This is a genomic window from Kitasatospora sp. NPDC004615 (assembly GCF_042873545.1).
Taxonomy (GTDB): Bacteria; Actinomycetota; Actinomycetes; order Streptomycetales; family Streptomycetaceae; genus Kitasatospora.
Map to the genome: position 1 here is coordinate 1 of NZ_JBIALQ010000010.1, position 55,824 is coordinate 55,824.

The window sequence follows — 55,824 nt, forward strand, 5'->3', positions numbered from 1 at the left end:
AGTACATCCAGTACGAGGGCTTCCGTCCGGCACGCCGATAGCACGCACCGGACGCCGCTCCTTGACGGGCAAAGGCTGCCTGACGCGGCACTAGAACGCGGCATGTTGGAGCCGCCGAACCCCGCCTTTCTTCGCCCCGTCGACCCACGCGCCGATCGCCGCCGGCAGGCTCGGAGCGCCACACCAACGAGCAACCGACCAGCCGGCGTCACAGGTGAGTCCACGCCGCACCCCGGGGCCGGAGGGGCCGTGGCGGGAGGAGTTGTCAGAACGGCGGATGGTCAGCGAAGTCCGCGTCGGGGGATTGGGTGGTGATGTAGGGACTGCGGTTGTCGTCGCCGGGACGGGCGAGGCCGGTGGTGTCGTGCCCCCAGGCGGTCAGGGCGTCGAGAGCCTGCCGACGGCGCCACCGGGTGTCGCCGGTGAGCAGGAGGCGGCGAGCGCGGGCGGCGAGGTCGTCGCGGTACGGGGCCAGAGCGGGGTGTTCGGCGAGGGCGAGGGCGGCGGCCAGTGCGGTGTCGCGGACGGCGGCCTCGGGATCGTCGAGGAACGGCTCGACGGCGCGGTGAAGCACCGGCCTCAGCGCGCGTATGGCGACCATGGCCGGGTAGCCGTCCAGATAGCGCCCGTTGAAGTACCGGTCTCCTGCCGCGACGCACGCGTCGTCGAAGTCGTGGGCGACGTCGGCGAGCCAGCTCAGCAGCTGCACGTCCACACCGTCCGCCGCCCCCGCCCGCCGTGGCGCGCGGTGGGCGAGGAGCGCCGCGACGAACAGGGCGGTCGCGGGGGTCGCGCCGTAGATGGTGTTCTGGTGCCGAACCGGCTCGAGGCCGCCGAGTGCCTCCCGGGTCTCAGAGGGCGTTTGATGTGAGCGAATTGCCCTTTATGTGCTAGTAGGTCCCTCGCCAGGTTGGTGTGGTCTCGTCCGTTATGCGTTTGGTGAGGTTGTCGATCGAGGCGATGTGGATCATGGCTTCGGAGCTGACCGGCAGGGTCTCGTAGTCGCGGGCGAGGCGGCGGCGCAACATGAGCCAGCCCAGGCTTCGTTCGACTACCCAGCGCCTCTTCACGACATGGAAGCCGCGGACGTCGGATTTTCTCGCGACGACTTCGACGTCGATTCCGAGGCCGGCGCCGTGCTCGATCATGGCGTTCTTGAATCCGGTGTCGACCCAGCTCTTGGAGATGCTCGGATAGGTCTTCTTGGCCTGATTGAGGAGGTGGATTCCCAGGGCGTTCTCGGACAGGCTCGCGGCGGTGGCGGTCACGGCGAGGATAAGGCCGATGGTGTCGGTGATGAGCCCCTCTTCCGGCCTACGATCTTCTTCGCGGCGTCCGTCCCCTGGCTGGTCAGAGGGACGTTGGTGGAGGTCTTCACGCTCTGGGTGTCTATGACGGACGCGGTCGGTTCGGGCTTGCGTCCTTCCTTCACGCGGGCCAGGCCGGTGAGGTCGTAGTTGAGTTCGGCAAGGATTCCTTCGTCGCGCCAGGCGGCGTAGTAGGCGTAGACGGTGCCGTGGTTGGGGAAGTCGTGCGGGAGGTACTTCCAGGGGATTCCGGTGCGGTTGATGTAGAGGATCGCGTTGAATACGTCGCGCAGTTCGACCCTCGCGGGCTGGCCGGTCGGCCGACGGTCGAGCCGGGCTTGCCTCCAGGCTGTCAATTTCGGCTCGATGAGGGCCCATCGGGCGTCGGACAGGTCACTGGGGTACGGCTTCCGCTGGCTCACGGCCCAGCATCGGCACGGATGAGGCGGAGGGTCCTGTTCCGCTGCCTGTTGGGCGTTTCTGTGACTTCTTCAAACCAGACGGACTTCAAGGCATGGATACGGGCGAGACGGACAGTCGATCCCCTGCCCAGGTGACTAACGTTGTTCATCTATCGGGCATAACGTAACCAAGATGGCATGAGCATAAGCCATTTACGGGATCAAAAATACCAAAACGCCCTCTCAGGCACCGTCAGGTCCTCGTCGAGCAACCGCACCAGAACCCGCGGCACTTTCGCCCCCGACCCGCACGCGGTCTCCAGCGCCGGCCACTTCGTCCCGCACAGCACCTCCCACGGGTCGGGCAGGACGTCGGGCACCTGGTCGGCGGTCTGCGGGTCAATGGTCGTCACCGCCCGAACCTACGACCCGCGACCGACAGTGCCGGCACAGGACGCCCGTCTGGCCCCGGGCACAGCAGCGCGGCGGGAGATTGCGCGCCGCGGCCCGGGGGGTGTGAGTGTGTGGTCACAGGGTGCGCAGGAGGTCTTCGAGTGCCTTGTTGAAGGCCTCCGGGCGTTCCATGTTGGGGTAGTGGGCGGTCCCGTCGATCGTGACGGTGTGTCCGTTGGGGGCGGCGCGGGTGAGGCGTTCGGCCATGGTGATGTGGTCGGGCGAGTCGAGGGCGCCGTTGATGGCCCGTACGGGCACGTCGATGCGGGTGGCGCGGTTCCAGGTGTCGCGGATGGGGATGCGCAGGTCGGGTTCGCCGGCGGTGTGCTTGGACAGGGTGCTGTGGGTCATCTCGCGCAGGCGGCCGACGACGTCGGGGGCGAGTTCGTCGAGGGTGCGGTCCGGTCCGGCGGCGAAGAGCGTGAAGGCGTCGACGGCGGCGTTCAGGTCGCCGGCGGCCATCGCCGTCTGCCAGGTGGTCCAGGTCCGGAGGGTCCACGGGTCGGTGAAGTCCGGCTCGCTGGTTCCGGCGCCGCTGACGACCACGGCGCTGACCAGTTCGGGGTGTTCCAGTGCGGTGTCGACCGCGATGCTCCCTCCCATGGAGACGCCCACCAGGATCGCGGGTCCGGTGTCCAGGTGTCGAAGCAGCGCGGCGAGGTCGTCGGTGTGCCGGAACGGTTCGGCGGCGTTGGCGGACCGGCCGTGGCCGCGGGCGTCTGGCGCGATGACGCGGTACTGCGTGGCGAGGGCGGGGATCTGGTCGTTCCACATGCGGTGGTCCAGGAAGCCGCCGTGCAGCAGGACCAGGGGTTTGCCGGTGCCGGTGTCCAGCCAGAACAGATCATTCATGACAACCAAGGTGTCACTACTGCGGGAGAATGACAACCGGGGTGCCATCATGGCGGTATGGACGAAGCAGACACCGGCCCGGTGCCCGAAGAGCTGACGGACCGACTCACCGAGGTGTTCGACCTGGTGGGGCCGTTGTACCGGCGCACCCACCGCACGGTGGAGCAGGACATGTCCGCCGACGGGCTGTCGGCCGGAATCCGCGCCGTGCTCAACCTGCTGCGCGACCACGGGCCCATGACCGTCCCCCAGATGGGGAGGGCGCAGACGCTCAGCCGCCAGTTCGTCCAGCGCATGGTCAACGACGCGGCCGCGAAAGGCCTGGTCGAGTCCGTTCCCAACCCGGCCCACCAGAGGTCCTCCCTCATCCGGCTGACCGAACCGGGCCGGACCGCCATCACCGCGGTACTCGACCGCGAACGCGCAGTCCTCCGCCAGGCCGCCGACGACCTCACCGGCCCCGACATCGACGCCTGCCTCCGAGTCCTGTCCCGGCTCCTCCACGTCATGGGCGACGCCGACGTCGACTGAGCCCGGCCGCACTCCGGGCCGCCGGGCATCGCCGCCCCCGCAGGACCGGAACCGGTGCGGTCCGGCGGGGGCTCAGGCGGATGCCTCCAGTGCGGCACGCCAGACGGGGCTGTCCACGTAGTGGTTGTCGAAACGTTCCGCGGATTCGGCGATCTCCTTCGGATCGACCTCGCCACGCATGACCCGGCCGAGCAGGCGCAGGTAGTCGAACCGCCCGAGGCCCGGGGTGAAGACGAACAGGACATCGGCCTCCGCGCCGGGCGCGGCCGCGAACGCGTGCGGGGTGCGCGGCGGCACCGCCAGGAAATCGCCCTCGTTCAGCACGGTGACCTGATCGCCCATCAGCACCCGCAGCGAGCCGCCGAGCACGAAGAACAGCTCCGTCGCCTTCGTGTGGAAGTGCGCCGGCGCCCCCGGCGCGCCGGCGGCGAAGCGGGAGCGGTAGCTGGTGAAACCGCCGAGCGTCGCGTCCGACTCGCCGAGCAGGGTCATCACGCTGCTGGGATCGGCACAGGTCTCGGCGTCGGTGCGGCGGGTCAGCATCGCGGGCAGGTTCACGTTCGTCATGATCACGAGCCTAGAGTTCCGAATGGCCCGCCACAAAGGTCAATCCTGCCCGGAGATCATGGGTCAATTGCCGCCTGCGGACCGGAAACCCGCCCGGCCGCACCGCCCCGGCGGCAAGGCAGTTGCCCCCTACCCGAAGAGGTTGCCCCTTACCCGAAGAGGCCGGAGGGCCGGAAGTCGTGAGGATCGGAAGGGAAGAGGTCGGAGAGGATCTCGGAGCGCGTCTCGCCCGTGAGGGAGCGGGCGAGGAAGCGGGTGAGAGTGAGGTCGAAGTGCTCCCACCAGGGGCCGCGGGCTTCGTTGACCATGACGGTCCACTGGTCGGGGTGCTGGCCCGGCTCGGCAAGCCAGTACAGGAACTCGCCGTTGTCGGTGGAGGCCCAGGGGATGATCCGGGCGTCGGCGTGGTCGAGTTGGGCGGGCTTCGGCTCGCTGCTGGACCACAGGTACTCGTTGGCTTCGGCGCGTTCCTCGATGGCCTCGAAGAGGTCGTAGTACTCGTTGGCGCAGCCGGGTTCGAGGATCCACAGGTAGTTGTCGACGTAGCCGCCGCCGTAGGTGTCGATGAAGGCCTTGTAGTCGGCGGGGAGGTCCGCACCGAGCCGTCGGCGTACCGAGTCCCAGTCCTTGGGACGGACGTCGGCGGGACGGGGCAGCAGGCCTGTGAGGGTGTCGAGGATGTTGACCACGAGGTGCCACTCCTTCTTGTTGCAGACGCTGAGGACGTTGGTGCCGGTACCGGATCCCGGATGGGCAGCTCCAGGACACCACGGGTGCCGTGCGGGGCAGCCGGCAGTCCGCAGGTTCTCCACCGCCGTCAATCCGGCACCGATTCTCAACCTTCCTCCCCAGAGCTGAAGTTGGGGCCTCGATGGGATCGCGGTGGAAAGAATCCGGGACCCGGCTGGGACGCGGCCGCCTACGGCTGGGACAGCAGGCTCAGGACGGCCTGCCGGTAGGCGGCGAACACCTGGGGCAGTGCGGCGAGGTGTGCTCGCTCGTCGGTGCCGTGCAGCCCTTCGTAGGGCACGCCGAAGCCGGCCGTGGCCGGGATCCCTTCTCCGGCGAGCAGGTTGCCGATGTTGGAGGGACCGGCGACCTTCGCGTGCACGCGCAGTCCCTGGGCCTCGGTCGCCTCGAACAGTGCGGCGGCGGGTTGCTCGTCCTCGGTCAGGCGGAACGGCGGCCAGCTCGCCACCGGCGTGACGTCCGTCGGCCGTGGGGAAGGCATGTCGGCGTCCAGTTCGGCGACGGCCTTGCGGATCAGCGCCTCGGCCTCACGGGCGTCGAAGCCAGGGACGGTGCGCACGTCGACGTTCAGCTCGCACAGGTCCGGTGTGGTGGAGAAGCCCGCGCCGCCGTGGAAGGCGGTGACGGTGAGCTTCGGCCCCAGCGGGAACCCCGATGCGCCGTCGGCGCCGGGCAGGTGGGCCGCGTCCAGGAGGCGGACGAGGTGGGCGGCGCGGGAGACGGCACCCACCTGGGTGCGGCTCGATCCGGAGTGCCCGGCGGGGCCGGGTACGGCGATCACCGCCCGCCACAGGCCACGGCCGCCGACCACGATCTCGTCCAGGCCCGGGTAGCCGATCATCACGCCTTCCGGGCGGGCCGCGTGTTCGTCGGCGAGGTAGGCGCGCGCGCCGCCGAAGGTGCCGGTGTGCTCGTCGACGTCCAGCAGCACGGCGAGGCCGCCGTGCAACTCGGCGGCGCGCGGCGCCAGGTCGGCCGCGATGTGGCAGAACATCGCCGCTGCCAGTTTCGAGTCGGCGCTGCCCCTCCCCCGCAACCAGCCCGACACGACGTCACCGCTGTCCGGGGGAAACGACCATGCGCTCTCGTCGCCGCACGGGGCGGTGTCCACGCAGGCGTCCAGCGCCCACCACCGACCCGGTCGCCCACCGGGGATCTCCACCAGCAGCCCCGCCGACTCGCCCTGGTGGTGCAGCCGCCGGTGCGGCAGGCCCCGGACCCCGAGCCAGTCCTCCAGCACCTCGAGCACCGGCCCGTAGTCGTCGATGCCGGCCCTGCTCGGCCGGCGGACGAGTTCCTGCGCCAGCTCGATCACCGACGCCGCCCGGTCACCCTCACTGCTGCTCATTCCCTCTCCCCACCCCATCAGTTGTGCCACACCGGCACCGCACGCACCACGTCGCACGTTCCCACCGGACGCGCTCCGGCTGCCGCTCCCCGCCCATGGTGGACCAGCCCCTGCACCGCCTCACGCCCCAGTAACACCCCGCAGTGCGGAGAAGCATGGAGAGATCCAAGTGGGCTGTCTCCTCGCGGCCAAATGCGCCTCACCCCCCGGCCCGTACGCCACCGTCCAGTGGATCGGCGCCGGTTGCACGCTCGCCTTCGGGGCCGCGCTGATCACCGGCGGCCGGCTCGGCGATCTCTTCGGCCGCAAGCGTCTGTTCGTCCTGGGCGCGGCCGGGTTCGTCCTCGCCTCGCCGGCCTGCGGGCTGTCCCCGAACACGATCGCTCTCGTCGGCGCCCGCGTCGTCCAGGGACTGTGCGCCGCGCTGATGGTTCCGCAGGTGCTGTCCGTCGTGCAGACGATGTATCCGCCGGCGGAACGCGGCCGGGCCCGCTCGCCTGGATGGGCGTCCTGCCCGAGGTGGGGTACAGCAACGGATGGTGATGCTCCTGGCCCGGGTGTGCATCACGCCGGCAATGCTGTGGGGGCCGGTAGTGCTGGCCCTGGCCTGGGCCTGCTACCGGCGTCGCCGGCCGTCCTGACGGGTTCGCCGGTCCGGACCGTCCGAGACAGCGTTTAGGCTGCGCGCATGGCAAGTCAGCACCGTCCGACGGGTTTTACCGAGGCCCAGCTGTCGCTCATCGACGAACTGAGCGCCCGGCCGTTCCCGGAGCACGAGGAGCGACCGGGCACGGCTGGCGGGTGGGGCGGGCCTGGGTACCGGGTGGCCGTGTTGCGGGAGAGTCGGGACTTCTGGGAGGACCGCAGCGCGGAGACCGTCGACGCGGCCGAGGAGGAACTGGCGGCCGACCTCGATGCGCTGGCGACCGTGCTGACCGCCCGTTGGGGCAGCCCCAGGACGGTCGAGTTGTGGCCGTATCTCGGGTTCGACCATCCGGACCCCGAGTTCGTGGCTCCCGAGCCGCTCGGCTTCCTGAGCAACGTTGCCGCAAGCATGCGGCTGTGGCAGCCGCCGTCCTCCGGTCGGTGGCTTGCGCTGGCCATCGGGCAGGCGGATCGGGAGCTGCCGTTCGAGCTGATCGCCGCGTTCGGTGAGGCGTGCTCGTGGTCGACCGAGTGGGCCGCCGACCCCTGGAGCGCGCCGGGGTGAACCTGACCTTCCAGGTGGTGCGTCACGTTGGCCGGCTCACCGGCGGGGGCATCAGTTCCGCGCGCGGGTCGATGGCGCGGCTGGTCAGGCCAGGGCGGGGAGACTGAACGCCACGGTCTGGCCCGCGTCGGGGCCGGCCTGCGTGGCGAGGTCTCCGTTCGGTGTCCAGATGCCCGAGCCGCCGGAGGTGTGGGCGAAGGTGCCGCTGGGGCCTGCGGCTGTGGCGAGGACGACCCAGGTGGCGTGGGTGGTGGCGCGTTCACGCATGTGGGAGTCGCGGCGACTGTGGGAGTCCGGGCCGTAGATGGTGCTGGCGACGTACGCGTCGATTCCGAGTGCCGCCGTGTCGGCGGCGTGTTGGGGCACGGCCGCGTCGTAGCAGATGGCCAGTCCGAGCCGCCAGCCGTCGACGGTGAGCACGGTCGGCTTCTCGCCGGGGGTGAAGCGGTCGAACTCTGCTCCGTGGAGCCACATTTTCCGGTAGGCCACGGTCACGCTCTCGCCGGTCACTGCCAGCGTGGCGATGTACTCGCGGCCGTCCGCGTCCCGCGCCGGAGCGCCGACCAGCGCGACTGCGCCGGCCGCGCGGCAGGCTTCCACGATCGGCCGGAGGCGGCTGTCGTCCGTGGCGAGTGACGGCGCACCGAGGTCGTACCCGGTGAGGGAGAGTTCGGGGAAGACGACCAGTCGGGCCTCGGCCCGCACGATCGCCCGGGCGTGCAGTTCCGCGTTGGCCAGGACATCCGCCCCGGCCCAACTGGGCTGTACCGCAGCGACTGCCAGCGGGGTTCCCACTCTCCGACTCCTGTCGTTCGAACGTAGGCGCACAGGTGACGCCCCATGATCACCTATTGGCCGCAGTGCCCGTCAAGCCCCGCCCCGATGACGCACGTCACTGCTCGACCAGGGCACGCGGATCCACGTCGCCGTCCCAGCCGTGGGTGGAGAAGCCCCGCCCGCCGCCGGTGAGGTAGGCGGTGAGGGCGGCGTGCGAGGTGGGGAACATCGGGGTGGGCAGCGCCCCGGCGTCCATCCACATAGTGGAAGTGTCAGTCGGCAATGAATGAGGTGCTCACAACTGCCAGGGGAGAATGACCGCGCTTCGGGGGCCGGGAGCGATCTCGGAGTGATCGGTCGATCAACTTCGACTCGGCCTGGTCATGGGCGTAGGGCGCGGTAGCAATACCTCGATGACCGTCACTGCCGTAGACTCCGTGATCATGTTCAAGGGGTGGTGGCATCTGTTGCCGGACGAAGAGCGGCAACAGTGGACGTTGGAGCCGTTCGTGGGTGTGGGGCCGTTGTGCTTCGGCATGAGCCCCGTCGAGGTAGCGGCCGTGATGAGCCGTGTCACCGCGGAGACCGAGGGGCACCAACGCCATTCTCCTGCGAACTCGAACGTCTCCATGGTCGTGCAGGGGGTCTACCCGATGTTCGGCCTGCACCTCTTCTACCGGGATGAAAGGCTTGCAGGGGTCGTGGTCGACGCCCTGTGCGGGCCGCAGGTCTCGGTGGAAGGCATGAGGCTTGTTGGCCGGCTGCCCTCCGTGCTGGAGCAGTGGATGGTCGATCGAGCAGAGACACTGCCGCCCGAAAGCGAGCTCGTCTACATGGGTGCAGGCGTTCCGGCCTCGGAGTCCCTCGGTGTGACGATCAATTTGCAACGAGAGGGCGACCGTCTCCTCACCCGGCCCGTATTCTACCCTGCTGAGGCGCTCGATGATCTCTCCCACTGGCTGCCGAGGGACGTCTGGGCGATCCATGGCTGAATGCTTCTGTGGCCTATAGAGGCACCGTCTACGCGCGGATGGCGACATCTGCCCTGTGCGGGAGCACGTAGGCGTCGGTGACATTGCGGTGGCGATCGGTCATGTGGTCCCTCCTCCTTCCTGGTTGATGGCCTTGGTCAGTTCGCGGTTTGTGGCCCGCGCAGCGAACAACTCCTCTTCTTTCTCCTCCAGCTGGAGGTGGAGGTCTAGGTTTTGCTGTTCCAGTTCGGTGATGCGGGCTTGCAGCCTGTCGAAGTCGCTGGGCGGTCCGATGCCGCTGGTTCGCCAGACTTGCTCACCAAGCGCCTCGGACAGGCGCTGTTCGAGCTGCCGGACCTGCTCGGCCAGGCGGGTGCTGCGTGCGTTGGCAGTGAGAAGGTCTGCTTGCAGAGACGCCCTGCTGACCGTCGGCCCTTTGCCTGAGAGCGGTGATGGCTCGCTTGCCAACGCATGGACGTGGGCCAGCAGGTCCGGATGCCGGTAGAGGAACGTCCGGTCGACTCCGGCGCCGCGCGCAACGGCGGAGACGGACACAGTGCCGCCGTCGCGCGCCAGTTGGTTGACCACCTTCAGGACGCGTTCCCGGCGCCTGGCAGAGTCATCGCGACGCCCCTGAGCGAGACGCTCACCGGGGCTCAGCTTGCTCGTCATCACGGACGCTCCGGTCGGACGTCGGGCAGGGGCTGCCGGATTCGTGGCATCCCGAGGAAGCCTTGGCGCGTTTTGCGGACCGTTGCGACGGCCTCCTTGATCTCGGTGCGTTCCTGCTCGGTCAGCGCGTCCAGATCTTCGGTGACTCGCCGGATGAGGCGCCGAACCCGACTGATCTCCTCGTCCGAGGGCATGGCCTCGCGCTTGGCCCAGTCATCTGCGCTGGACATCGCGCTCAGCCGTTCGCGGGTCCGCAGTAGGTCATCCAGATAGTTGCGGAGTTCGGGCAGGTAGGAGACGTCGGTGCTGAAATGGTCGCAGCCCAGGCAGCGGAAGCGAAGTGGGCACTGCCCGCCGCCGGCGGTCACGTTGGTCGGCTCGGAACAGCGGCCGAAGGCGACGGCGACCTCGCCGATGGAGCGCCGGTTGCGTTGGGCCTCCAGTACGGTTTTGGCCTGCTGCCAGATGCGGCTGCCGTGTCGGTCGAACTGCAGGCGGGTGACCTGGTCGACTGCCTGGCGCAGGCGCTTCTCCTTGACGCGGTAGTAGCCCCGGGTGGCTTCCAAGGTGTCGTGGTCCAGGAGCTTCGACAGCACATCCACAGGAACCCCAGCATCGGCATGCCGCTGCGCGTAGGTGTGGCGGAACGCGTAGGGGAAGATCTTCGCCTTGTCGAAGACCGTGCCGTTGTCGAGCGTGATCTCGGGGAGTGCATCGACCCAGATGCGGGTGTTCGTACTGAGCGTGCTTTCGGAGATGGCTTTTTCGCCGCGGGGGTTGCGGATGGGGGATGGCAAGAGTTTCAAGTCCCGCGCGGGGGTGTCGGGGAACCGGGTCCTGACGGTCTTCTGCTGGGCCCGAATGACTGCGGCCGTGGACTCGTGCAGGGGTAGCTCGCGTCGTGGCCGGTCCTCCTTACGGTTGTCGTAGATCAGCACTGGTTTGCCGTCGCCGTCCAACTTGAGACAGTCGAAGGACAGCTCACAGATCTCATCGGGCCGACGACCGGTGTCGATCAGCAACTCGATGCCGACCCGCGACTCCGGACCGGATCGCTCTTCGATGCGGTCGAGCTCCGTGCAGAGCCGCCCCATGACTTCGGTAGGCAAGTCCTGGCCGGACTCGTTGCGCTCGGGCTTGGAGGGAAGATCGCCCCTGATCATCGTGAAGTTATCAGGCAGTCCATGCAACGGCTTGACGCAGCGACAGCACGGGGAGCTCCAATGGGTAGCAGGGGGACGGGTGTTCACGGGCCGGACGGGTCGGTGAGCATCGGTAGGTAGTGCCGCAGGCAGGGCGGGACCCGGAGGGTGGGCACCTCGTCGAGGGGGGATCATCCGAACGGCCAGGACCTCGTCGCCGAGCCGCAGGTCGCTCTCGTTCCCGTCCCAACTGGCGTGCAGGACGCGGGTGAGCGGGAGGCCGAGGCCGTGGTGCGGGTCGGGGAGGCGGCGCAGTCCGGTGATGTCGATGCCGGCCTCCTCGCGGACTTCGCGCGCCGCGCTCTCCGGGGCGCTCTCGTCGGCCTCGCGCCAGCCGCGGATCGGGGTCCAGTGGCCGGGCCAGGGCATGCCCGGGCGGTCTTCGCACAGGTGCATCAGCAGGCGGTCGGCGGGGTCGGTGACCAGGAAGCCTTCGTCACGAAGTACCGGCACGAAGCCATGGACAGCGAGATGCCGACCCGCTGCGAAGAGGTCAGGCGCGACGTCTGCAAGGACTTCGGCACCGACCACGCCCACCTGCCCGTGCACTGCCTGCCGAAGGTCGCCCTGTCCGCCTCGTCAACAGCCTCGAAGGCGTCTCGTCCCGACAGCTCCGCAAGGAGCTTACCGGCCGGGTGAACCGGGCTGTCGTGCACGGCCACTTCTGATCGCCCTCGTACGTCGCCGGCTCGTGCAACTGCGGACCCCCTCGCGGGCGAGGAGCTCGCGCCGTACGTGGCTGCCGCCGGATTCATCCCTTCGGATGGTCAGCCAAGCGAGGAGGTTTTCGCGGCGGGTGTCCCGATCGGGGCAGGCAGAGTGAGACGGGCGACAGGAGCTGCCGGGCCGACTTCCGCTCGTCGGGGGTGAGATGGTGGCTGATGGCTTGGCGGGCAGCAACCCGGTCGCCGGGGGCACGGTGCGGTGACCGCGCCCTCCCACCGGTGGTTGTGCGGGCGCCGCCGAAGCGGGCGAGGGTGGCGGCCTGATCGGACCTGGGCGACGGCGATGCGGACCCTCCGCGGCTGAGCAGCAGGTCCGCGTTGCGGGCGGCCCGGGCCCGGGGTGTCGTAACAGGTGTACCGGACGCCGTCCCGAGGGAGCCGCCATGTCCGTCCACACCCCGGTCTCGGAGCAGGAGGCCGCCGACCGGCTGGCCATCCGCGAACTGGTCGACGCGTACGCGCGCTGCGCGGATCGCCGGGACGCCGCGGGGCAGCAGGCCCTGTTCACCGAGGACGCCCGCTTCCTGGTGCACATGGACGCCGGCGCGGCCGAGCCGGCCCAGGAGCTGCGCGGCCGGGAGGCCCTCGCGCCGGTCTTCGCGGACCTGAACTCCCACCGGGCGACCCTGCACTTCAACGGTCGGAGCACCGTCACCCTGGACGGCGACCGCGCGACGGGCGAGAGTTACTGCCTGGCGCACCACCTCTCCTACGGGGCGGACGCCGAACGCACGGTCATGATCGCCGCCATCCGCTACCTGGACGTGTTCGTCAAGCAGCACGGCCGCTGGCTCTTCGCCGAACGCCGCCTGCTCGTCGACTGGACCGAGACCCGCCCCTGTTCCCCGTGACTTCCCCATGACTTTCCCGTGACTTCCCCATGACGTCACCGGCCGTCGCCCCATCGGCGGTAGCCGCGCGGGTGGTTCACCCGCCACACCGACACCCAGACCCGTTCCGCAGAGAAGGGACCCGACGGAATGACCACCGTCGCCGCCTACGCCGCCCCCGCCGCCAACGCCCCGCTCGCGCGCACCACCGTCGAGCGCCGGCCGGTCGGCGAGCACGACGTGCTGATCGACATCGCCTTCGTGGGCATCTGTCACTCCGACATCCACCAGGTCCACGACGGCTGGGGCGGCGCCGTCTTCCCGATGGTCCCGGGGCACGAGATCACCGGAGTGGTCGCTCAAGTCGGCAGGGGTGTCACGAAGTTCGCGGTCGGCGACCGGGTCGGCGTCGGCTGCATGGTCGACTCCTGCCGGACGTGCGACAACTGCCGGGCGGGGCTGGAGCAGTACTGCGACGACGGCCCGGTGTGGACGTACAACGCCGTCGACCGGCAGGGCCGGCCGACCTACGGCGGCTACGCGGAGACCATCGTCGTGGATCAGGACTTCGTGCTGCGCTTCCCGGACGCCCTGCCGATGGACGCCGGCGCCCCGCTGCTGTGCGCCGGCATCACCACCTACTCGCCGCTGCGGCACTGGGGCGCGGGCCCGGGGAAGCGGGTCGCGGTCGTCGGTTTCGGCGGCATCGGCCACGTGGCGGTGAAGATCGCGCACGCGCTCGGGGCGGAGGTCACCGTGCTGTCGCAGTCGCTGCGCAAGCGGGACGACGGCCTGCGGCTGGGCGCCGACCGCTACTACGCCACCTCCGACCCGGCGACCTTCGACGCGCTCGCCCGCCACTTCGACCTGATTCTCAACACCGTCTCCGCCCCGCTCGACTTCCCCGCCCTGTTCGACCTGCTGCGCCGGGACGGCACCATGGTCAACCTCGGCCTGCCCGAGAAGGAGCTGCCGGTGGACCTGCGAACGCTGGGCGGCAACCGGCGCAGCATGAGCAGTTCCAGCATCGGCGGCATCGCGGAGACCCAGGAGATGCTCGACTTCTGCGCGCGGCACGGCGTGGCCGCCGAGATCGAGACGATCCGCGCCGACCAGGTCAACGAGGCGTACAAGCGCGTGCAGGCCGGCGATGTCCGCTACCGCTTCGTCATCGACGCCGCGACCGTCTGACGGCACAACAGGCAGGGGAAGGAGGTCCCGCGTGCAGCCGATTCTGGTGACCGGCGCCGCCGGCCGGGTGGGGGCCGTGGGGCGGTCCGTGGTGGAGGAGTTGCGCGGACGCGGCCTGCCGGTCCGGGCGCTGGTGCGGCGCGACGACGAGCGCGCGGAGGCGCTGCGGGCGACGGGCGCCGAGGTGGTGGTCGCGGACCTGACCCGGATCGGCGAGGTGACGAAGGCGCTGTCGGGCTGCACGCGGGTGTACTTCGGCATGGGCGTGTCGGCCCAGTACCTGCAGGCCGCGGTCACGACGGCGGCCGTGGCGCGGGCGGCGCCGGGCCTGGAGGTACTGGTCAACATGTCGCAACTGACCGTCTCCGAGCTGGACTTGGCCGAGGCGGGCGAGTCGCGGCAGCACCGGCAGCAGTGGCTGGTGGAGCAGGTCCTCGGCTGGTCGGGGCTGCCGGTGGTCGAGGTCAGGCCGACCGTGTTCCTGGAGAACCCGCTGTTCCGGGTCGGCCTGTCCTCGATCGCCCGGGACGGCACCATTCGGCTGCCGCTCGGCCGCGCCCGGACCTCGCCGGTCGCGGCGGCGGACGTCGCGGCGGTGGTCGCGCAGGTGCTGGCCGAGCCGCAGCCGCACCTCGGCCGCACCTACGAACTGACCGGCCCGCGCTCGCAGGACGGGGACGCCGTCGCCGCGGAGGTGTCCGCCGCCCTCGGCCGGCCGGTCGGCTACACCGATGTGCCGCTCGACGCGTGGATCGACCGCGACCTCAGGCCGCTCGGGCTGCCGGACCACGTGTTCGAGCACATCGCCACCATGGCCCGGCTGCACGCCGAGAACCGCTACGACCGCCGGGCCGACGGTGTCCAACTGGTCACCGGGCGCCCGGCCACCGGTGTCGGCGACTACGTCCGCCGGCACGCCGACCGGATCACGGGGCCGTGAACACCCGTACCGGTCAGGCGGGTTCGACCGGCTGGCGGACGACGGTCTTCAGTTTCTCGGGCGCGGTCCTGCGGGGGTCGCCGAGGTAGATCTCGTGGTGTTTGGCGCCGGGCCGCAGGCCGTTGGCCGGCAGGTACTCGTGGTGCAGCTGGTGCAGGGCGGGCGCTTCGTCGTCGTAGGAGCCGATGTGCAGCAGCTGGGCGCTGGGGCCCTCGTGCAGGGTGAGCCGGCGGACGTCGGCGATGGTGGGGTGCTTCTTCTTGGCGAGTGCGGTCTGCCGGGCCTCGTCGATCATCTGCTCGGTGATCCAGCCGGGCAGGCTGATCATCATGGTCCAGTTCCAGCTGTCCTTGTCCCGGCTGGTGAAGGCCTCGAACTCCTCGGCCCACCACAGCCCTTCCAGCGGGCCGACCACGAAGTCCCGGCCGCCCTCGGCCTGCTTGCCCGCGAACTTCAGGGTGTACGCGACGGCGTAGAGCGCCTCGACGGCGGCGGCGTGGGCGGGTGCGGTGTTCGGGTTGCCGCTGCCGTCGACGGCGAGGAACTGCTGTTCGGGGACGTCCACGACGGCCCACGTGGTGTTCTTGGGCGCGTAGAACTCCTTCAGGTCCTTCTTGATGTCGTACGGTGCCATGCTCGGTCCCCCTCCTTGTGGGTGCGCACCGCCAAGCGATGCCCGGTAACGGTCCAACCAGTTCTGTTCGGCGCGTAGTTGGCCCAGCGAGTAGTCGAAGATCGCGCGCACGAAGTCGGGCACGGGCGACCCGGCGGCTTCGGCCACTTGCTCGATACGTTCGGCGAGCGCCCGCGAGCGCCGGTCCAGGGCGTCGAGCAGCTGTTCGTGGCCGATGGCGGGCTGGTTGGCCAGGCCGACCAGGACGCGCGGGTACAGCGGGTGCAGTTCGGCGATCGCCGCCTCAGCCGCCGCCGCGCAGGCCCGTCGGCCCTCGGCGGTCGCGCCGAACACCTTGCGCCGTTTGTCGCCGACGACGGCCGATCCCTCGACCTGTTCGATCAGTCCACGCTCCCGGAGCTTCGTCAGCAGGTAGTAGATCGAGCTGAATCCGACCTCGGTCCACTCCCGCATCCCGCGCTCCGCGATCACCCCCTCCAGCTCGTATCCGTGCCGGGGTTTCTCCACCAGCAGCCCGAGCAGCGTCAGCTCGGCGGCGGTCAGGCCTGAGTCCATGGAAACTATCCTAGCGCTAGAATAGTGGGCCGCGACTGTCCACCGACCGGTGGACGGCAGGTTCAACCGGCCGGGCGTGCCAGGCGGCGCACCCGGCCGACCAGGATGCCGGCGGAGGCCGCCCGTTCCGGTCTCGCCGTCGATCCGGGCCGCAGCGTGGTCATCGCCCTCGATCCGGGCCGCAGCGTGGTCGTCGCCGCCGATCCGTGCCGCAGCGTGGTCGTCGCCCTCGAACGCCGGGCTGCTGACGTGGCGTCAGGACGTGAGCAGCGTCCACGGTTCGGGGCGGGCCAGGGCGAGGCGGGGGCGGCGTTCGGCCCAGTGGTGGACGGAGGCGGCCATGGCGGCGGCGGGGTCGGCGACCTTCCAGGTGGGGTCGAAGGGGCGGCGCATGCTGGTGTAGCTCTGGAACATCGCGAGCAGTTTGACGGCCTGGCTCTGGATGGGCGAGAGCCACTGGTCGGCGAGCGGCAGGAAGAAGCGGTTCCAGCTGTCGACGGACACCAGCGGGGGGCGGTCGATGGGGGCGACGCCGTGCGCGGCGCGGAAGCGGTTGAGGGTGGCGCAGATGACGTCGAGGAGTTCGTCGAGGTCGAGGCTGTCGGGGCCGGCGGCGATCACCTCGGTGCGGGGCTGCTCGGGCGGTGGAGCGAGGACGGCGGCGACCATCGCCGCCGCGACCTCGTCGACGGGGCTGATCTCGGCGTGGCCGGCCGGGTCGCCGACCACCACGGCGGCGGTGCCGGAGACCAGCGCCTGGAGGATCGAGTAGGGGCCGGAGAAGCGGGCGATCTCGCCGGTGCCGCGGCGGCCGACCACCAGGGGCGGGCGGATCAGGGTGAGCGGGCCGGGGTGGGCCTGGCGGGCGATCGCCTCGCAGGTGGCCTTGGACCACTCGTAGCCGTTGCGGTAGCCCTCGAACTCGGTGCCGCGCAGGTCTTCGGGGTTGCGGACGCCGCCGACGTACGCGGTGGACACCTGGACCAGGTGGGTGTCGCGGTCGGCGAGGGTGAGGACGGCGCGCAGCGGTTCGAGGTTGGCGGCGACGGCCTCGTCGCGGGTCAGGGTCCAGCGGGTGCTGGCGGCCGCGTGCACGATGACGTCCCAGTGCCCGGCCAGTTCGGCGGGTGGCGGTTCGACGCCCATCCGCCAGCGCACCACCGTCTCGTCCCGCCGCGCCACCGGGACGAGGGTGAGGGGCCGGCCGTGCGCGGCGGTGGCGGCGCGCAGTTGGTGCGCGAACTCGGTGCCGACCACTCCGGTCGCCCCGGTGAGAAGGACTCGCATGTTTGGCTCCGCGAATTGAGCTGACGGGGGTTCAGAGCGGGGGCGCGAGCACCAGGCAGGCGTTCTGGCCACCGAACCCGAAGGAGTTGGACAGCACGGGGGCGGGCGCGACGGTGCGCGGCGCGCCGCTCACCAGGTCCACCCAGTGCGCCTCGGGGCTGCTGCGCAGGTTGGCGACGGGCGGGACGGTGCCGCGGGCCGCGCAGACCAGGGCGAGTGCGGCCTCGAGCGCGCCGGCGGCGCCGATCAGGTGGCCGGTGACGCCCTTGACGGCGGTGACCGGTGGCGACTGGCCGTCGAAGCACTGGTCGATCGCCCGGGCCTCGGCGCGGTCGCCGGGCACCGTCGATGTCCCGTGGGCGCTGATGTGGCCGATGTCGGCGGCGGACAGCCCGGCGTCGGCGATGGCCTGCGTCATGCACCGGCCGGCCACTTCGCCGGATTCGTGCGGGGCGGCGATGTGGAAGGCGTCGCAGGTCTCGGCCCAGCCGGCGATCTCGCCGTGGATGCGGGCGCCGCGGGCGCGGGCTGCCTCCCAGCGTTCGAGCACCAGGACGGCCGCGCCCTCCCCCATCACGAAGCCGTCCCGGTCGGCGTCGAACGGGCGGCTGGCCGTCGCCGGGTCGTCGTTGCGGGTGGACAGTGCCCGCATCCGGGCGAACGAGCCCATCACCACGGTGCTCACCGCGGAGTCGACGCCGCCGGCCACCGCCACGTCGAGTTCGCCGTGCCGGATCCGGCGGGCGGCCTCGGCGAGGGCGGTGCTGCCGCTGGCGCAGGCGCTGGAGTAGGTGGTGCAGACGCCCTGGAAGCCGTGGCGCAGCGCGATCCGGCAGGCGGGCGAGTTGTTCATGGTTCTGGGGACGGTGTGCACGGGCAGGTCGCGGGGGCGGTGGGCGAAGCCGGTGGTGGCGTCCTCCATGCTGGTGAGGCCGCCGATGCCGGTGCCGATCTGGACGCCGATCCGCTCAAGCCGCTGGTCAGCGGGCAGTTCGGCGTCGGCCAGCGCGTCGGCGGCGGCGCAGAGCAGCAGTTGTGCGGGGCGGTCGATCTGGCGTACCTCGCGGGGGGTGAGGTACGCGGTGACGTCGAACGGCGGGGTCAGGCAGGCGATGTGGACGGGCAGGCCGGAGTCGGCCAGGCGGTCGAGCCGGGTGGTGGCGGAGCGGCCGGCCAGCAGGGCGGCGTAGACCTCCTCGATTCCGTTGCCGGCCGGGGACTTGACGCCGATTCCGGTGACGGCGACGCGGTGTCCGCCCGTGGGGTGGCGGCCGTTCATACCGCGGTGTCCAGCCTGGTGCGCAGCAGGTCGATGGCGTGGCCGACGTCGCGGGCGGCGATCAGGTCGCCCGGGTCGATGCGCAGCTGGAGGGCGCGTTCCAGGCGGGCGCCGATCTCCATGAGTTCCAGGCTGTCGATGCCGTAGTCCTCGAGCAGGCTGGTGCGGTCCTGCAGTTCGGCGGGGTCGGTGCCGAGGACGTCGGAGATGACCGTTCTGACCGTGACGGCCAGTTCCTCTCGTGTGGGCAAAGCTTCCTTCGCTCCTTCCGCCGCGGGTGCGGCCTCGGTGCCGGCCGTGGTCAGCCGGCGTCTGTTCTGCGCAGGGTTCGTCCGGTCGCCGCGAGTGCGGCGTCCAGCAGGGTGGCTGCTTCGGCGATCTCGGCGGCGGTGCTGATGAGCGGTGGCAGCAGCCGGACGGTGGTGGGGCGGCTCAGGCAGGGCGACACCAGGAGTCCGGTGCCGGCCAGTTCGACCAGGGTGGTGCCGGCGGCGTGCGGCGAGACGCAGTCGATGCCGCGCAGCAGGCCGCGGCCGCGGACGGCGCGCACCACGTCGGGGTGGCGGGCCCGGAGCTCGTCGAGGACGCCGTCCAGTTGTGCTGCCAACTGGCGTCCGTGGTCGGCGAGTTCCTCGATCACCCCGAGTGCGGCGGGGACGGCGGCGCAGCTCAGCGGGTGGCCGCCGAAGGTGGCGGAGTGCAGGAACGGGTCGGCGGCGAGTGGCGCGTACATCCGTTCGGTGCAGAGCAGCGCGGAGAGCGGGACGACGCCGCCGCCGAGCGGTTTGCCGAGCAGGACGGCGTCGACCGGGAGGCCGTCGGCGAGGGCGACGGAGCGTTCGCCGCAGCGGCGCAGGCCGCACTGGATCTCGTCGGCGATCACGAAGGTGCCGTGCCGGGCGGCGTCCTCGCACCACTGGCGCAGGGTCTCGGTGGGCAGTGGCTGTGCGCCGTTCTCGCCCTGGACTGGTTCGAGGACGACGGCGGCCACTTCGCCGGCCGCCACTTCGCGGGCGACGGCGTGCGGGTCGTCGGCGTCGAGGTGGACGACGTCGACGGCGCAGCCGAGCAGGCCGGTGCGGTAGAGCGGGCTGTGGGTGAGGGCGAGTGCGCCGAGCGATTTGCCGTGGAAGCCGCCGCGTACGGCGAGGACGCGGGTGCGGCCGGTGGCCAGTCGGGCGAGTTTGACGGCGACTTCGACGACGTCGGCCCCGTTCAGGCCGAAGTAGACCTTGGGGAGCGCGTCGCCGAGGTAGCCGCTGAGGGCGGCGGCGGCCTGGGCGGCGACGGGGTTGGCGAGGCTGCGGGTGGCGGTCGGCATGGCGTCGAGCTGGGCGTGCACGGCTGCGGTCACGGCGGGGTGGCGGTGGCCGAGCAGGGTGACGGCGTAGGAGCCGAAGTCGAGTGCGGTGCGGCCGTCGGAGAGCGTCACCCGGCAGCCTTCGGCGGCCACTTCGACGGCGCCGCGGCCGGCGAAGCCGCCGGACAGGGCGAGTTTCGGGGAGAAGTGGCGGCGCAGCTGATCGAAAGCGGGGGCGGTGGTCACCGGCTCACCGCCTGGAGCAGCAGTCGCTGTTCGAGGGCGGCGAGCATCTGGGCGGCGCTCTCGCGCAGTGCGTCGGCCGCGACGGGGTTGAGCATGTCGGCGAGCAGTGGGATGCCGATGTCGAAGTCGACGTGCAGGGCGACGGTGCTGCCGCCGCCGGGTGCGGCGCTCACCGCCCAGTGGCCGACGAACGCGCCGAGGTCGCCGCTGAGTTGTTCGAAGTCGAAGCGGCGCGCGGTGTGGTCGATGAGTTCGGTTTCGGTCCAGCGCAGGACGGAGCCCTTGAGGCGGACGGACCAGGCGGTGGTGCGGTGGTTCTCGTCGGGTTGTTCGACGATTTCGACGGAGTCGACGCTGTCCATGCAGTCGGGGTAGCCGAGGACGTCCACCACGACCGGCCAGGCGTCCTCGGGCGCCACGGCGATGGGCAGCTCCACTTCAACGCGCGGCATGTGAGGGCCTCTTTTCGCGGTGGGTCGGTTGGGTGTGGTGCGGTCCGAGCGCGTCGGCGCGGGCGGCGGTGAGGGCGGCCGGAAGGAGTCGGCGGAGCACCGCGCGGGGCAGGGCGCGGACGTGGGTCATGGCGTGCCACTGTTCGATCAGCGCGCAGCCCATCTCGACCTTGGGTTCGTAGGCGGTCTGAGCGAAGCGGATGTGTCGGCAGCCGCTGTCCATGGCCAGCCGGACGGCCGCGTAGTGCAGGTTGTGGTAGATCGCGGCGTCGTGGTTGAGGCGGTAGTCGAGGCCGATCCGGGCGCCGATGGCGCCGTCGCCGGTGAACAGGCAGAGCAGGAAGCCGACGGGCTCCGCTCCTTCGAAGCAGACCACCAGGCGGCTGCGCGGGTCGTCCTGGCCGGTGAGGGCGGTGAGGAAGGCGTGGTCGAGGACGTCGAGTGTCTGGTCGGCGCGGTCCATCACCTGCTGGTAGAGGGCGAGCAGTTGGGGCAGCAGGTGGGCGTATTCGGCAAGGATCTCGATCCGCAGGTCGGGGTGGGCCTGGAAGCGGCGGATCTTGGCGCGGGCGTTGCGCCGTGGCTTGGCGGGGAGGCCGGCCAGGTACTCCTCGAAGGTGGCGGCGGACAGGGCGAGTTCGGTGTCGGGGAGGCCTGGGGCGAGGAAGAAGCCGGCCGCGGTGAGCGGTTCGCGCAGTGGGGCGAGGTCGGGGGCGGCGAAGTCCTTGAACACCACCGTTTCCAGACCCTCGCGGCGCGCGAAGTCGAGGACGGCGTCCACCAGCAGGCGCCCGGCCGGGGCGTCGAGCGGGCGGGCGGTCAGCAGGTGGCCCTGGCCGAGCAGGTGGCCGCAGAACAGCATCGGGACCCGCAGCAGGCGGGGCGCGACGCGGCGCAGCGGGGCGAGCAGGCGGCGTTCCTGGGGGCCGACGATCCGGTCGAGCATCAGGTCGCGGAACAGACACAGTGGCAGGACGGCCACCAAGTCGCTCTCGTGGCGGACCGTCAGGTAGCGGTAGCCCGCCGGCCCGACGCGGCTGCGTTCGAGCGCGGCGAACACGCCCCGGGACCACATCGGGTCGTCGGGCGGGGCGAGCCGTTCCCAGGCGCCGGGTGGCAACTCCTCGACGCTGCGCAGCTCTTCGACCTGGTAGCCCGGTGCCACCGGCTCAGCCGATCCGCAGGGCGCGGCCGTCGAGGAACTCCCGCAGTGGGCGGGCCATCCTGTTGCGGGCCGGTGGGTGGAAGGTCAGGCCGACGGCGGCGGAGGCGAGGTAGGAACCGTCGGATGAGCCGATGAACGCCATGCCGCCGAGGGCGGCGAGGCAGGCCCGGGTGGTGCGGGCGATGGCGTCCTGTGCGGCGTAGCGGGCGGTGAGTGCCTGGACGAGCAGGGCCTCGTTCCACTCCTCGTCGGCCATGGCGCGGGCGACGGCCTCGACGGCGAGCATGGCGGCTTCGACGGGGACGAGGTAGGGCGTGGGGTCGTCCTCGCCGCCGCCTTTGCGGTGCAGGGCGCGTTCGACCAGGGCGCTGGCCATGCCGAGGTAGCCGGCGGTGAGCAGGACTTCGAACCAGAGGAAGCCGGCCACGTTGAGTGTGTCGGGCACGGCGTCGGCGGTGACTTCGGTGGCGACCACCATGCTCGGGTCCAGCTCGACGTCGGTGAGCCGGACTTCGTCGCTCTCGGCGCCGGCCAGGATGTGCGTGCCCCAGAACGGGCGGACGGTGACTCCCGGGGTGGCGGCGGGGATCAGTGCGACGGCGAGCCGCGGGATGCCGTCCTCGCCGGTGAGGGCGACGGAGGCGGTCAGCAGGTCCATGGAGCGGGAGAGGCTGCACGGCATTTTGCTGCCGTTGAGGACGATCCGGTCGCCGCGCCGTTCGGCGGTGATGTGCGGGGTGAGGATGTTCTGGCCGGGCCGGCCTTCGGCGAATCCGGACGCGACCAGCATCCGTTCCTTGGCGATCGCCTCCAGCAGCAGGCCTTCCAGGCCGTTGCCGTACTTGGCGGCTTCGACCAGGCCAGCGATGGAGAAGTGGTGCATGGTGGTGGCGACCGCGAGCGAGGGGCAGCGGGCGCCGACGGCGCGCTGCACCCGGACGGCCTGCAGGGCGCTCGCGCCGGCGCCGGAGTGGGCGGCGGGCACCAGCAGGCCGGGGCCGCCGGCGTTCTTGAACTCCTCGATGGCCGGGCTGGGTGCCTGCTCCAGTGCCGTCAGCGGGTGGCGGGCGAGTGCCTGGTCCAACCCGGGCATGAGCGCTTCGAGTTCGGCGCGTTCGCGGTGCAGGTAGTTCACTGGCACGTCCTTCGGGGAGTGGCGGTACGACACGTGCGGCGGGTGGCCGTCAGCCGACGGCCACCAGTGGCAGCGCGTCGAACGAGCGCAGGCAGGCGGACGCGCGCCGCACCGGTGGCCCGGCGAGGGCGAGCCGGGGGAAGCGGTCGAGCAGCCGGCCGAGCAGCGCGGCCCCTTCGAGGCGGGCCAGTGCCGCGCCGAAGCAGTAGTGCGGCCCGGCGCCGAAGCTCAGCACGTGCCGCTCGGGGCGGCGGACCAGGAACGCGTCGGGCTCCGGGTAGCGCCTCGGATCCCGGTTGGCGGCGCCGATGACGGCGGTGACGCTGCCGCCGGCGGGGACGTGCACGCCGCCGATCTCGGCGGGCCGGGTGGCGAGCCGTTCGGTCATCAGCACCGGCCCGTCCCAGCGCAGGGACTCCTCGACCGCGCCGGGCAGCAGGCCCGGGTCGGCGCGCAGCAGGGCCGCCTGGTCGGGGTGGGTGAGCAGGGCGTGCACCGAGAGCCCGAGCAGCCCGGCGGTGGTTTCGAACCCGGCGACGAAGACCAGTACCAGGACGTCCACCAACTCCCGTTCTTCCAGCGGATGCTGGTCGACCGGGGCTTGGGCGAGCAACCCCGAGGTGAGGTCCTCGGCGGGCCGGGCGCGGCGCTCGCGCAGCAGTTCGGTGAAGTAGCCGCGCAGGGCGGTGACTGCCTCGTCCGCGAGCCGCCAGTCCTCGTCGGAGCGCACCGGTTCCAGCAGGCGCGCGGCGTCGCGTCCGAGCCGGTGGAAGCGCTCCTGCTCGGCGGCGGGCACGCCGATCAGTTGGCCGACCACCGCGACCGGCAGCGGGTAGCCGACCAGTTCCTGGAAGTCGGCCGTGCCGCCGTCGGCGGTGGCGTCGGCGAAGCCGTCGAGCAGTTCGTCGACGGTCTTCTCGATGGCCGCGGACAGCGCGGCCGTCCGCCGGGGCCCGAACGCCTTCACCAGGGGGCCGCGCAGGCGCTCGTGGGCGGCTCCGTTGGTGCCGAGCAGCGAGGCGTAGAACATGTCGGCGGCGGAGTGGGCCTGCCACTCGGGCTGTTCCCGCTCCATCCAGGCCCGGTCGGGCACCGCGAAGGCCGGGCCGGCCAGGGCGGCCTGGCATTCGGCGAACCCCGTCAGAAAGCGGGTGTCCAATTCCTCGTGGTGCAGGACGGGGGTGATCCTGCGCAGCGCCGCGAGCGGGGCGTAGGGATTCTCCCGGGCCTCGGGGGCGAAGACCGACCAGAGAATCGCTTCCGCATTCGGCTGGTCACCGATATTCATCAGGTCAACTGCCGAACTGTTCAATGCGCTCACCCACCTTCGCCCGCCGTCACGCACGCAGGCCCGTCGAATCGACCCGGGAATTCCGGTCGGCCGGTCAGAGAGTACCCGAAGTCGAATCGCGCACAAACCAAGATTGAATTGAAGTGGCCATCCTGCGATAGGAATTAATATCCGTCGGATAAATGATCGGCCCCGGCGGGGATGCCGCCGGGGCCGAACAGGAACGCGACGGGCTCTCACTCGCTGCGCAGCACCTCCGCCACGGTCAGCCGGGCCGCCGACCGGGCCGGGACCAGCGCGCCCGCCGCCGCGATCAGCGCACCGGCCAGACTCAGCGCGGCCAGGTTCGCGAGCGACCAGATGTGCACCATCCAGCCGGGGAGTTCGATCCCGGCCGAGCCGAAGGTGACGCTCACCAGCAGGCGGTGGGCGAGCACCCCGAGCGGCAGCCCGACCAGTCCGCCGACCAGGCCGACGGCGGCCATCGAGGTGATCATCATCGCCTTCACCTGGCGGGGCGTCATGCCGATCGCCTTGAACACCCCGAGGTCGCGGCGGCGCTCCCGGGTGTTGAGAACAACGGTGTTGAAGACGCCGAGCGCGGTGACCGCGCCGAGCAGCAGGGTGAGGATGCCGGAGGTGCTGATCACCGTCACCGAACCGGCGTTGACCGTCGTCCCGGCGTTCGGGTAGAGCCCGGGGTCGATCGCCTTGACGGCGCGCTGCAACCCGGCCGGGTCGGCGTCGGACGCGAACTGCACGACGTACTGCGGGGCCCGGTCGAGCGACTTGCTGTCCGGCGCGGCCGCCCGGAGGCCCTGCCAGTCGGCGAAGACCAGGTCGGGGGCGGAGATCAGGCAGTCGCCGACGATGGTCATCCGGGTCTGCCGGTCGCCCACCGAGAGTGTCAGTTGGTCGCCGACGGCGAGTCCGCGCTGGTGCAGGAAGCCCGCCGAGGCGACGATCTCGTCGGGTCCGCCGAACCAGCGGCCCTTGAGGAGCAGCGGGCCGAGCTGCTGGGAGTCGCCGCGCATCGCGTCGACGATGACCGGCTGCGGGTCGCCGACCAGCTGGGCCAGCACGTAGGAGTTGACCATCACCTTTGCCGCGCCGGGCAGTTCGCGCAGCTTCGCCTCGATCTCGGTGTTCGGCAGGGTCGGCTCGGTCTGGTTCATCCGGCTCTGGCCGGTGTCGATCTCGACCCGCCGCTGGCCGGCGTGCTCCACCGCGTCCCCGTACTTGGTCATGGTGCTGGTCAGCCCGGTGGTCAGGGTGACGGCGGCGGAGCCGAGCACCACGGCGGCCAGCGTCAGCGCGGTGCGGCTGGGCCGGGCGAACGGCAGGCCGAGGCCCAGGCTGACGGAGCGCGGCAGCCGGGCGCCGGCCAGCCGGCGCTGGACCCGCAGGGCGCGCCCGGCGCGCGGCGCGCTGCCCGCGCTGATCGCCCGGGCGGCGGACAGCCGGTGGGCGCGCATCGCCGGGAGCAGCGCGGAGAGCACCACCACGGCGGGCAGGCCGAGCAGGGCGAGCGCGTCCACCCAGGGGCTGATCACATAGGTGGTGCCGACGATGCCGCGCAGCGACAGGGTGACCAGCGGCACGGCCGCCAGGTTGCCCGCGACGGTGCCCAGCACGCAGCCGACCACGGCAGGGACGGACAGCATCGTCAGGTAGACGGCGACCACCTGGTTCGGGGTGAAGCCGATCGCCTTGAGTACGCCGATGTGCCGGAAGCCGGAGACCACGGCGCCGCTGATCACATTGCCGACGATCAGCACGGCCACGATCAGGCCGACGACGCCGAAGGTCATCAGCAGCGGGACGAAGAGCTTGGCGCCCCGGGCGACCCGTTCCTTGGCCTTCAGCCAGGACAGGCCCGAGACCAGCGAGCCCGGCGGCAGCTGCCCGGTGATCGCGGCCGTGGCGGCGTCCATGTCGCCCGCCGATCCGGCGTGCGGGAAGCGGTAGAGCATCTGGACGGCGGTGGGGTGCAGCTCCGTCAGCTGAGCGGGCGTCACCCAGCCGTCGGCGGTGCCGGTCACGCTGCTGGCCACGCCGACCACGGTGAGACTCCCCCGGCCGGCGATCGTGCGGGTGGAGCCGATCAGGGAGTCCGGCGGGCGGGCGCCGCGGGGCAGGTTGAGCACCAGTTCGCCGGGGGCGGTGGCCCAGTGGCCCATCCAGACCTCCAGCCGGTCCACCGGCCCGCCCGGGTCGGCCCGTCCGACCAGGGTGGCGGGCTGTTCGGGCAGGTCGCCGGTCGGGTCCTCCAGGTCCACGTGGAGCTGGCCGAACGGGCCCGCGGCAGTCACGCCGGGCTGCTTCACGGTCTCGGCGAGCTGGGCCTCGGTGGCCTTGGCCGGGTCGAAGGCTGCGGTCAGATGGGCGCCGCTCGAAGCACCGAAGGCCTTGTCGAACGGGGCACTGGCCGCGTCGATCAGCCCGAGCGCGACCACCAGGGTGGTGGCGGAGAGGAAGACCACCAGGCCGATCACGAAGGTCTGCAGCCGGCGGCGTTTCACGGCGGCGCGGGACGCCTGCCAGACGGCACCCGAGCCGACCCACCCCGCCCGACTCGAGAACGTGCTCATGCCCGCTCCAGAACGCTCTCGCGGGCCACCTTGCCGTCGGCCAACTCGATCAGCCGGCCGGCGCAGCGGGTGGCCAGGCGCTTGTCGTGGGTGACCATCAGCAGGGTCTGCCCGATCTGGTTGAGGTCGATCAAGAGGTCCATCACCTGCTCGCCGGCCCGGCTGTCCAGTGCGCCGGTCGGCTCGTCGGCGAGCAGCAGCGCCGGACGGTTCATCAGCGCCCGGGCCACCGCCACGCGCTGGCGCTCGCCGCCGCTGAGCGCCGCCGGGTAGACCGAGCGCCGGTCGGCGATGCCGAGTTCGTCGAGCAGTTCCAGCGCCCGCCGCCGGGCCTGGCCGGCCGGGCTGCCGGTCAGCTGGGCGGCCAGTGCGACGTTGTCCAGCGCCGGCAGGTCGTCGATCAGGTTGAAGAACTGGAAGATCATGCCGATCCGGCGGCGCCGGTACAGCGCCAGCCCGGTCTCGTTCAGCCGGCCCAGGTCCTCGCCGTTCACCTCGACCCGGCCCGCGCTGGGCCGGTCCAGTCCCGCCACCATGTTGAGCAGCGTGGACTTGCCGCACCCCGAGGGCCCCATCACGGCCACCGCCTCGCCGGCCCGGATCTCCAGCGAGACCCCGTCCAGCGCGGCGGTCTCGCCGAACTCCTTGCGTACGCCGTCCAGTCGGACGACCACATCCCCGTGCTCGCCGCGTGCGTCGTCCAACCTGACGACCTTGCCTCGTTCCGTCATGGCACCGAACACTGCCCGACCCCGCCGGGCCCCGGCGTCCCTCTTCAGGTGCATCCCTGAACCGTCGTCATCCCGGGGATGTACGGCGCTGGATCCGGCGGATGATGCGCGTACACCTGTGGCTCTGCCAGAGTGGCGGGGTGCACGGGGATCGGGGAGTTCTGCTGGTCGGCGCGCTGCTGGCCGCGCTGGCCGCCGCGGGCTGGTTCGGCGCCGCGCTGCTGCGCGAACGGCGGCGGCACCGCAAGGCGCTGGAGGACCGCGGCTGGCTGCTGGAGCGCGAGCGGGAGAGCGCGGCCCGGGCCGCCGTGGACGCCGAACGGGCCCGGATCGCCCACGAGTTGCACGACATCGTCAGCCACAACGTGAGCCTGATGGTCGTTCAGGCCGGCGCCGCCCGCGAGGTGTTGGCGCTGATGCCCGACGCCGCCGCCACCGCGCTGGCCGCCGTGGAGGGCGCGGGCCGCGACACGATGACCCAACTGCGCCAGCTGCTGGGCCTGTTGGCCCCCGCGGCGGACGGCTCCGACGAGGAGGCCGACCTCGCGCCGCAGCCCGGCCTGCACGGACTCGGCGCGCTGGTCGACCGGATCGCCTTCGCCGGCCTCCCGGTGGAGGTGCGGATCTCCGGCGAGCCGCGGCCGCTGCCCGCCGGCATCGACCTGACGGCGTACCGGATCGTGCAGGAGGCGCTGACCAACGCGCTGCGCCACGGCGACGGCGGAAAGGCCGAGGTGACGGTGCGCTGGACCGACCGCTACCTGCGGGTCGAGGTGCTGAACAGCGGCCCCAGCATCCTCAGCGGCGCCTCCCCCGCACCCCGGCGCCGCCCGGACGGCACCGGCCGGGGCCTGCTCGGCCTGCGCGAACGCGTCGCGGTGTACGGCGGCGACCTGGACGCCCGGCACCGCCTCGGCGGCGGCTACCGGGTCCGCGCCCGGATCCCGCTGGCGGGCGCCGCATGAGCACGCTTCCTCCGCCCCGCGTGCTGATCGCCGACGACCAGGAACTGATCCGCACCGGCTTCCGGCTGATCCTCACCGCCCGCGGCATCGACGTGGTCGGCGAGGCCGCCGACGGCGCCGAGGCCGTCGCACTCGCCGCCCAACTACGCCCCGACGTCGTACTCATGGACATCCGGATGCCGATCCTCGACGGCCTCGAAGCGGCCCGTCGGATCCTCGCCCGGCAGCCGGACTGCCGGGTGCTGATGCTGACCACCTTCGACCTCGACCGCTACGTCTACGCCGCGCTGTCCCTCGGCGCCAGCGGCTTCCTGCTCAAGGACGTCACAGCGGCCCACCTGGCCGCCGCCGTCCGCCTGGTGGACACCGGCGACGCGCTGCTCTCCCCCTCCATCACCCGCCGCCTGGTCGAACGTTTCGCCACTGCCCCACCGTCCGCAGCCTCTCCCGCCGACCGCGCCCCGGCCGTCCACCGCGACCTCGCGGCGCTGACACCCCGCGAACTCGAAGTACTGACGATGCTCGGCCGCGGCCTCTCCAACAGCGAACTGGCCCACCACCTGACGCTCAGCGAGGCCACCGTGAAGACCCACGTCGCCCGGATCTTCGCCAAACTCACCCTCCGCGACCGCGCCCAGGCCGTGGTCCTCGCCTACGAGACCGGACTGGTCTCCCCCGGCCAGTAGGCGAATGAAGGCACGCCTCTGGTCACAACTGGCACGGCACGCTCAGCGCACCAGCACCCGCTCCCCGGACCGCGGCACCACGGCCGTCCAGCCGAGCTCCCGGTCGATCCGGTCCCGCAGCGCCTGCGCGCCCTCCGGCTCGCCGTGCACCAGGTACGTCGCGGACGGGGCGGGGGCCGGGCGCAGCCAGTCGACGATCTCGACGGCGTCCGCGTGCGCCGAGAACGCCGGGACGTTGACGATCTCCGCCCGGACGGGCACGTAGCCGCCGTACATCTTCAACACCCGCGCGCCGTCGACCAGATCCCGCGCCCGGGTGCCGGCAGCTGCGTACCCGACCACGATCACGGTGTTGCGGGGATCGGGCAGCAGCCGGTGCAGATGGTGCACGACGCGCCCGCCGGTGGCCATGCCGGACGCGGACACCAGGATCGCGGGCAGCGCGGAGTTCTCCAGCTCCAGCGACTCCGGCAGCGACCGCACCGCCCGGAACGGCTCCGGGCTGATCGCCGCCTCGCCCCGGGCCAGCACCTCCGGACGCAGTTCGGGCGCCCGTTCGGCGAACGCGTCCTGGTAGATCCGCAGTGTGGCGAGCGCCATCGGACTGTCCACGTAGACCGGTGCGCCGCGCGACAGCCGCCCCGCGCGGCGGAGCTCGGCGAGCTCGTGCAGCACCACCTCGGTGCGGTCCACGGCGAACGACGGGATGACGACGGTGCCGCCCCGGGCCAGCGTCCGGTCGATGGCGTTCGCGAACCATTCCCGGGCCGCGGCCTCCTCGTGCCGCCGGTTGCCGTACGTGGACTCCATCAGCAGCACGTCCGCGCCCGTGAAGGGATCGGGCGGGTTCAGCAGCGGGTGGACGGGCCGGCCGAGGTCGCCGCTGACGGCGAGGGTGTGGCCGTCCTCCAGCGCGAGGTGCACCCAGGACGACCCGAGAATGTGCCCGGCCGGGTGCAGACGCAGAACCGTCCGGTCGGCGATCTCGATCTCGCTGTGGTGCGCGACGGGGTCGAACAGCTGGAGGGTCCGCTCCACGTCCTGCTCGGTGTACAGCGGCAGCGCGGGGCGGTGCTTCGACCAGCCGTGCCGGTTGGCGTGGTCGGCGTCCTCCTGGAGCAGATGGGCACTGTCGCGCAGGATCAGCTCGGCGATCCGCGCCGTGTACGGCGTGGTGAAGACCGGCCCCCGGAACCCGTCCGCCACCAGCCGGGGCAGATACCCGCAGTGGTCCAGGTGCGCATGGGTGAGCACCACGCAGTGCACATCGGCGGGGTCCAGCGGCAGCGGGCGACGGTTGCGCCGCCGCAGCTCGGCCAGGCCCTGGAACAGCCCACAGTCGATCATGACGCGGGCGTGGTCCGTCTCCACCAGGAACTTGCTACCGGTCACGGTCCCGACCCCGCCCAGAAACGTGAGCAGTCCCGGCCGGGGCGTCGGGGCGGGCTGATGATCCATGGCGGTGCCTCCCGGGGTCCGTCTCCCACCATCCACCACCGGCGGTCCCGCCGCACCGGCCACCGGGCCCGCGACACCCGCCGCGCCTGCGTGTCGCGTCCGGCCACGCTCCCGCACCGACGCGATCAGCTCGGCTGCCGCCGGGTCCACTGCGGCTCGATCTGCTGCCACTCGGCGTCCCACTCGGCGTAGCGGCGGCGGTCCAGGACGTGCAGGGTGCCCTTCCACACCACGGTGCAGAGCAGCGGCAGGGCGGTGACGGCGAGCAGCCCTGCGGTCAGTGCGACCGCGACGGCCTCGCCGGCGCCGGCCGGTTGGGGGACGACCTCACCGCGTTCGTCCAGCCAGATCCGGACGGGGGTGCCGGCGGGCCGGCCGGAAGGCACCACGGCGCTCGCCCGGTGGTCGGTGCCGTCGGCGTTCCAGGTGACGGCGGCCCGGGTCGAGGTGATGCCCATCGCGGCGGGAACGTCCGCGACCAGCCGGGCGGTCACCGGGTGCCGAGTGACGGCCTCGGTGTCGGCCGCCCGGGACTGGTCGTGGTGGACGATCAGGCCGACGGCGAGCGCCGCCGGGATCCCGCCGACCGCCAGCACCAACAAGAGCCGCCCCACCCACCACTGCACGCGGTCACTGCTCCGCCTCAGTGGGTTCTTCCGTTGCTGCGGATGCGCGTGCATGCCGCCCGCCTTCCTCACCGCTCGACCCGGCCCCGTACCCCTCCAGCTTTCCGACGTGGGCCGTCCTGCGGCATGGTCCGGACGGCCCTATTCGGCCCGACAACCGGCCCGGGTCACCGGGCCGACTCGTCCCCTCCCCGCCACCGGGAGCACGCTGGAAAGGTGGAAACGACGCGCGCGACGGGAACGGCGCGGGACGGCGCCTGGGTGGTGGCCCGCCCCGGGCCGGTGAGCAGCGGGAACGGGCCGCTCGAATGGGAGCGGCGGCCGCCGCCCGTCCCGGCTGATCGGGAGATCCTGGTCGAGGTGGAGGCGTGCGGGGTGTGCCGCACCGACCTGCACCTCGCCGAGGGCGACCTCCCGCCCCGGATGCCGCGCTGCACGCCCGGCCACGAGGTGGTCGGGCGGGTGACGTCGACCGGCCCGGGCGTGACGGAGTTCGCGGTCGGCGACCGCGCGGGAGTGGCCTGGCTGGCCGGGGTGTGCGGGCAGTGCCGGTACTGCCGCAGCGGACGGGAGAACCTGTGCCCCGCCTCGACGTACACCGGCTGGGACCGGCACGGCGGCTACGCCGGGTTCGTCACCGCCGACGCCCGCTTCGCCTACCCGCTGCCCGACGGCCCGGCCGCCGAGGAACTCGCACCACTGCTGTGCGCCGGCATCATCGGCCACCGCGCCCTGTCCCGCGCGAACCTCCCGCCGGGCGGCCTCCTCGGCATCTGGGGCTTCGGCGCCTCCGCCCACCTGACCGCCCAGATCGCCCTCGCCCGCGGCGCCCGGGTGGCCGTCTTCACCCGCGCCCCCGCAGCCCGCGACCTGGCCCGCGACCTAGGCGCGGGCTTCGCCGGCGACTCCTACGACGCCCCGCCGGAACCCCTCGACGCCGCCATCCTGTTCGCCCCGGTCGGCGAACTCGTCCCCGTCGCCCTCGCCGCCCTCGACCGCGGCGGCACCCTCGCGATCGCCGGCATCCACCTCACCGACATCCCCACCCTGAACTACCAGCACCACCTCTTCCAGGAACGCACCCTCCGCTCCGTCACCGCCAACACCCGCACCGACGGCCACGACTTCCTCACCGAGGCAGCCCGCGTCCGCCCGTCCATCCACCTCACCCGCTACCCCCTCCACCAGGCCAACACCGCCCTCACCGACCTCGCCGCCGACCGCGTCACCGGCGTCGCCGTCCTCCTCCCCGACTGAACCAGCGTCACCGCCCCTACGACGCCGCACGCATCGCCGTTCCCGCGGGCCGGCCAGAGCCGATAATCGGTTCGCACGCCGCCCCGCGCGCAGGCACAATCAACCGGTGGATCTTCCCTCGCTGCTGGCTGCTGTCGAACGCGGAGACGACGACGCGGCGCTCGAACTCCTGTATGACGCCACCGCCGACGACCTCGCCGGCGATGACGCCGTGGCTCTGCTGGCCGCCGCCGCGAAGGCCGGACGGCAACGGGTCGTCGACTGGCTGGTCGTCTGGGACGTAGATGTGGACCGCCCCTGGGACGGCGGCGTGGACCCCGTGACGTGGGCAGCCGAGAACGGCCGGCACTCGGTGCTGTTCGCCCTGCTGTCCCGCAGCCAGGACCCGTTGACCGAAGACAGCCCGCATCGGCGCGCCCTTCGCATCGCGCAGGAGGCCGTCGCTTCGGGGGCCGGCGCCGGGGCCGTTCCGCCTCCCGCGCACCGGGCGATCATCACCGACCTGGAGGCCGAACTGGGCATCCACCGCTCACCGGACGAGCTGATGGCCCGCGCCCTGGTGCACGCCGACCCCGACCACGACGACTGGTTCGCCTCGGTCTGGGAGCTGGGGCGCCGGGCCGACCGGACGACCTTCGACTGGGCGCTCGAGGCCGCCCGGGACGCGTCCGACCTCAATCGCAGGCGCTTCGGACTCGACACCATCCACTACCTGGACATCGGGTTCGAGTTCGCCCCCGATCAGGACGATGTTGCCGAACTCCCGTTCACCGACGAGGCAGTGGAGTTCCTCCGCCCGCTGCTGCACAGCGAGCAGGACCCCCGCGCCCTCGCCACCGTCATCGCCGCCTTCGCCTCCTACTGCCGCCACCCCGACGAAACAGTCGAAGCGGTCCTGAACCACGCCCACCACACCGATCCCCGGGTCCGGGCGCGCCTCTCCAGGATCCTCCACACCAGGACCGCCGAGCACGAGGAAGCCCTCGCGGCCCTGCTGCACCTGGCCGCGGATCCCGTGCCCGTGACCAGGGCGAACGCGCTCCACAAGCTCGTCATGTCCGCCGTCGACACTCCTGAGCTGCGCACGGTCTTCGCCGCACACCTGACGGACCCGTACTTGGACGCCCGGATCGAGGCCGCCGCCGGCCTCGCCCTGCGCGACGATGAACGCGGCCTGACGGTCCTCAAGGAGATCCGCTCTGGCTTCAAGAACATGAACAGCCCGGGGTGGGGCCGCCTCGGCGACATCGACCACCTGCTGCAGGTCCGCGCCGAAACAACCAGCCAGGGCCACCCGACGGCCCCGGCCTCCTGACGAGGGCCCGGAGTCCGCACCGCCGACCCCGCCACCGGCGTCGCCGCACTCTCGTACCTGCCCGGGGCGGAACGGTGAGCACCCGCAGTAGGGTCCACGGACCCGAGGGATGGTCGGTCGGGCGGAGCTTGCGCTGATGCGTCCGGGGTCGATCCTGCTGAACACCGCCCGGGGCGGGATCGTCGACGAGCAGGCGCTGGCCGATGCGCTGCGCGACCCCGCGCACCCGCTCGCGGCAGCCGCCGTCGACACCTTCGAGCACGAGCACGCCGCCTTCGCCTCGCCGCTCTTCGGCCTGCCGAACGCCCTGCTCACCCCGCATGTCGCCGGGATGACCAGGGCCGCCATGGCTACGGCGGCCCTGCGCTGCGCGGACCACATCGCGGCCCTGCTCGCCGACCGCCCGGAGGGCGTGCCCGTGGTGACCGGGTGACGGCCACCCGCCGGAGTCCCTCGCCGCTACGCCCGGCTCACCTCCGCCTCCGGAAGCGTCACCGCACCCGCCGCCGCAGGCTGTCGCATCGTCAGCACCAGAACCGCCAGCGCGGCAAAGATGACCGCCGCGGCAAGCCCTGTGACGTGCAGGGCCGTGGTGAACGCCTCCCGCGCGTCGCGCAGCAGCGCGGCCCCCTGCTCCGCGGGAAGCTGCTGCGCGGCCGCGACCGCGCCCGCGAGGGAGTCGGAGGTGCCGTGCATGCCGTGCCGGTAGACGATCGCGGCCAGCACGCCGAGCAGGGCGAACCCGAGCGAGCCGCCGAGGTAGTTGCCGGTCTCCGACATGGACGCGGCGGAGCCGGCCCGTTCCGGGGGGACGGAGCCGAGGACGAGGCCGGTGCCCAGGGCGAACAGCGGGCCGGTGCCGAGGGCGAGGACGGTGATGCCGGTCATCGCCAGCGGCAGGGCGCCGTCCCCGTCGACGACGGCCAGCAGCAGGCCGCCGAGTGCCGAGAGGGCCAGGCCGCCCGCGATCGCGGTGGTCTGCTTCATCCGGCGGGCCAGCGCGGGTGCGGTCATGGTGCCGACGGCCACGCCGATGCCCATGGGGGCGAACAGCACCGCCGAGACGGCCGGCGAGTGGTCGAGCACGTTCTGCAGGTACTGGGTGACCAGCAGCCCGGTGCCCGCCATCGCGACGCCCGCGAAGACCAGCCCGACCAGGACGGCCGTGAACGGCCGACTGCGCAGCAGGCGGAGGTCCAGCAGCGGGGAATCGACCCGGAGTTGACGCCGGACGAAGAGCATCCCCAGCACCGCGCCGACCACCAGCGCGACGGCCGGCCAAACCGAGGCCCCGCCCGAAATGCCGTCCACGGCCAGCTGCTTGATGCCGTACACCAGCAGCATCATCGCCGCCAGCGACAGCCCGACGCCCGCCGGGTCCAGGCGGCCGGCGCGGTCGCTGCGGAACTCGGGGAGCAGCGCCGGCCCGGCGATCAGCAGGAGCAGCATCGGCGGTACGGCGATCAGGAACACCGATCCCCACCAGAAGTGCTGGAGCAGCACGCCGGCCAGCACCGGCCCGAGCGCGCCGCCGGCGAACTGGCCGGTGGCCCAGATGGCGATGGCCCGGCCGCGCTGCCGGTCGTCGCGGAACATGTTGGTGATCAGCGACAGCGTGGAGGGGGCCAGGGTCGCCCCGGCGACGCCCAGCAGGGCCCGCACGACGATCAGCATCAGCGGATCGACCGCGAAGGCGGCCACCACCGAGAGCACCGCGAACGCGGCGGCGCCGGTCAGCAGCAGGCGTCGGCGGCCGATCCGGTCGCCGAGGGTGCCCATGGTGATGACCAGGCCGGCCACCATGAGGCCGTAGCTGTCGCTGATCCACAGCTGTTGGACGTTGTCCGCCCCGAGGTCGGCGCTGAGCCGTGGCAGCGCCAGCAGCAGCGCGGTCACGTCCATCGCGACGATCAGGGTCGGCAGCATGAGCAGGGCCAGTCCCCACCGTGCCCGGTCGACTCGCATCTCCGAAAGCTCCTTCTTCACCTGTTCTCGAGGTCTCGGTTCTCGAGGTTCGCCGGGTGGTCGGAGCGGCCGCGCGGTTCTTGACACCCCCACCCGTCCCGACGGGCAAAAAATTTCTCGCCCGGAACTCGCCCGAAAAATGTCAAGACCGCGTCGACGGCTCCGACCACACCCCGAGGGCCCCGGCCGGGGCCGCCGAACAACGAGGAGTGCGAGATGAAGTTCCTGATCGGCCTGCACATCAACCCGGCGGTGCTGGACGCGCTGACCGACGAGGAGAAGGCGGGTCTCGGCGCCGGCCACGGCAGGTTCATCCAGACGCTGAAGGACTCCGGCGAGCTGATCCTCACGCAGGCGCTGGTGGATCCGTCGCAGTCGGCGGTGGTGTCGGTGCGGGGCGGGCAGACGGTGGTGACGGACGGTCCGTTCCTGGAGGCGAAGGAGTTCCTGGGCGGCTTCTACCTGGTGGACTGCGAGAACAAGGAGCGGGCGGTCGAGCTGGCGTCGCAGATCCCGGACGCGGCGATCGCGGGTCTGGGGGTGGAGGTGCGTCAGGTGATGTTCTCCGACGGAAACCTGGAGGCATGACAGCAACCGACTTCGAGGGCCTGCTGCGTGAGCTCGCGCCGCAGGTCCTCGGCACGCTGGTCCGCCGGTACGGCCGGTTCGAGGGCTGCGAGGACGCCGTCCAGGAGGCGGTGCTGGCGGCGGCTGTGCAGTGGTCGGCGGAGGGTGTGCCGGACAGTCCGCGCGGCTGGCTGGTGACGGTGGCGTCGCGGCGGCTGGTGGACCAGGTGCGCAGCGACCGGGCGCGCCGCGAGCGGGAGTGGGCGATGGCTGCGGAGGTGGTGCCGGAGGAGGTGCCCGGCACCGACGACACGCTGGCGATGCTGTTCCTGTGCTGCCATCCGACGCTGACGGCGGCGTCCCGGACGGCGTTGACGCTGCGTGCGGTGGGTGGTCTGACGACGGCGGAGATCGCCCGCGCGTTCCTGGTGCCGGAGGGGACGATGGCGGCCAGGATCAGCCGGGCCAAGCAGCGGATCCGGGCTGCGGGCAGCCGGTTCGTGCTGCCGGTCGGCGCGGAGCGCGAGGAGCGGCTGCGGGTGGTGCTGCACGTGCTCTACCTGATCTTCAACGAGGGCTACACGGCGTCCTCGGGCAGCGAGTTGCACCGCGCGGACCTCGCCCGCGAGGCGATCCGGCTGACCAGGACGGTGCATGAACAGCTGCCGGGCGACAGCGAGGTGACGGGGCTGCTGGCGCTGATGCTGCTGACGCACGCCCGCCGGGAGGCGCGGGCGACGGCGTCCGGCGATCTGGTGCCGCTGGACGAGCAGGACCGCTCGAAGTGGGACCGCGCGCTGCTGGGCGAGGGCATGGCGCTGGTCCGGGCGTCGCTGGCGGATCCGGCGCTGGGGCCGTACCAGTTGCAGGCCGCGATCGCGGCGACGCACGCCGACGCGGCCACCGCGGCGGAGACCGACTGGCCGCAGGTGCACGCGCTGTACCTGGTGCTGGAGCGGATCGCGCCCAACCCGATGGTGACGCTCAACCGCGCGATCGCCCTCGCCGAGACCGAGGGCCCGGCCGCGGGCCTGGCGCTGCTGGCCGCCCTGGACGAGGACGGGCGGCTGGCCGGCCACCACCGGCTGCTGTCGGTGCGGGCGCACCTGCTGGAGCGGAGCGGCGACCTGGCCGGGGCGTTCGCGCACTACCGGCGTGCCGCGAAGGCCACCGCGAGCCTCGCCGAGCAGCGCCATCTGGAGTTCCGGGCGGCCCGGGCGCGGGCCCGGCAGTCGCGTCCATGACATGAGGTCATGCCCCTGACAGCGGAGCCGGAACTCCACATGCGTCGATCCGGGGCCGCACCTAGCGTGGGGAAAGGACATCGTCGATCCGACGATGACGTCCGTCCTTCCCCAAGGAGGCGTATCCGATGCTTGCCCAGACCGTGCTTGCTCCGCACCGCGCGACGACGCCCGAACTCGGCGCCGTGCGGGCGCTGATGACCGAAGAGGAGTCGACGGTCAGCGACGCCCCGCTGTACCGCCCCGAGGCTGTCGGCGTGCTCCTGCTCGCCCTGCTGCTCTCCCCGAAGGGTCCCAAGGAGAAGAAGTAGCACCGACCCGGCATCAAATCGGAAAACCCGGAAGAATCGGAAGAAAGTAGCAGACCCCATGCCGTTCGCCGAATCGCCCCAGCGGGAGTTCGCTGCCGCGACCGAGTGGGCGGCAGGCCGCACCCTCGACGCTCTCACCGGCGCCGAGGGCGCGGCTCTTCCCGCCCCCGCCGCACCGGAGCCGCAGGCCCTGCTGGCCGGAGTCCGGGTGCTCGGCCCGGACGTGTTCGCCCCCACCCTGCTCACCGGCGTCCCGACCCCGCCGGAGACCGCCGAGCTCGCCGCCCAGGCGTTCCGGCTGTTCCCCTCCGACGAGTCCGGGATCCACGTGTGGCGCGACCGGGCCACCGCCGAACTCCTCTCCCTCGCCGGCTACCCCGTCCTGGCCCCGCCCCCGCCCCCGCCGCCCGACCCGGGCGAGGACGGCTGGCAGCACTGGTCGGTGCGGATGGCGCAGCTGTCCTGCCTCGCTCTGCCGACCCTGGACGGCCCGGTGCACCGGCTCGCCCACGAACACCCGCTCGCACTCGCCCGCGGCGCCGCCCGCGCCGTGCTGCGCCGCGACCACCGCACCGCCGCCCGGCTGGTCCGCTGGCTGGCCTGGCTGCAGCACACCGGCACCCCGTCCGCGCTGGAACTACCGCCGCTGCTGCGGCAGTTGGCGCTGACCGGCGACGGCACCGCGCGCAGCGCCCTCGACCTGGCCGTCGCCCAGCACCTGGCCGCCGCATGAACCCGGCCGTGCTCGCCGACGCCCACCGGCTGGCCACCCGCTCGCTGGAGTGGCTGCACACCGCGCACGAGCAGGGCCTCGGCGCCCTGCCGCCCGACGGAGGGGCCGACCTCTCCGACCCCGACAACGCCTACAAGCCGATCGGCGAATGCGCCCTCGCCGCCTCCCTGGTACTGCGCGAGACCGTCTCCGGCCCGACCGAACGGGAACGTGCCCGGGTGCTGCTCGACTTCGGCTGGCAGCAACTGCGCCAGGGCGACCTGCTGTACGAACGGCAGTTCCGGCACATGCTGCTCAGCGACCCGCTGGAGACCTACCTGCACTTCCACCGGGCCGGCTACCGGCACCCGTCGCTGGACGAACTCCTGCGCGGCCTCGACGGGTTGCGCGCCACGCACGCCGTGGAGTCGATGCCGAACCGGCGCCTGGCCGTCGCCAACGCCCGGCACGTGATCGGACTGGAGAGCCGACCCGCCTGGGACGCGCTCGCCACCGCGACCTGGCTCGGCGCCCGGCCCGAACCCTGGGCGATCGACTGGATGACCGCCTACAGCGTCACCCACACCGTCTTCCACCTCACCGACTGGGGCGCTCTGCCCGACCGGTTGCCCGCGCCGCTGCGCGAGTACCTGGCCGCCTGGCTGCCCGTGTGGGCCGACATCTGGCAGGAGACCGGCCAGTGGGACCTGCTCGGCGAACTGCTGATCGTGGACGCCTGCCTGCCCGAGCCGGTCTGCGACCCGCGGAGCTGGGAGCACCTGCTCGCCGCCCAGCGCGAGGACGGCCTGCTGCCACGCGACCTGGACCCCGTCGACGAGGACCCGGCGCGCGCCTTCAAGGACAACGAACACACCGCCGTGGTCGGCGTGGTGGCCGGCACCCTCACCCTCGCCCGCGCCCTCCGGTGAACCCGCACCTCACGGCACTCGCCCGGACCGTACCGCGCGGGTCCGCCATCGCCCTCGCCACCGCCTCCCCCGACGACGGCGAACAACTGCTCTGCCACGGCCGAACGGACGGCCGCTCCAGCGAGCCGGTCACGCCGGACACCGGCTTCGAACTCGGGTCGGTCAGCAAGACGTTCACGGCCCTGCTGCTCGCCGAACTGGTCGCCCGGAACGACCTGAGCCTCCAGGACACCGTCACCGTCTCCGACACCCCGCTCACCCTCCTCCACCTCGCCACCCACACCTCCGGCCTCCCCCGCCTACCGCCCGGCCTGCGGCGCTCGGCACTGCCCTCCTGGTTCACCAACCCGTACGCGGCCTACTCCGCCGAGGACCTGGACCTGGCCATGACCCGAACTCGCCTGCGGCACAAGCCCGGTGACCGGGTGCACTACTCCAACTACGGCGTCGGCCTGCTCGGCCGGACCCTCGCCGAACGCACCGACAGCACCTACCCGGCGCTGCTCGCCGACCGCATCGCCGGACCGCTCGGACTCACCGGCACCGGCTGCGAGCCCGGCGCCGCCGTCGGCCACCTGCACGGACGTCCGCTCCCGCCCTGGGAGATCCCCGCCCTGCCGGGCGCCGGCGCCGTCCGCTCCACCGCCCGCGACCTGCTGCGCTACCTGACCCTCCACCTCGACCCGGCCGCCGCCCCGAGCACCTCGCTGGAAACCGCCCTCCACGACGTCCAGCAACCGCGCCTGGTCAAACCCCGCTCCACGGACCGCATCTGCCTGGTCTGGAACCTCCGCCCGACCCCCGACGGCGACGTCCTCTTCCACTCCGGCGGCACCCGCGGCTGCACGTCATTCATCGCCTTCTCCCCCCAACGCGGCACCGCCCTGGCCGCGTTGACCAACGCCGGCCCCCGGGTCGACGGCCGCTTCATCCAGACCGGCTACCGGCTCTTCCGCGCGCTCTGACGCAGAACGGGCCGCCGACGCTGGCTGCGTCGACGGCCCATCGAATGCTCTCAACCGGTCAGGCGGCGAACCAGCCGGTCAGGTCCGCGGTGACGTTCACGTTCCCGGTGGAGTTGTAGAACACCACCCGCCCGTCCACGACCGGGACCAGCACCTGGTGCGAAACCGTCTGGCCCGCCACGTAGTTGAGGCTGGAGGTACCAGGACGGTCGGTGCCGTGCGGGTAGGCGGTCAGGTAGCCGGTGGCGGTCGGGTCGGTGGCCGTGACGTTCAGCAGTACGGCGGTGGCGCCGTACGGCACGCCATCGACGCCGCCGACCTGGAAGCTGACGATGCCGCCCGCGCCAACGGTGCCCTGCCGGGCGCCGGTGCCGTCGCGGGTGTCGAGCAGGCGCAGCGGGGTGGCGGGGCTGAAGGTGCTGGTGCCGGTCGCCGAGTAGTAGCCGGTGACGTCGGCGACCAGGTCGACGGTGCCGGCGCTGTTGTGCAGGTCGACCTTGCCGTTCACCACGGGGACGGTCACCAGGTTGGAGACGGTCCGGCCGGGGGTGAAGTTGAGGTTCGACGTGCCGGGCAGCGGCTGCCCGTCGGCGTGGACGGTGATCCAGCCGGTCGCGGTCGGGGACACGGCCGTCACGTTCATGACCACGGCGGTGACGCCGTCGGCCGGGACGCCCTTGACGCCCGTCACCTGCACGGCAGCCGTCTGGCCCGCGCCGATGCGGGCCTTGGGCGCGCCGGTGCCGTCGCGGGTGTCGAGGAAGCGGGCGGGGGTGATCGGCGTGAGGGCGGAACCCTGGTCGGTGGCGTCGGTGTAGTAGCCGGCGAGGTCGGCGACCAGGTCGAGCGTCCCGGTGTCGTTGCGCAGGTCGATCTTGCCGTTGACCACGGGCACCGTCAGCTGGTTGGCGGTGGTGCGGTGGGCGGCGAAGGTCAGGCTCGGCACCGCGGACTGGCCGGCGGTGAGGTGTCCGTCCTCGCTGGGGTCGACGGCGGTCACGTTCAGCACGACGGAGGTGACGCCGGTGGCCGGGACGCCGTTGGCACCCGTCACCTGCGGGCTCGTCGTCCCACCCGCGCCGATGCGAGCCTTGGGCGCGCCGGTGCCGTCGCGGGTGTCCAGGAGGCGGGCCGAAGTGAGCGGCACGAACCGGGACTTGACGGGGGTGTCGGCCGCGGTGACCTCGAAGGCGTTCGGCACGTAGCCCGGCGAGGCCTGGCCCGGGGTGTAGCCCATGCCGTCGCGCAGCAGGTCGTACTTGCCGGGTGCCAGGTTCCTGGTGTCGACGAGCACGTTCAGCACGGTGCCGTCGGCGTTCACCGACTGCGGCCAGACCAGGCTGTTCGTGGAGCTCTGCGACAGCTTGATCTTGCTGCCCATCGTCAGGCCGGTGCCGCGGATCACGGCCGGCAGCAGGGTGCCGGCCCGGCCGGTCGCCGGGGCGATCGTCTGCGGCGTGCCGTAGTCGGGCCTCGTGCCTCCGGCCAGGCCCTGGAGGGTGTACTCGACCGGGGTCGGGGACTTGTCCGGGGTGACCATCAGCAGCGCCCGGCCGTCGGTGGAGCTCCAGTTCGTGCAGGCGCCGCCGAACTGGCCGTAGTTCTGGAAGCACTGGTAGCTGTTGTAGGAGTCGGTCCACTCGTTCGGGCCGGAGATCGCCAGCCACGGCGGCAGGAAGGACCCGGCGTTGCTGGTGGTGCCCGCGACGGTGATGCCCTGACCGGCCTTCAGGTCGATCACGCCGCAGTACGCGGTGTCGGTCTCGGTGAGCATGCCGCTGTGCTGCGGGAAGCCGTTCGCCGACAGCACGTTGCCGTTGCACTCGGGGGCCCAGCCGTCCGCCCCGCCGACCTTCCAGGCGTCGACGTTCGCGTGGACCGCCTTGCCCTGGTAACCGGACGCGACCACCAGGACCACGTACGAGGTCGAACCGGTCATCTTGCAGGAGACGCCCCACTGCCGGCACTGGACCTTGCCGTCGGCGTCCACCGCCATCAGCAGCGTGCCGGCCTCGTAGCGGTTGCCGGTGGTGCGGCTGGTCAGCCAGAACTTGTCGGTGGCCGCGCCGGTGATCCGCACGCAGCGGGCGTCCAGCGCCGAGGTGAAGTCGAACGGGGTGGACGGGCCGCCGACGGCGGTCGAGGAGCGGGTGGTGCACGGCGCGCTCGGCGAGATGTCCCGGCGCACCATCTTGTAGGTGTCCGTCTGGCCGCCGGCCAGCACCGCCGTGTACGAGGTGCCCGGGGTGAACCGGCAGGTGGTGGTGGAGCTGCCTTGCGTCGAGCAGACCGCGGCGCCGGTGCCGTCGGTGATGGACACGGACGCGTTCACCTGGTTCAGGTTGTTCGCGTAGTCCAGCATTTCGGCGGGCGCGTGCTGGTCGGCCGGGATGCTCAGGCAGCGCTGCGGGTCGGTCGCGTTCAGCGAGACCTCGGTGCCCCAGGAGCCGCCGTAGCCGGACTGCGGCCAGGCGGTGCAGCCCGCGTCGCTGTCGGTCCGGTGGACGATCAGCCCGTACGGCTTGCCGGCGCCGGCGGTGAGCACGGCCCGGAACGGGGCGGTGCCGGTCAGCTTGCAGGCCGCGTAGCCGTAGCCGCCGTTGTCGCACTGCTTGACGCCGCCCGCGTCGTCGATCTCGACGGTGGCCGCGGCTCCGTCGGTGGGCGGCCGGTTGAGCAGGTACAGGCCCTTGCCGGAGGCGGTCGGCAGGGTCAGGCAGCGGGCCTGCCCGGCGCTGTCGAAGGTGCCGGTGACGGCGCCGGAGGCGAAGCCGTCGTCGGGGGTGGCGGTGCAGCCGCGGGTCTCGGTCGCCGAGCGCAGCGTCATCCCGTAGGCGCCCACGTCACCGGAGTCGCCGTCCAGCACCCAGGTGTGGTCACCGGCGGTCAGCGTGCAGTCGGTGCTCTGGCAGCTGTCCGGGGTGCCGTCGGTGCGGAACAGCCGACCGCGCAGGTACGTCCCGGAGTTGTTCACCCAGCTGTACTGGTAGCGGCCGTCGGCGGCCACCCGCAGGGTGCGGCAGCGGGTGGTGGAGGTGAGGTCGGGGGCCTCGCCGTAGGCCTGCGGCTGGACGGTCGCGCAGCCCTCGGGCCGGGACAGCCGGGCGGCGGCGAAGGTGTAGTTGACCGCCTGGCCGGAGACCTGCTGGACCGTCGCCCGGTAGGGCGCGGTGCCGGTCAGCGCGCAGTCCAGGCCGCTGCTCGAGTTACCGGTGGTGTAGGAGTCGCAGATCCGCTTGCCGGTGCCGTCGTAGACGGTCCAGGTGGCCTGGTAGTTCGGCCCGTAGGTGCGCAGCAGGTCGCCCGGGGCGAGGTCGGTGGTGTAGCAGTCACCGACCGCGCCGGTGCCCAGCGAGCCGCTGAACGACTTCGCGGTGCCCAGCTTGCTGTCGTCGCCGGCCACCGTCTTGCACGCGCCGGTGGACAGCAGCGGCACGTAGGCGACGGAGATCGAGTTCGCCCCGTAGGCGTTGGTCAGGTTCAGGGTGTACGTGCCGGCCTGCCCGGTCGCGCAGCGGAACGCGCCGGAGGCGTAGGAGATCACGTTCTCGCAGGCGACGGTCGAGCCGTCGGGCGCGGTCAGCGTCCTGGTCAGGCTGTACTGCTGGGTGGCGAGCACCTGGAACAGGACCAGGTCGTGGTCCTGCGTCACGTTCAGCGTCGAACTCGCGGTGCCGGACCCGTCCATCGTGCAGGTGACGGGTGCCTTCGGGTCGAGCTCCGCCGGGCAGGCCCCGGTCGGGTCGGACTCCTGCAGCGCCTTCGCGGCCGCCTGGTGCTCGGCCTGCGGGTCCGGCTTCGGCGCGGCCTTCGGTTCGGCCTTCGCCTCCGGGCCCCCCGCGCGCGGCGCCTCGGCCGCGGGCTTGGCGGCGTCGGACGACCCGCCGGCCGCCGCGAAGGCGGTGCCGGACTGGGCGACCAGCGAGGTCAGCAGCAGCGCGCCCGCCGCGAACACACCGACGGCGCGTCGGTGCCTGCCGGACGACGGCAGCAATCTCATCGGAACCCCCCAAGGTTCGTCGCTCAACGCCCGTGCCGATCACCGACGTTCGAGCAGCCGGAGTCTAGGGCCGTGCACGCACCATCGCCACCACAATTCGGACACATTTCCGGACGGCCCGGCGGCATGCCGGCGCCCCCGCAGGCCCGAAGGGGCGGACGGGGGCACGGCCGCGCGAGGATGCGGCCGGGTGTCAGAACGGCTTGGTGGGGAGGTACTTGCCGTCGAGGGTGATGACGGCGCGCTCGCCGCCGTCGGGGTCGGCGACCTTCTTGACGTCGAGCTTGAAGTTGATGGCGGAGATGATGCCGTCGCCGAACTCCTCGTGGACGAGTGCCTTGAGGGTGGTGCCGTAGACCTGGAGCATCTCGTAGAAGCGGTACATGGTCGGGTCGGTGGGGATGCGGTTGGGCATCGAGCCGCGCACCGGGATGGTCTGGAGCAGCAGCGCGGCGTCCTCGTCGAGGCCGAGCAGCTCGGCGACCGCGTCGGCGGAGTCCTTCGGCAGCGGGTGCTGGCCGAGGACGGCGGCGGTGGTGAAGGCGACGGAGAGGCCGGAGGCGTCGGCGATCTGCTTCCAGGTGAGGTTCTTGCGGGTCTTGGCGTCGACGGCCTGGGCGGCGAGGGCCTCGCGGGCGGTCGGGGAGAACTGCGCGTGCACCATGAGGTTGCGCTCCTCTTGCGGGGGTGAAGGTGGTGTACCGGCCCGGTGGGCCGGCGAGATCCACCATGCATGACCTGCACCCATAGCGTCCAAGAGTTGCTGCCGATAGTTACGATAGATCGCATCTATATGGCGGCTCGCAGATGAGAAAGACAGGCGTCCTTTACCCCCGCCGTTCTGTGTATGGAGGAACCGTCACCTGCGGCCCCCCGCCGGTAAAGGGCAGGTCCAATCTCCTTGCCGCGCATTGCAGTTGACGGGACAGCATCACTAGCGTCGAACGCGGCTCACCAGTGCGATTTCCCCAGGTGCAGGAGCCGCGGCCCCCAGTCACGCCGTCAACTCCTGCCTGCCTGTCCGCCGTTGTGCTCCCGGTTCAGCGACCCCAGGAGGCCCTTCCTTGCGTACCCCCACCGCGCCGACCCTCATCGGTGCCGCCGCACTCGTCCTCTCCGCGTTCACCGGTCTCGCCGCCTCGCCGGCCGGCGCCCAGTCCATGCCCACCACCTACAGCAAGGGCGGAGTGTCCTGGGTGCGGGCGTGCGACGCGCTCGCCAAGGGCGACACCATGAGCTGCCACGCGCTGAAGGTCACCAACGCGACGCAGCACGTCAACGCGCTCGGCGTCACCCCGAACGCGACCCCGTCCGGCTACGGCCCGGCGGACCTGCTGAGTGCGTACAACCTCCCGGCGAACGGTGGTGCGGGCACCACCATCGCGATCGTCGACGCGTACAACGACCCGAACGCCGAGTCCGACATGGCGGTCTACCGGGCGCAGTACGGGCTGCCGGCCTGCACCACCGCGAACGGGTGCTTCAAGAAGGTCAACCAGACCGGCGGGACGAAGCTGCCGACGTCCAACTCCGGCTGGGCGGGCGAGATTTCGCTCGACCTGGACATGGTCTCGGCGATCGCGCCGAACGCGCACATCATCCTGGTCGAGGCCACCACCGCGACCATGACCAACCTGGGCACCGCGGTGAACACCGCGGTCTCGCTGGGCGCCAAGTACGTGTCCAACAGCTACGGCGGCGGCGAGTCCTCCTCCGACGCCTCGTACGACAGCACGTACTTCAACCACCCGGGCGTGGCCGTCACCGTCTCCTCCGGCGACAGCGCGTACGGCGCGCAGTACCCGGCCGCCTCGAAGTACGTCACGGCGGTCGGCGGCACCTCGCTGAACCGCAACTCCAGCACCCGCGGCTGGGGCGAGTCGGTCTGGTACACCAACTCCACCGAGGGCACCGGCTCCGGCTGCTCCGCCTACGACGCCAAGCCGAGCTGGCAGACGGACACCGGCTGCGCCAAGCGCACGATAGCCGACGTCTCGGCGGTCGCCGACCCGGCCACCGGCGTCGCGGTCTACCAGACGTACGGCGGCAGCGGCTGGGCGGTGTACGGCGGCACCAGCGCCTCGTCGCCGATCATCGCGAGCGTCTACGCGCTGGCCGGGACGCCGTCGGCGGGCTCCTACCCGTCCTCGTTCCCGTACGCGCACACCGGTTCGCTGTACGACGTCACCACCGGCTCCAACGGCAGCTGCTCGCCGAGCTACCTGTGCACCGCCACCACCGGCTACGACGGCCCGACCGGCCTCGGCACCCCGCACGGCACGGCGGCCTTCACCGGCTGACGCTCGGACAGACCCACCGACGGGCGGTGGCGCGCAGGGACTCCCCCTCTCCTGCGCGTCACCGCCCTTGTTCCGTTGTGGGTGCGGCCGTCAATGATCAGGACGAGGGGTCAGGACGCGGCGGGGCGGATCAGCCGGTCGTCGGGGATGACGGCGACGCCGAGGATCTCGATCATCGCCTCGGGCTGCCACAGCGCGGTGGTGCCGATGCCGGCCATCGCCGGGTAGACCGGCCCGGCGAGTTCGCGCCAGACCTCGCCGATCTGCTTGCCGTGTGCCTGGTAGTCGGGGATGTCGGTGAGGTAGAGCGTGATGCTCACCAGGTCCTCCGGCCGGCCGCCGGCCTCGGCGAGCGTGGCGAGCACGTTGCCGAAGGCCTGCCGGAACTGTTCGACGATGCCGCCGGGGACGATCCGCATGTCCCGGTCGAGGGCGGTCTGGCCGCCGAGGTGGAGGGTGTTGCCGCAGAGCGTGCCGTGCGAGTAGCCGCGCGGCTCGGGCAGCGACGCGGGGTTGACCGGGACGGGGGCCGAGTAGCTCGCCATGGAGGACTCCTGCGGGTCTGGTAACCGTCTGGTGCTGTCGGGTGTCTTCGGTGCGCGTCACCGTAGCAGCTATTGACAGTCTTGTGACGGTCGCAGAACCATTGAAACAACGCTCCCGGCACCGGGCGGCGTGCAGCGGTGCCGAAGTGGAGGTTCCTCCCATGCGTCTCGCAACGGTCACCCGCCCGGGCGGCGGCAGCAGTGCCGCGGTGCTCCGGGGTGAGGTCTGGCACGCGCTCCCGGCCCCCGATCTGTCGGCCTTCCTGCGCACCGGCGCCACGCCGCAGCCCGGTGAGCCGATCCCCGGCACCGGCGCCACGCCGCAGCCCGGCGAGCCGATCCCCGGCGCCGTCCCCGTGCTGCCGCTGCCCACGCCGGGCAAGGTGCTCTGCTGCGGGCTGAACTACGCCGAGCACATCCGCGAGATGGGACGTGAACTCCCGTCCCACCCCACGCTGTTCGCGAAGTTCGCGGACACGCTGGCCGGGCCGCAGGACGACCTGGTGCTGCCGCGCGGCCTCCAGCTGGACTGGGAGGCCGAGCTCGCGGTGGTGGTCGGCGCCACGCTGCGCCGCGCCGACCGGGCGGCGGCGCTGGCCGGGATCGCGGGCTACACGGTGGCGAACGACGTCTCGGTGCGGGACTGGCAGAACCGGACGGCGCAGTGGCTCCAGGGCAAGGCCTGGGACGGATCCTGCCCGGTCGGCCCGGTCGTGGTCACCCCGGACGAGGTGGACCCGGCGGCCGGACTGGAGGTGGTCTGCCGGGTCAACGGCGAACAGGTGCAGCGCGACAGCACCAAGACGCTGGTCTTCGACGCCGCCGACCTGCTGGCCTACATCTCCACGTTCACCGTGCTGCGCCCGGGCGACCTGGTCCTCACCGGAACGCCCGGCGGCGTCGGCGCCGCCCGCGACCCGCAGCGTTTCCTGGCCGACGGCGACGTGCTGGAGACGTCGATCTCCGGCATCGGCACCCTGCGCAACACGGTGCGCCTCACCGACTGACCCCGCACCACCGTCGTACACAGCACGGCCGACGATCCAGCAGAGCGAACTCTCTCGAACCGACCCTCAACGACGAGGAGCTTCCCATGGACCCCACCCCCGGCAACTCCCCCGACTACAGCTCGTACCTGCTGGAGGGCGACAACTCGGTGTACGCCACCGAGAGCGGCCTGGTGGTCCCGGTGGTGACCAGGGCGGGCAACGAGCCCGCCGACACCGGGCAGTCGGCGGGCGCCACCCGGATCTCCGGCGTCAGCATCCAGCACACCCCGGCGAAGCGGCTGTGGTTCGGCAAGGTCGGCAACGAGCCCGGCTACCGGTCGGTGCCGCACCACCACGGCGAGGCGGAGACCGGCGGCTACGTGCTGTCGGGCCGGGGCCGGATCTACTTCGGCGCGAAGTTCGCCGACTACGTCGATCTCGCCGAGGGCGACTGGGTGTTCGTCCCGCCGTTCATGCCGCACGTGGAGTGCAACCTCGACCGCAACCGCCCGCTGACCTGGATGACCACCCGCACCCCGGAGAACATCGTGGTCAACCTGCCCGAGGTGCCGGACGCGGAGCTCCCCGACTGGCTGGAGCGGCCCTGATGGCCGACACCACCTCGGAGTTCTTCGCCGCGGCCGTCGCCCTGGAGCCCGTCGCACCCGAGCACTTCGACCTCGCGTTCACCGCCGTCACCCAGCCCTGTCCGTGGCCGAAGGCGTACGGCGGCGACCTGGTCGCCCAGGCGGCGGCCGCGGCGATGCGCTCGGTCGGGGACGGCAAGGTGCTGCACTCGATGCACTCGTACTTCATGCGCCCGGCCGAGATCGGCGAACCGGTGCGCCACGAGGTCGAGTTGCTGCGCGACGGCCGCGGCTACGCGACCCGGCAGGTGCGCGCCTACCAGCGGGGCAAGGCGCTGTACGTGTGCCTGGCCAACTTCGCGGCGGGCGAGCCCGGCGGCAGCTTCGCCGCCGCGCCGCCCGGTGCCCTTCCCGACCCCGATGAACTGCCCGGCTCCGCCGCCTACTTGGCCGACCGCGAGGGCGGCACCATGACGGAGGCGTCCAAGGAGTACTGGTCGGCAGGGCGCAGCTTCGACCTGCGGCACGTGCCGGGCCCGGTGTACCTGGACGTCGAGGGCGGGCGGGCGCCGCACCAGGCGGTCTGGGTGCGGCCGTTCGACGCGCTGCGGCCGGTGGAGGGGCTGAACGACGCGCAGCGGGACGCGGCGGCGCTGGCTTACGTGTGCGACTACACGATCCTGGAGCCGGTGCTGCGGGTGCTGGGCCTGGGATGGGCGCGGCCGGGGCTGGTCACGGCGAGCCTGGACCATGCGATGTGGTTCCACCGCCCGCCGCGCCCGGGGGTGTTGGACGGCTGGCTGCTGTACGCGCAGCAGGCGGTGGCGGCGGAGTCCGGCCGGGGTCTCGGCGAGGGCCGGTTCTTCACGCCGGACGGTGTGCATCTGGCGACGGTGCTCCAGGAGGGCATGATCCGGGCGGGGGACGGCAGATGACGGAGTCCGGTTTCCGTGACACGTTCGCGCGCGACCACCTGCCGCCGGCCGGGCAGTGGCCGGTGCTGGAGTTCACCACCGAGTCGCTGCACTACCCCGAACGCCTGAACGCCGCAGTGGAGTTGCTGGACCGTCAGGTCGCCGCGCTGGGCCCGGACCGGCCGGCGCTGCGCACGCCGGGCGGGGAGGTGTGGACGTACGGCGAGTTGCAGCTGCGGTCGGCGCAGGTGGCGCAGGTGCTGACCGAGGATCTGGGCCTGGTGCCGGGCAACCGGGTGCTGCTGCGTTCGCCGAACAATCCGTGGGCGGTGGCGGCCTGGCTGGGTGTGCTGCGGGCGGGCGGGATCGCGGTGGCCACCATGGCGGCCTTGCGGGCACGGGAGTTGGGGCCGATCGTCGCGAAGACCCGGCCGGTGCTGGCGCTGGTGGACCACCGCTTCTTGGACGAGGTGCGGGGCCTCCCGGAGCTCACGGTGGTGCCGGTCGGCGGCAGCGCCAAGGACGACCTGGTGCAGCGGGCGGCGGGCAAGGAGGGCCGGTTCGCAGCGGTGGACACGGCGGCGGACGACGTGGCGCTGTTCGGGCCGACCTCCGGGACCACGGGCGTCCCGAAGGTCACCGTGCACTTCCACCGCGATCTGCTGTCGATCGACAACACCTTCGGCACCTCCACCCTGCGGCTGCGCCCGGACGACCTGGTGGCCTGCACGGCGCCGCTGGCGTTCACCTTCGGCCTGGGCATGCTGGTGGTGTTCCCGCTGCGGGCGGGCGCGTGCGCGTTCCTGACCGAGTCGGCGACGCCGGCGCAGCTGGCCGAGCTGGTGGCCGAGCACGGGGTGACGGTGCTGGCGACGGCGCCGACCGCGTACCGGCAGATCGTCAAGTCCGGTCTGACGCATCGGATTTCATCTCTGCGCGTGGCGGTGAGCGCGGGTGAGCACATCCCGCTGGAGGTGTGGGAGCAGCTGCGGGCGGAGACCGGTCTGCGGGTGGTGGACGGCATCGGCGCGACGGAGTTGCTGCACATCTTCATCTCGGCCGCGGGTGACGAGATCCGCCCGGGTGCGACGGGCCGGCCGGTGCCGGGGTTCCGGGCGACGGTGCTCGGCCCGGACGGCGAGGAGCTCGGCCCGGGCGAGGAGGGGCGGCTGGCGGTGATCGGCCCGGTGGGCTGCCGCTACCTGGACGACGAGCGCCAGGCCGACTATGTGCTCAACGGCTGGAACGTCACCGGCGACACCTTCGTCCGCGACGAGGACGGCTACTTCTGGTACCGGGCGCGCAGCGACAACATGATCGTCTCGTCCGGCTACAACATCGCCGGGCCCGAGGTGGAGGCCGCCGTGGACACCCATCCGGACGTGGTGGAGTCGGCGGTGGTGGCCGCGCCCGACGCCGAACGCGGCTCGGTGGTCTGCGCGTTCGTGGTGCTGCGGCCGGGCGCGGCGGCGGACCCGGCGACGGCCCGCAGCATCCAGGACCACGTGAAGCGGCAGCTCGCGCCGTACAAGTACCCGCGCGAGGTGCGGTTCGTCGAGGCGCTGCCGCGCAATCCGAGCGGCAAGCTCCAGCATTTCCGGCTGCGCAAAATGGTGGAGGGCACGGCATGAGGATCGCGGTGGTCGGCGGCGGCCCGGGCGGGCTGTACTTCGCCGCGCTGATGAAGCAGTTGGACCCCTCGCACCGGGTGACGGTGTGGGAGCGCAACGCCCCCGAGGACACCTTCGGCTTCGGCGTGGTGTTCTCCGACGAGACGCTGACCGGCATCGCGGGCGCGGACGAGGTGGTGCACGCCGCGATGGAGCGCGGCTTCGCCCGCTGGACGGACATCGACGTCGACTTCAACGGCCACCGGTTCACCGTCGGCGGGCAGGGGTTCGCCGCGATGGGACGCAAGGACCTGCTGGAGATCCTCCAGCGGCGCGCCGCGGAGCTCGGCGTGCGCGTCCACTACCGCACCCCGGCGCCGGGCGTCGAGGAACTGCGGGCCACCCACGATCTGGTGCTGGCGGCGGACGGTGTGCACTCCGCCGTACGGACCTCGCTCGCCGAGGCGTTCCGCCCGTCGCTGGACAGCCGGCACAACAAGTACATCTGGCTCGGCACCGACCTGGTCTTCGAGGCGTTCCAGTTCTTCGTCAAGCAGACGGAGTGGGGCACCATGCAGATCCACGGCTACCCGTACTCGGCGACGGGCTCGACGTTCATCGTGGAAATGCACGAGGAGGTGTGGCGGCGGGCCGGCTTCGACCGCACCGCCGGGCAGGAGTTCGGGCCGGGCGAGTCCGACGACGACGCGGTCTCCCGGATCGCGGAGATCTTCGCCGAGGAGCTGAAGGGCCACCAGGTCCTCACCAACAAGTCGCGCTGGCTGAACTTCACCACCGTCCGCAACGAGCGCTGGTACGACGGCAACGTGGTGCTGCTCGGCGACGCCGCGCACACCGCGCACTTCTCGATCGGCTCCGGCACCAAGCTCGCCATGGAGGACGCCCTGGCGCTGGCGGCCTGCCTGCACGAACGGGCAACCGTTCCCGAGGCGTTGGCCGCGTACCAGGAGGAGCGCCGGCCGGTGGTCGAATCGACCCAGCGGGCCGCGCAGGCCTCGCTGGAATGGTTCGAGAACATCGGCATGTACGCCGACCAGGAGCCCGCCCAGTTCGTCTTCAACCTGCTGACCCGCTCGCGCCGGATCACCTTCGAGAACCTGAAGGAACGCGACGCGGAGTTCGCCGCGTTGGTGGAGGGCGACTTCGCCCGGCAGCAGGGGCTGGCGGCGGCGCCGGCCATGTTCCAGCCGGTGCGGATCGGCGAGTTGGAGCTGAACAACCGCGTCATCGTCTCGCCGATGGACATGTACTCCGCGGTGGACGGCGTGCCCGGCGACTTCCACCTGGTGCACCTGGGTTCGAAGGCGCTCGGCGGCGCGGGCCTGGTGATGAGCGAGATGGTCTGCGTCTCCCCCGAGGGCCGGATCACGCCCGGCTGCGCGGGCCTGTGGAACGACGCGCAGCGCGACGCCTGGCATCGCGCCACCTCCTTCGTGCACCAGCACAGTTCGGCGAAGATCGGCCTCCAGCTCGGCCACTCGGGCCGCAAGGGCTCGACCCGGCTGATGTGGGACGGTATCGACGAGCCGCTCCCCGACGGCAACTGGGAGGTGATCGGGCCGTCGGCGCTGCCGTACGGGCCCGGCTGCCACGTACCGCGCGAAGCGACCCGCGCCGACCTCGACCGGGTGCTCGCCGACTTCGAGGCGGCAGCGCGGCGCGGGGTGGAGGCGGGCTTCGACCTGATCGAGGTGCACGCCGCGCACGGCTACCTGCTGTCCTCCTTCCTCTCCCCCGTCGCCAACCGCCGCACCGACGCGTACGGCGGCAGCCTGCCCCGGCGCCTGCGTTTCCCGCTGGAGGTGTTCGACGCCGTCCGGCGGGCCGTGCCGGAGCGGATCCCGGTGACGGTGCGCATCTCGGCGACCGACTGGCTGCCGGACGGCACCACCGAGGAGGACGCGGTGGAGATCGCCCGGGCCTTCGTCGAGCACGGCGCGGCCGCGATCGACGTCTCCTCCGGGCAGGTCGCCAGGAACGAGAAACCGGCCTACGGGCGCTCCTACCAGACGCCGTTCGCCGACCGGATCCGCCACCGGGTGGCCGCCCCGGCGGGGGTGCAGGTGATCGCGGTGGGCGCGATCTCCTCCTGGGACGACGTCAACTCGATCCTGCTGGCCGGCCGCGCCGACCTGTGCGCACTGGGCCGCACCCACCTGTACGACCCGCAGTGGACGCTGCACGCGGCGGCCGAACAGGACTACCGCGGCGCGGGCGCCGACTGGCCGGTGCAGTGGCGGGCCGGACGCCGCCGCCCGCCCACCGCGCGCACCGACCGCGTCCCGCCCCGGCTGTCGCTGCTGCGCGACGGCGCCCCCGCCACCGTGCACCTGCGGTGGACGCCGGACCGGATCGGGGCTCCCGCGTGAGGGCCCGGGGTGCGGTCCGATCATCGGTTCGACGTCCGTCATACTCACTGGGATGAGCGAGACACTCGGCGGGACGAGCGGGGCACTCGGCGGGACGGCCGAGCCCACGGACGACGCCCGGCCCACCGCGGCACGCCGTTCCCGCACCGTGCTGGTCACCTTCCTCGGCGCCGTCGTCCGCAAGCTGGGCAACTGGATGCCGATCGCCGGCACCGTCGAACTGCTCACCCAGGCCGGCCTGGACGCCTCCAGCGTCCGCACCGCGGTCTTCCGGCTCAAGCAGCGCGGCTGGCTGGAGGCCCAGACCCGCTCCGGCGTCCGCGGATACGCACTGACGCCCGCCGCACTGGAGGCACTGGCCGCCGGCGACGAGGTGATCTGGCACGCCCGGCAGCCCGCCGACCTCGCCGACGGCTGGTGCCTCGTCAACTTCTCCGTCCCCGAGTCCGCCCGCGCCAGACGCCACCAACTGACCGCGCACCTGGCCGCGCTCGGCTTCGGCAACATCGGCGCGGCGGTGTGGATCGCCCCCGCCCGCATGCTCCCCGCCGCCGGACGCGCCATCGACGAACTCGGCCTGACCGACCAGTGCGCCCTCTTCACCGGCGACCACGTCGGCGGGCAGGACCTCGCCGCGATGGTCCGCAAGGGCTGGGACCTGGACGAAATCGACCGCCGCTACCGGGAGTTCCTCACCGACCGCACCGCCGAGGCCGACCGCCTGGCCGCGACCGCGTTCGTGGACAGCCGGGACGCCTTCACCGGCTACCTGTCCGTGGTCGACGACTGGCGCAAACTCCCCTTCCGCGACCCGGGCCTGCCCCCGCAGGTCCTGCCCCCCGACTGGTCCGGCCCCGCCGCCGTCCACCTCTTCGAACAACTCGTCGCCGCCCTCGAGGGCCGCGCCCTCGCCCACGCCGCGCCGTACTGGTCGCCCCGTTAGGCCGTTTTTCTGTTCACCGGTCGTCAGATGGCCGGCTCGTCCCAGTCGATCCGGTGCCGGAGCGGCCGGGAGAGCTTCTCCTGGTTCATCAGCTTCATGGCGACCGGCATCAGCGCGTCGCGCAGTACCCGTCCGACCGGGCCGGCCGCCTTGTTGCTGTTGGTGCGCTCGGCCTGCTTGATGATCTGCTCGACCCGCGGGCGGCGCAGTTCCTGGTACCGGTCGAGTGCCTGGGGAAGGGTCAAGTCCCGTAGGCAGCGGGCGAGTTCCACCGAGCTCTCGATCGCCAGTGAGGCACCCTGGCCGGAGCTGGAGGACGGGGCGTGGGCCGCGTCCCCGGTCAGCACCATCCGGCCGCGGCTCCAGTGCGGCACCCGGGGCATGTTCTCCATCGGGCCGGTCATCAGCAGCTCGGCCGGATCGGTGCGCCGGATCAGGTCCAGCGCCGGGGTGCGGTCGTCGGCGCAGGCCTCGGCCAGCACCTCGAGCCACCGCACGGCTCCGCGGGAGACCGCCTCGGCCTGCGTGAGTGGCTCCGGGTGCGGCAGGTTGACGAACCAGACGGCGTTGCCGCCGATCACCTGCAACCCGAAGAAGGCCCGCTTGCCGAAGGTCATGAACATCTTCCCGCCGGTGTCCGGCACCAGGCCGGCCTCGGCGCTGACGGCGCCGAAGCCCTGCAGCCCGGCGTAACGCGGCTGCGGGGCGGCCGGGTCGATCAGCGTGCGCACGGTGGAACGGATCCCGTCGGCGCCGACCAGCAACTCACCGGTGGCGGTGGTGCCGTCGGCGAACCCGGCGGTGACGGTGCCCTCGCCCTCCTCGACTCCGGTCAGCCGCTTGCCGTGCTCGATCCGGATGCCCCGGCGGCGGGCCTCGCCGTAGAGCGCCCGGTAGAGGTCACTGCGCATGACCAGCCGGGTGGGCTCCAACGTGCCGGGGCTGCCGATCTCGGCGAGCCGCCGGCCGTTCCAGCTCTGCAGCACGATCGCGTTCATCGGGTCGCCGAGCCGCCGGACCAGGTCACCGACGCCGATCACGTCCAGCGCGGCGAGCCCGTTGGGCGCCAGGCCGAGGGCGGCGCCGACGCCTTCGGCGGTGCCCTCGTAGGCCTCGTACACGGTGGCCTCGATGCCCGCCTGCTGCAGGGCCA

The 55,824-nt window shown here is 72.0% G+C and carries 52 protein-coding genes and 2 pseudogenes (1 of these 54 only partly in view); 25 read left to right on the forward strand and 29 right to left on the reverse strand.

Annotated features, from left to right (window positions below):
• Nucleotides 1-265 precede the first annotated feature (265 nt).
• The 4 genes and pseudogenes from ACFYS8_RS29585 to ACFYS8_RS29600 form a co-directional block, all read right to left on the reverse strand.
• Nucleotides 266-709, reverse strand: a complete 444-nt coding sequence (locus ACFYS8_RS29585) for a hypothetical protein (protein ID WP_387646686.1) — start codon at nt 707-709, stop codon at nt 266-268.
• A 181-nt stretch (nt 710-890) separates the two neighbouring features.
• Nucleotides 891-1,729, reverse strand: a pseudogene (locus ACFYS8_RS29590) (IS5 family transposase).
• A gap of 200 nt (nt 1,730-1,929) precedes the next feature.
• A complete protein-coding gene (locus tag ACFYS8_RS29595) occupies nt 1,930-2,121 on the reverse strand; it encodes a hypothetical protein (RefSeq protein WP_387646688.1) in 192 nt (63 codons plus the stop codon).
• A gap of 115 nt (nt 2,122-2,236) precedes the next feature.
• The gene (locus ACFYS8_RS29600; RefSeq protein ID WP_387646689.1) at nt 2,237-3,013 is read right to left on the reverse strand and encodes an alpha/beta fold hydrolase; all 777 of its coding nucleotides are present in this window, start codon (nt 3,011-3,013) and stop codon (nt 2,237-2,239) included.
• Between the two features lie 57 nt (nt 3,014-3,070).
• On the opposite strand from ACFYS8_RS29600, the gene ACFYS8_RS29605 reads away from it, so the two are divergent.
• On the forward strand, nt 3,071-3,544 hold the full coding sequence (locus ACFYS8_RS29605; RefSeq protein WP_387646691.1) for a MarR family winged helix-turn-helix transcriptional regulator: 474 nt from the start codon (nt 3,071-3,073) through the stop codon (nt 3,542-3,544).
• Between the two features lie 72 nt (nt 3,545-3,616).
• On the opposite strand, the gene ACFYS8_RS29610 is transcribed toward ACFYS8_RS29605, so the two are convergent.
• The 3 genes from ACFYS8_RS29610 to ACFYS8_RS29620 form a co-directional block, all read right to left on the reverse strand.
• A complete protein-coding gene (locus ACFYS8_RS29610; RefSeq protein WP_387646693.1) occupies nt 3,617-4,111 on the reverse strand; it encodes a cupin domain-containing protein in 495 nt (164 codons plus the stop codon).
• A 149-nt stretch (nt 4,112-4,260) separates the two neighbouring features.
• On the reverse strand, nt 4,261-4,800 hold the full coding sequence (locus tag ACFYS8_RS29615; protein WP_387646696.1) for an SMI1/KNR4 family protein: 540 nt from the start codon (nt 4,798-4,800) through the stop codon (nt 4,261-4,263).
• 230 nt (nt 4,801-5,030) lie between these two features.
• Nucleotides 5,031-6,209 carry a M20 family metallopeptidase gene (locus tag ACFYS8_RS29620; protein WP_387646699.1) on the reverse strand — a complete coding sequence of 393 codons (1,179 nt, stop codon included), beginning with the start codon at nt 6,207-6,209 and terminating at the stop codon, nt 5,031-5,033.
• A gap of 169 nt (nt 6,210-6,378) precedes the next feature.
• On the opposite strand from ACFYS8_RS29620, the gene ACFYS8_RS29625 reads away from it, so the two are divergent.
• The gene (locus ACFYS8_RS29625; protein ID WP_387646700.1) at nt 6,379-6,888 is read left to right on the forward strand and encodes an MFS transporter; all 510 of its coding nucleotides are present in this window, start codon (nt 6,379-6,381) and stop codon (nt 6,886-6,888) included.
• 9 nt (nt 6,889-6,897) lie between these two features.
• Nucleotides 6,898-7,419, forward strand: coding sequence for a hypothetical protein (locus ACFYS8_RS29630; protein ID WP_387646703.1), 522 nt, complete (start codon nt 6,898-6,900; stop codon nt 7,417-7,419).
• A gap of 84 nt (nt 7,420-7,503) precedes the next feature.
• Here the strand turns inward: ACFYS8_RS29630 and ACFYS8_RS29635 are convergent, their stop codons facing one another.
• Both ACFYS8_RS29635 and ACFYS8_RS29640 read right to left on the reverse strand, forming a co-directional pair.
• The gene (locus tag ACFYS8_RS29635; protein WP_387646706.1) at nt 7,504-8,214 is read right to left on the reverse strand and encodes a carbon-nitrogen hydrolase family protein; all 711 of its coding nucleotides are present in this window, start codon (nt 8,212-8,214) and stop codon (nt 7,504-7,506) included.
• A 97-nt stretch (nt 8,215-8,311) separates the two neighbouring features.
• Nucleotides 8,312-8,458, reverse strand: a complete 147-nt coding sequence (locus ACFYS8_RS29640; RefSeq protein ID WP_387646709.1) for a hypothetical protein — start codon at nt 8,456-8,458, stop codon at nt 8,312-8,314.
• Between the two features lie 175 nt (nt 8,459-8,633).
• On the opposite strand from ACFYS8_RS29640, the gene ACFYS8_RS29645 reads away from it, so the two are divergent.
• The gene (locus tag ACFYS8_RS29645) at nt 8,634-9,188 is read left to right on the forward strand and encodes a hypothetical protein (RefSeq protein ID WP_387646711.1); all 555 of its coding nucleotides are present in this window, start codon (nt 8,634-8,636) and stop codon (nt 9,186-9,188) included.
• 99 nt (nt 9,189-9,287) lie between these two features.
• Here the strand turns inward: ACFYS8_RS29645 and ACFYS8_RS29650 are convergent, their stop codons facing one another.
• Nucleotides 9,288-9,839 (reverse strand): DUF6262 family protein, encoded by a 552-nt coding sequence (locus ACFYS8_RS29650; protein ID WP_387646714.1) that lies wholly within the window; start codon nt 9,837-9,839, stop codon nt 9,288-9,290.
• Nucleotides 9,839-11,572, reverse strand: a complete 1,734-nt coding sequence (locus tag ACFYS8_RS29655; RefSeq protein ID WP_387646716.1) for a tyrosine-type recombinase/integrase — start codon at nt 11,570-11,572, stop codon at nt 9,839-9,841. Before ACFYS8_RS29655 ends, ACFYS8_RS29650 begins: the two co-directional genes overlap by 1 nt.
• Nucleotides 11,573-12,149: 577 nt before the next feature.
• Between ACFYS8_RS29655 and ACFYS8_RS29660 the strand changes: the two genes are divergently transcribed.
• The 3 genes from ACFYS8_RS29660 to ACFYS8_RS29670 all read left to right on the forward strand — a co-directional run bounded on the left by ACFYS8_RS29660 (nt 12,150) and on the right by ACFYS8_RS29670 (nt 14,727).
• The gene (locus ACFYS8_RS29660; RefSeq protein ID WP_387646718.1) at nt 12,150-12,617 is read left to right on the forward strand and encodes a nuclear transport factor 2 family protein; all 468 of its coding nucleotides are present in this window, start codon (nt 12,150-12,152) and stop codon (nt 12,615-12,617) included.
• A 129-nt stretch (nt 12,618-12,746) separates the two neighbouring features.
• Nucleotides 12,747-13,787, forward strand: coding sequence for an NAD(P)-dependent alcohol dehydrogenase (locus ACFYS8_RS29665; protein WP_387646719.1), 1,041 nt, complete (start codon nt 12,747-12,749; stop codon nt 13,785-13,787).
• Nucleotides 13,788-13,818: 31 nt separating this feature from the next.
• A complete protein-coding gene (locus tag ACFYS8_RS29670; protein ID WP_387646722.1) occupies nt 13,819-14,727 on the forward strand; it encodes an NAD(P)H-binding protein in 909 nt (302 codons plus the stop codon).
• A gap of 13 nt (nt 14,728-14,740) precedes the next feature.
• Here ACFYS8_RS29670 and ACFYS8_RS29675 read toward each other — a convergent pair whose 3' ends face one another.
• The 11 genes from ACFYS8_RS29675 to ACFYS8_RS29725 all read right to left on the reverse strand — a co-directional run bounded on the left by ACFYS8_RS29675 (nt 14,741) and on the right by ACFYS8_RS29725 (nt 27,393).
• Nucleotides 14,741-15,916, reverse strand: a complete 1,176-nt coding sequence (locus ACFYS8_RS29675) for a GyrI-like domain-containing protein (RefSeq protein WP_387646725.1) — start codon at nt 15,914-15,916, stop codon at nt 14,741-14,743.
• A 255-nt stretch (nt 15,917-16,171) separates the two neighbouring features.
• Nucleotides 16,172-17,203: an SDR family oxidoreductase gene (locus ACFYS8_RS29680; protein WP_387646727.1), complete on the reverse strand. Its 1,032-nt coding sequence runs from the start codon at nt 17,201-17,203 to the stop codon at nt 16,172-16,174.
• A gap of 31 nt (nt 17,204-17,234) precedes the next feature.
• Nucleotides 17,235-18,482, reverse strand: coding sequence for a beta-ketoacyl-[acyl-carrier-protein] synthase family protein (locus ACFYS8_RS29685; protein ID WP_387646729.1), 1,248 nt, complete (start codon nt 18,480-18,482; stop codon nt 17,235-17,237).
• Nucleotides 18,479-18,733 (reverse strand): acyl carrier protein, encoded by a 255-nt coding sequence (locus ACFYS8_RS29690; protein ID WP_387646731.1) that lies wholly within the window; start codon nt 18,731-18,733, stop codon nt 18,479-18,481. Before ACFYS8_RS29690 ends, ACFYS8_RS29685 begins: the two co-directional genes overlap by 4 nt.
• Nucleotides 18,734-18,783: 50 nt before the next feature.
• Nucleotides 18,784-20,028 (reverse strand): aspartate aminotransferase family protein, encoded by a 1,245-nt coding sequence (locus ACFYS8_RS29695; RefSeq protein ID WP_387646733.1) that lies wholly within the window; start codon nt 20,026-20,028, stop codon nt 18,784-18,786.
• Complete coding sequence (locus ACFYS8_RS29700) at nt 20,025-20,480, reverse strand: type II toxin-antitoxin system RatA family toxin (protein ID WP_387646736.1); 456 nt, start codon at nt 20,478-20,480, stop codon at nt 20,025-20,027. Before ACFYS8_RS29700 ends, ACFYS8_RS29695 begins: the two co-directional genes overlap by 4 nt.
• Nucleotides 20,467-21,645: a GNAT family N-acetyltransferase gene (locus tag ACFYS8_RS29705; protein ID WP_387646738.1), complete on the reverse strand. Its 1,179-nt coding sequence runs from the start codon at nt 21,643-21,645 to the stop codon at nt 20,467-20,469. The genes ACFYS8_RS29700 and ACFYS8_RS29705 overlap by 14 nt, the downstream gene beginning before the upstream one ends.
• A 4-nt stretch (nt 21,646-21,649) precedes the next feature.
• Nucleotides 21,650-22,780 (reverse strand): acyl-CoA dehydrogenase, encoded by a 1,131-nt coding sequence (locus ACFYS8_RS29710; RefSeq protein ID WP_387646741.1) that lies wholly within the window; start codon nt 22,778-22,780, stop codon nt 21,650-21,652.
• A gap of 49 nt (nt 22,781-22,829) precedes the next feature.
• Entirely contained in the window at nt 22,830-24,068 is a 1,239-nt protein-coding gene (locus tag ACFYS8_RS29715) for a cytochrome P450 (RefSeq protein ID WP_387646743.1), read from the reverse strand.
• Nucleotides 24,069-24,307: 239 nt separating this feature from the next.
• Complete coding sequence (locus ACFYS8_RS29720; RefSeq protein WP_387646746.1) at nt 24,308-26,662, reverse strand: FtsX-like permease family protein; 2,355 nt, start codon at nt 26,660-26,662, stop codon at nt 24,308-24,310.
• Nucleotides 26,659-27,393 (reverse strand): ABC transporter ATP-binding protein, encoded by a 735-nt coding sequence (locus tag ACFYS8_RS29725; protein ID WP_387646749.1) that lies wholly within the window; start codon nt 27,391-27,393, stop codon nt 26,659-26,661. The genes ACFYS8_RS29720 and ACFYS8_RS29725 overlap by 4 nt, the downstream gene beginning before the upstream one ends.
• A 101-nt stretch (nt 27,394-27,494) precedes the next feature.
• Here ACFYS8_RS29725 and ACFYS8_RS29730 point away from each other — a divergent pair, with 101 nt between their 5' ends.
• Complete coding sequence (locus tag ACFYS8_RS29730; RefSeq protein ID WP_387646751.1) at nt 27,495-28,358, forward strand: sensor histidine kinase; 864 nt, start codon at nt 27,495-27,497, stop codon at nt 28,356-28,358.
• Entirely contained in the window at nt 28,355-29,044 is a 690-nt protein-coding gene (locus tag ACFYS8_RS29735) for a response regulator (protein ID WP_387646753.1), read from the forward strand. The genes ACFYS8_RS29730 and ACFYS8_RS29735 overlap by 4 nt, the downstream gene beginning before the upstream one ends.
• 42 nt (nt 29,045-29,086) lie before the next feature.
• Here the strand turns inward: ACFYS8_RS29735 and ACFYS8_RS29740 are convergent, their stop codons facing one another.
• The gene (locus tag ACFYS8_RS29740; RefSeq protein WP_387646755.1) at nt 29,087-30,436 is read right to left on the reverse strand and encodes an MBL fold metallo-hydrolase RNA specificity domain-containing protein; all 1,350 of its coding nucleotides are present in this window, start codon (nt 30,434-30,436) and stop codon (nt 29,087-29,089) included.
• Between the two features lie 191 nt (nt 30,437-30,627).
• Complete coding sequence (locus ACFYS8_RS29745; protein WP_387646757.1) at nt 30,628-31,128, reverse strand: hypothetical protein; 501 nt, start codon at nt 31,126-31,128, stop codon at nt 30,628-30,630.
• A 216-nt stretch (nt 31,129-31,344) separates the two neighbouring features.
• On the opposite strand from ACFYS8_RS29745, the gene ACFYS8_RS29750 reads away from it, so the two are divergent.
• From ACFYS8_RS29750 to ACFYS8_RS29760, 3 genes and pseudogenes are all read left to right on the forward strand, one after another.
• On the forward strand, nt 31,345-32,385 hold the full coding sequence (locus ACFYS8_RS29750; protein WP_387646760.1) for a zinc-dependent alcohol dehydrogenase family protein: 1,041 nt from the start codon (nt 31,345-31,347) through the stop codon (nt 32,383-32,385).
• Between the two features lie 106 nt (nt 32,386-32,491).
• Complete coding sequence (locus ACFYS8_RS29755; RefSeq protein ID WP_387646762.1) at nt 32,492-33,700, forward strand: HEAT repeat domain-containing protein; 1,209 nt, start codon at nt 32,492-32,494, stop codon at nt 33,698-33,700.
• 106 nt (nt 33,701-33,806) lie between these two features.
• Nucleotides 33,807-34,133: pseudogene (locus tag ACFYS8_RS29760) on the forward strand (NAD(P)-dependent oxidoreductase); the annotation flags it as partial.
• 26 nt (nt 34,134-34,159) lie between these two features.
• Here ACFYS8_RS29760 and ACFYS8_RS29765 read toward each other — a convergent pair.
• The gene (locus ACFYS8_RS29765; protein WP_387646764.1) at nt 34,160-35,665 is read right to left on the reverse strand and encodes an MFS transporter; all 1,506 of its coding nucleotides are present in this window, start codon (nt 35,663-35,665) and stop codon (nt 34,160-34,162) included.
• A 216-nt stretch (nt 35,666-35,881) separates the two neighbouring features.
• On the opposite strand from ACFYS8_RS29765, the gene ACFYS8_RS29770 reads away from it, so the two are divergent.
• From ACFYS8_RS29770 to ACFYS8_RS29795, 6 genes are all read left to right on the forward strand, one after another.
• The gene (locus ACFYS8_RS29770) at nt 35,882-36,253 is read left to right on the forward strand and encodes a YciI family protein (protein WP_387646767.1); all 372 of its coding nucleotides are present in this window, start codon (nt 35,882-35,884) and stop codon (nt 36,251-36,253) included.
• Entirely contained in the window at nt 36,250-37,476 is a 1,227-nt protein-coding gene (locus ACFYS8_RS29775; protein ID WP_387646770.1) for an RNA polymerase sigma factor, read from the forward strand. The genes ACFYS8_RS29770 and ACFYS8_RS29775 overlap by 4 nt, the downstream gene beginning before the upstream one ends.
• Nucleotides 37,477-37,604: 128 nt before the next feature.
• Entirely contained in the window at nt 37,605-37,787 is a 183-nt protein-coding gene (locus ACFYS8_RS29780) for a hypothetical protein (RefSeq protein ID WP_387646773.1), read from the forward strand.
• A 58-nt stretch (nt 37,788-37,845) separates the two neighbouring features.
• Nucleotides 37,846-38,520, forward strand: coding sequence for a hypothetical protein (locus tag ACFYS8_RS29785; RefSeq protein ID WP_387646776.1), 675 nt, complete (start codon nt 37,846-37,848; stop codon nt 38,518-38,520).
• The gene (locus ACFYS8_RS29790; protein WP_387646779.1) at nt 38,517-39,428 is read left to right on the forward strand and encodes a DUF6895 family protein; all 912 of its coding nucleotides are present in this window, start codon (nt 38,517-38,519) and stop codon (nt 39,426-39,428) included. The genes ACFYS8_RS29785 and ACFYS8_RS29790 overlap by 4 nt, the downstream gene beginning before the upstream one ends.
• Complete coding sequence (locus tag ACFYS8_RS29795) at nt 39,425-40,393, forward strand: serine hydrolase domain-containing protein (protein ID WP_387646782.1); 969 nt, start codon at nt 39,425-39,427, stop codon at nt 40,391-40,393. Before ACFYS8_RS29790 ends, ACFYS8_RS29795 begins: the two co-directional genes overlap by 4 nt.
• Nucleotides 40,394-40,451: 58 nt before the next feature.
• On the opposite strand, the gene ACFYS8_RS29800 is transcribed toward ACFYS8_RS29795, so the two are convergent.
• Together ACFYS8_RS29800 and cynS are read right to left on the reverse strand one after the other, a co-directional pair.
• Nucleotides 40,452-44,393, reverse strand: coding sequence for a hypothetical protein (locus tag ACFYS8_RS29800; RefSeq protein WP_387646784.1), 3,942 nt, complete (start codon nt 44,391-44,393; stop codon nt 40,452-40,454).
• A gap of 193 nt (nt 44,394-44,586) precedes the next feature.
• The gene (gene cynS, locus ACFYS8_RS29805) at nt 44,587-45,057 is read right to left on the reverse strand and encodes a cyanase (protein WP_387646787.1); all 471 of its coding nucleotides are present in this window, start codon (nt 45,055-45,057) and stop codon (nt 44,587-44,589) included.
• A 400-nt stretch (nt 45,058-45,457) separates the two neighbouring features.
• On the opposite strand from cynS, the gene ACFYS8_RS29810 reads away from it, so the two are divergent.
• Nucleotides 45,458-46,693, forward strand: a complete 1,236-nt coding sequence (locus tag ACFYS8_RS29810) for a peptidase S8 (protein ID WP_387646788.1) — start codon at nt 45,458-45,460, stop codon at nt 46,691-46,693.
• A 110-nt stretch (nt 46,694-46,803) separates the two neighbouring features.
• Here the strand turns inward: ACFYS8_RS29810 and ACFYS8_RS29815 are convergent, their stop codons facing one another.
• Nucleotides 46,804-47,238, reverse strand: a complete 435-nt coding sequence (locus ACFYS8_RS29815) for a RidA family protein (protein WP_387646791.1) — start codon at nt 47,236-47,238, stop codon at nt 46,804-46,806.
• A 161-nt stretch (nt 47,239-47,399) separates the two neighbouring features.
• On the opposite strand from ACFYS8_RS29815, the gene ACFYS8_RS29820 reads away from it, so the two are divergent.
• The 6 genes from ACFYS8_RS29820 (at nt 47,400) to ACFYS8_RS29845 (ending at nt 54,671) form a co-directional block, all read left to right on the forward strand.
• The gene (locus ACFYS8_RS29820) at nt 47,400-48,245 is read left to right on the forward strand and encodes a fumarylacetoacetate hydrolase family protein (protein ID WP_387646793.1); all 846 of its coding nucleotides are present in this window, start codon (nt 47,400-47,402) and stop codon (nt 48,243-48,245) included.
• A gap of 86 nt (nt 48,246-48,331) precedes the next feature.
• Nucleotides 48,332-48,835: a cupin domain-containing protein gene (locus ACFYS8_RS29825; protein ID WP_387646796.1), complete on the forward strand. Its 504-nt coding sequence runs from the start codon at nt 48,332-48,334 to the stop codon at nt 48,833-48,835.
• The gene (locus ACFYS8_RS29830) at nt 48,835-49,749 is read left to right on the forward strand and encodes an acyl-CoA thioesterase (protein WP_387646798.1); all 915 of its coding nucleotides are present in this window, start codon (nt 48,835-48,837) and stop codon (nt 49,747-49,749) included. The genes ACFYS8_RS29825 and ACFYS8_RS29830 overlap by 1 nt, the downstream gene beginning before the upstream one ends.
• Nucleotides 49,746-51,359 (forward strand): AMP-binding protein, encoded by a 1,614-nt coding sequence (locus tag ACFYS8_RS29835; protein WP_387646800.1) that lies wholly within the window; start codon nt 49,746-49,748, stop codon nt 51,357-51,359. Before ACFYS8_RS29830 ends, ACFYS8_RS29835 begins: the two co-directional genes overlap by 4 nt.
• A complete protein-coding gene (locus ACFYS8_RS29840; protein ID WP_387646803.1) occupies nt 51,356-53,728 on the forward strand; it encodes a bifunctional salicylyl-CoA 5-hydroxylase/oxidoreductase in 2,373 nt (790 codons plus the stop codon). The genes ACFYS8_RS29835 and ACFYS8_RS29840 overlap by 4 nt, the downstream gene beginning before the upstream one ends.
• A 52-nt stretch (nt 53,729-53,780) precedes the next feature.
• Nucleotides 53,781-54,671 carry a PaaX family transcriptional regulator C-terminal domain-containing protein gene (locus tag ACFYS8_RS29845; protein WP_387646805.1) on the forward strand — a complete coding sequence of 297 codons (891 nt, stop codon included), beginning with the start codon at nt 53,781-53,783 and terminating at the stop codon, nt 54,669-54,671.
• A 23-nt stretch (nt 54,672-54,694) separates the two neighbouring features.
• On the opposite strand, the gene ACFYS8_RS29850 is transcribed toward ACFYS8_RS29845, so the two are convergent.
• On the reverse strand, nt 54,695-55,824 hold the 3' portion of the coding sequence (locus tag ACFYS8_RS29850) for an FAD-dependent oxidoreductase (protein ID WP_387646808.1). The gene runs 64 nt beyond the window's last position; only the last 1,130 of its 1,194 coding nucleotides appear in the window; its start codon lies off the right edge, out of view; the stop codon is at nt 54,695-54,697.

Coding starts and splice junctions, on each gene's coding strand:
- ACFYS8_RS29820 (WP_387646793.1), top strand. CDS start 47,400: ATGCGTCTCGCAACGGTCACCCGCCCGGGCGGCGGCAGCAGTGCCGCG.
- ACFYS8_RS29610 (WP_387646693.1), bottom strand. CDS start 4,111: ATGACGAACGTGAACCTGCCCGCGATGCTGACCCGCCGCACCGACGCC.
- ACFYS8_RS29765 (WP_387646764.1), bottom strand. CDS start 35,665: ATGCGAGTCGACCGGGCACGGTGGGGACTGGCCCTGCTCATGCTGCCG.
- ACFYS8_RS29675 (WP_387646725.1), bottom strand. CDS start 15,916: ATGGACTCAGGCCTGACCGCCGCCGAGCTGACGCTGCTCGGGCTGCTG.
- ACFYS8_RS29660 (WP_387646718.1), top strand. CDS start 12,150: ATGTCCGTCCACACCCCGGTCTCGGAGCAGGAGGCCGCCGACCGGCTG.
- ACFYS8_RS29725 (WP_387646749.1), bottom strand. CDS start 27,393: ATGACGGAACGAGGCAAGGTCGTCAGGTTGGACGACGCACGCGGCGAG.
- ACFYS8_RS29630 (WP_387646703.1), top strand. CDS start 6,898: ATGGCAAGTCAGCACCGTCCGACGGGTTTTACCGAGGCCCAGCTGTCG.
- ACFYS8_RS29640 (WP_387646709.1), bottom strand. CDS start 8,458: ATGTGGATGGACGCCGGGGCGCTGCCCACCCCGATGTTCCCCACCTCG.
- ACFYS8_RS29665 (WP_387646719.1), top strand. CDS start 12,747: ATGACCACCGTCGCCGCCTACGCCGCCCCCGCCGCCAACGCCCCGCTC.
- ACFYS8_RS29720 (WP_387646746.1), bottom strand. CDS start 26,662: ATGAGCACGTTCTCGAGTCGGGCGGGGTGGGTCGGCTCGGGTGCCGTC.
- ACFYS8_RS29715 (WP_387646743.1), bottom strand. CDS start 24,068: ATGAATATCGGTGACCAGCCGAATGCGGAAGCGATTCTCTGGTCGGTC.
- ACFYS8_RS29780 (WP_387646773.1), top strand. CDS start 37,605: ATGCTTGCCCAGACCGTGCTTGCTCCGCACCGCGCGACGACGCCCGAA.
- ACFYS8_RS29730 (WP_387646751.1), top strand. CDS start 27,495: ATGATGCGCGTACACCTGTGGCTCTGCCAGAGTGGCGGGGTGCACGGG.
- ACFYS8_RS29605 (WP_387646691.1), top strand. CDS start 3,071: ATGGACGAAGCAGACACCGGCCCGGTGCCCGAAGAGCTGACGGACCGA.
- ACFYS8_RS29680 (WP_387646727.1), bottom strand. CDS start 17,203: ATGCGAGTCCTTCTCACCGGGGCGACCGGAGTGGTCGGCACCGAGTTC.
- cynS (WP_387646787.1), bottom strand. CDS start 45,057: ATGGTGCACGCGCAGTTCTCCCCGACCGCCCGCGAGGCCCTCGCCGCC.
- ACFYS8_RS29775 (WP_387646770.1), top strand. CDS start 36,250: ATGACAGCAACCGACTTCGAGGGCCTGCTGCGTGAGCTCGCGCCGCAG.
- ACFYS8_RS29845 (WP_387646805.1), top strand. CDS start 53,781: ATGAGCGAGACACTCGGCGGGACGAGCGGGGCACTCGGCGGGACGGCC.
- ACFYS8_RS29650 (WP_387646714.1), bottom strand. CDS start 9,839: ATGACGAGCAAGCTGAGCCCCGGTGAGCGTCTCGCTCAGGGGCGTCGC.
- ACFYS8_RS29815 (WP_387646791.1), bottom strand. CDS start 47,238: ATGGCGAGCTACTCGGCCCCCGTCCCGGTCAACCCCGCGTCGCTGCCC.
- ACFYS8_RS29770 (WP_387646767.1), top strand. CDS start 35,882: ATGAAGTTCCTGATCGGCCTGCACATCAACCCGGCGGTGCTGGACGCG.
- ACFYS8_RS29600 (WP_387646689.1), bottom strand. CDS start 3,013: ATGAATGATCTGTTCTGGCTGGACACCGGCACCGGCAAACCCCTGGTC.
- ACFYS8_RS29685 (WP_387646729.1), bottom strand. CDS start 18,482: ATGAACGGCCGCCACCCCACGGGCGGACACCGCGTCGCCGTCACCGGA.
- ACFYS8_RS29840 (WP_387646803.1), top strand. CDS start 51,356: ATGAGGATCGCGGTGGTCGGCGGCGGCCCGGGCGGGCTGTACTTCGCC.
- ACFYS8_RS29785 (WP_387646776.1), top strand. CDS start 37,846: ATGCCGTTCGCCGAATCGCCCCAGCGGGAGTTCGCTGCCGCGACCGAG.
- ACFYS8_RS29735 (WP_387646753.1), top strand. CDS start 28,355: ATGAGCACGCTTCCTCCGCCCCGCGTGCTGATCGCCGACGACCAGGAA.
- ACFYS8_RS29700 (WP_387646736.1), bottom strand. CDS start 20,480: ATGCCGCGCGTTGAAGTGGAGCTGCCCATCGCCGTGGCGCCCGAGGAC.
- ACFYS8_RS29825 (WP_387646796.1), top strand. CDS start 48,332: ATGGACCCCACCCCCGGCAACTCCCCCGACTACAGCTCGTACCTGCTG.
- ACFYS8_RS29835 (WP_387646800.1), top strand. CDS start 49,746: ATGACGGAGTCCGGTTTCCGTGACACGTTCGCGCGCGACCACCTGCCG.
- ACFYS8_RS29830 (WP_387646798.1), top strand. CDS start 48,835: ATGGCCGACACCACCTCGGAGTTCTTCGCCGCGGCCGTCGCCCTGGAG.
- ACFYS8_RS29800 (WP_387646784.1), bottom strand. CDS start 44,393: ATGAGATTGCTGCCGTCGTCCGGCAGGCACCGACGCGCCGTCGGTGTG.
- ACFYS8_RS29620 (WP_387646699.1), bottom strand. CDS start 6,209: ATGAGCAGCAGTGAGGGTGACCGGGCGGCGTCGGTGATCGAGCTGGCG.
- ACFYS8_RS29790 (WP_387646779.1), top strand. CDS start 38,517: ATGAACCCGGCCGTGCTCGCCGACGCCCACCGGCTGGCCACCCGCTCG.